The sequence below is a fragment of the Sulfitobacter delicatus genome, from assembly GCF_900102535.1.
GTDB classification, from domain to species: domain Bacteria; phylum Pseudomonadota; class Alphaproteobacteria; order Rhodobacterales; family Rhodobacteraceae; genus Sulfitobacter; species Sulfitobacter delicatus.
The window spans coordinates 1-57015 of record NZ_FNBP01000012.1; the positions used below are offsets into that span (position 1 = coordinate 1).

The window sequence follows — 57015 nt, forward strand, 5'->3', positions numbered from 1 at the left end:
TGATATCAGGGTCTTGAGCAATCAACTCTTCGAAAAAACCAACATGGGGTGCCAATTTCCCTGACCCTTTTGGACGACCCTGTACGGCAGGATCAGCCCGGCCCGTCGTTTGGATCTGATGCCGCCATCGTGCGCCCGTTGCTGGCGACAGCTTCAAGCGCGCTGCCGCCGCTCGCCCGCTTAACCCTTCCTCAATATATCTCTGAAACCGCGCCCGAAGCGCTGATGGCAAAGGTGCTGACATAGTTCATCCTCCCAAACAGGATGAATCACAATCAGACCAGTTTGGGAATCCCCGGCGATTCAGGTTTTGTTAGAAGCGCTTTAAGGCGCGGCGCTCAAGCCACCGCGGCCTCAGACAGAATGACGAGCGCCCGCGCGTTCGTGTCAATCTGTAAGGCGTTTCGGTGCGACCCAGCGGCCAGCAACGCAGCCAGCCCTGCCGCGCCTGACGGGGTAGAGGTAAGGCCCGCGGGCTCTGCCCGCGCCACCCCAACCTGAGCCTCTTTTTCGGTGATCGTAAGGAAATGATCTGCGTCGCGTGCCAGCCCCTTGAGGGCTATTAGCGAGGGCGCTTTGCAGTCGAGCCGCCCCATGCAGGAAGCGGGCCCTTCGGAAGTCACAGGCGCGGAACCCGCAATCGAGCCATAGAGCGCAGGGGCAAATTCGGGCTCGACGACGATGATGATCGGCGCATCGCCCCAAGCCTGCCGGGCATGAGCTGCGCAGGCGGCGGCCAGCCCGCCGACCCCGGCTTGCAAGAAGATATGCGTGGGCGGTTCGGACATCTGCGCAACTACTTCGGCCATCATCGCCGTGTAGCCCTCCATCAACAGGTGCGGCAGGTCGGTATATCCAACCCAAGACGAATCCGAGAGCAACGTGCCCCCTGTAAGCTGCGCGTTCTCTTCGGCGGCGCTCATACTCTCTTCATAGGTGTTTCCCGCCCGGACCACCTCCGCGCCCTCCTTTCGCAAACGTTGCGCGAAGGATTCAGGCACGCTTTCAGCTAAAAATACCCGCGACCGCGCGCCAAAGACCCGAGCACTTGCAGCGACCGATAGCCCATGATTGCCGGCGGAGGCCGTGACATAGGTTTGGTCAGCGGCGGTGCCGCTCTGCGCATGCTGGGCGATGACATTCGCCGCACCAAGCGCCTTGAAACTGCCGAGGCCCATTCGGCTGCGCTCATCCTTGACGTAGAGTTGGGCAATACCCGACCGGGCCGCGAGTTCAGGCGCGGCTTGCAACGGGGTCGTCGCGGCCACAGGGCAGCGCGCTAATAGTTCGGAGGTGACGGAAGCATTCGCGCTCGGCCAGGGGATATTGGCGAGGTCGGGGTGGTCGAGGCCAATTGTCCGGAACGGGTTGCTGAGGTGATCCATACCGCAGGGTAGCCGGGCTTCGTGGTGGGCGGCAAGGTGCTAATGACGGCGGTTAGCTGATGGATGAAGCGAAGGGAGGGGGCGCTGCCCCCATCGCGCCAGAGGCGCGATTCCCCCGCGGGTATTTAAGAAAGGATGAAAAGGGGGGGGGCGGGGTGTGAGCCCCGCCGTGGTGGCTTAGAGGCTGGCGTCGAGGGCTTTGAGGATGGCGTCGCCCATTTCTTCGGTGGTGATGGGGGTGCCGCCTTCGGGGCCCATGAGGTCGGGCGTGCGGGCGCCGTCGGCCAGCGCTTGTTCGACGGCTTTCTCCAGACGTGCGGCTTCGTCGCCTTGGTCAAAGGAATAGCGCAGCGCCATGGCGAAGCTGAGGATACAGGCGATCGGGTTGGCTTTGCCTTGGCCCGCAATGTCGGGTGCGGAGCCGTGGACGGGCTCGTAAAGCGCTTTGGGACGGCCGTCAGCATTAGGGGCGCCGAGACTGGCGGAGGGCAGCATGCCGAGGCTGCCGGTCAGCATCGCGGCACAGTCGCTCAGGATGTCGCCGAAGAGGTTGTCGGTGACAATGACGTCGAATTGCTTGGGGGCGCGGACAAGTTGCATGGCGCCGTTGTCGGCGTACATGTGGCTGAGTTCAATGTCGGGGTATTCGGCGTCGCGGACCCGCTGGGTGACTTCGCGCCAGAGGATGCCGCTTTCCATCACATTGGCTTTTTCCATCGAGCAGACTTTGCTGCCGCGGCGGCGGGCCAACTCGAAGGCCGAGCGGGCGACGCGTTCAATCTCGCTTTCGGTGTAGCGCTGTGTGTTGATGCCGACGTGTTCGTTGCCTTCTTCAAAGATGCCGCGCGGTTCGCCGAAGTAGACGCCGGAGGTCAGTTCGCGCACGATCATGATGTCGAGGCCTGCGACGATGTCTTTCTTCAGCGAGGAGAAATCGGCCAGGGCGTCAAAGCATTGCGCGGGGCGCAGGTTGGAAAAGAGGTCCATTTCCTTGCGCAGGCGCAGGAGGCCGCGTTCGGGTTTTACTGAGAAATCGAGGTCGTCGTATTTCGGGCCGCCCACCGCGCCCAAGAGCACTGCGTCCACCTCGAGCGCGCGGGCCATTGTGTCGTCATGCAGGGGCGTGCCGTGTTTGTCATAGGCAGCACCACCGACCAGATCATGCTCTACGTCGAAGGCCAGATCGCGCTTTTCGCCGAACCAGTCGATGATGCGCGTGACCTGCGCCATGACCTCGGGGCCGATGCCGTCGCCGGGAAGGATGAGCAAGGATGGGTTGGCCATGGGAAACTCCTGAAATGCTGTTGCGAACGGGGTAGCCTGCGCTTTCCGGAGGGTCAAGACAGGGGCACGTCAGCGGGTCAGATCGACCCAGACGAGCGCGTGGCGGCTGGCGACGTCGCCCTTCGCCCAGTGTACCCCTGCATCGACGATCTGCCAGTCGCGCGAGGGGAGGATGTAGTCAACCCGCATGGGGCCGGTGCGTGGCCAGTTTACGGTGGGGATGTCAGGCAGCGGGTCTTGCAGCGCAGAGTGGGTGAGCAGAGAAGTGATCGCTTCCCCGCGTCCGTCACCGCGGTGCGGGTCGAGGTTGGCGTCGCCCAGCAGGATGAATGGACCTTTCGGTGTGGTGCCGATCCGACCTTCGATATGATGGCGCCAGAAAGCGGTTTCGTCGTGGTTGCGGCGGCCATTGCGGTCTTCAGGTCCGTCGAAAACCGGGGGCGTAGCGTGGTATGTCAGCAGGGTGACTGAGCCATATTCAGGCGTTTGGACGGGCAGCGACCAATGGCTGTTGGAGGAGAGACGCTGTGCGCCCTGGGCGTCCAGACCTGCGAATGGGGTGCCGTTGACCATGGGGTAGAGAGTGTCTGGGAGGTCTTTCCACAAGAATGCGCTGAAATCCTGAAGCTCGTTCAACACGAATGGGTGTTGGGACAGGATCGCCATGGCCCCCTGCCCGAAGAACCGGCCATAGCCCTGCGCATCGCCCGGGCCAGAGCGTTTGCCGTCGCCGTCGAGGTCCAAATCGCTTTGTCGGCCAGCATTGGGCGGCCCTGCAAAGCGATGCGGATAAGATAGGCCAGCGGCGGTTAAACTATCGGCCAGTGCGTTTAGCGCGCGCCCCTCTAGGTCATAGTCAATGCCCTGTAGGACGATGATGTCGGGGGCGATGGAGAGGATCGCGTCCATGACAGAGGCAACCGCGGGGTCGTCACCCCGCAGGATATCGCGGAGCAGCAGACCGGGGCCTTTGCGCGATAGTTCGGTATTGAACGTAGCGATGCGCAGGGGGTCTGCCTGCGCCATGCTGGCGAGCAGCATTAAGGCGGCTAAGAGCGTGCGGATCAGGCCGCCTGCAAATGCGCGTCGGCGTAGGCGCGGCGGCGCTTGTCTTGGATCATCTCGGCCACACGCCCCATGGCGATGCCCCGCATGATCATACTGGCAGGCAGGAAGGCCCATGCGCTTATCGTCCAGATCATGGTTTGCGAATTGCTCAGTGAGATCGGGTCTACCAGATCGGCGGCCGCCTTGACCACTGCGGGGATGACAAAGGGCAGCAGGAAGCCGAGGGCGATATTGAACCGCGAATCCCGCTGCAGACGCACCAAAACGTCACCGCCGGCGGTCGGGTCAAACAGAGGCAGGTTAACCCAGACGTTGAAGGCTCCGCGCCGTGCGGGCCAGCCCATCACGCGGACAAGGACGACAAAGGCGGTCAGCGCGACCAGCGACGTGAGATAGGCGAGCCCAGCCGCCGTGCGCACAAGGCTGACGGTTTCAGGGGCCGCGTCGGCTGGAAGCATCAGCACCACAAGGCGCACGGGCGAATAGGGGAAATCAATCGCATTGCCCAGGATCGTGCCGAGCGAGGTCAGCCCGGCGGTGAGCATCGTCGGGTAGGTCTGGCCGCGTGCGATCAGTGCCAGAACAACGACGGTGACCAGAAGGCTGATAAATCGCAGGCGGTTGAACGGCGGCGCATCGCGGAACTCAACAATGCTGGGCAAGCGCGAATTATATTCGAGGAAAGTGAGAAAGGCGGCCACGAAACCGACAAGGAGCGTGATCTGACTGGCCTCAGCATCTGAGCCGGGAAGCAGGAGCGCGGGGGTGGCGATCAATAGAGCCACCAATAGGCCACGCGTTGCCGCGCCTGTCATACGTCCAATCACTATTCTGCCCTTCCAAACTGGCCAGCCGCGATACGTTGCCGCGTGCTTATCCCAACTTGATGTGCCCCGCTTCCGGGGTTTGCCTCATTCTTGCCCAAATTGTGCCTTCTTTCCCCATGTGTCTCAAGGCTTCCCCTGAAGAACAGCGAATGGATGGGGCGTTTTGAAGGTGAAGGTGGTGCGTTCTTGCATCATTTCCGTGGCGGAAGAATGACGGGCCGCAAGATATTGTGGGCGCCGCATATGCGCCCACAAGTTGAGATGATCAAGAGCTCTGCACTTCTGCCGCCGGGGTCAGACCCAAGGGCGGCTTTGGTTCAGCGATTCCTCATAGGTATCGATTGAAGATGCTTTTTCCAGCGTAAGCCCGATGTCGTCCAACCCTTCGAGCAGGCAGTGCTTTTTAAAGGCGTCGACCTCAAAGGAGAACTGCTCGCCATCCGACGTGGTGACAGTCTGGTTCACCAGATCAATCGTCATCCGGGCGTTGGAGCCCTTTTCGGCGTCTTTCATCAGCACATCGACCTGCTCTTGCGGCAGCGCGATGGGCAGGATGCCGTTCTTAAAGCAGTTGTTGTGAAAGATGTCGGCAAAGCTGGGCGCGATGACGCAGCGGATGCCGAAGTCCTTGATCGCCCAAGGGGCGTGTTCGCGCGAAGAGCCGCAGCCGAAATTGTCGCCCGCGACGAGGATCTGCGCATCGCGGTACTGCGGCTGGTTCAGCACGAAATCGGGGATCTCGTTGCCTTCACGGTCATAACGCATCTCGTCAAAGAGGTTCACACCAAGGCCGGAGCGTTTGATCGTCTTAAGAAACACTTTGGGAATGATCATGTCGGTGTCGATGTTCACCAGCGGCATGGGGGCCGCGGTGCCGGTGATTTCTGTAAATTTTTCCATCGGGTTGTCCTTTGGTCTCGCCGGAACTTTGCCGCCCTGCGGCGCGTTTCAGGCTATTGGGTATCAGGAGGGCACGGCATGTCGTACCAAACCGGCACGAAGGTGGAATGGGATTGGGGCAATGGCACCGGGACCGGCAAGATCGTCAAGAAATACACGCAGAAGATCACGCTGAAGATTGACGGCAGCGAGGTGACCCGCAAAGCGTCTGATGACGAACCAGCCTATAAGATCGAGCAGGACGACGGCAGCGAAGTGCTGAAGTCCGGCAGCGAGCTCCGCAAGGCCAACTGAGCCCTGCGCAAACCGCCCGGTATCCATTCCCCGCCCGCTCACGCCAGTTCGCGCCCGTCGGTCAGGTGGCCGGTGAGGGCTGCCGCCGCGGCCATGCCGGGGGACACAAGATGCGTGCGCCCTTTATAGCCCTGACGCCCCTCGAAGTTGCGGTTTGACGTCGCCGCACAGCGTTCGCCGGGGGCGAGCTGGTCGGGGTTCATCGCCAGACACATGGAGCAGCCCGCCAGACGCCATTCAAAACCGGCCTCGCGAAAGATGTCCGCCAGCCCTTCTTCTTCGGCCTGAGCGCGCACGAGGCCCGAGCCGGGCACGACCATGGCGCGCAGCCCGTCCTTGATCTTTTTGCCTTTCAGCACGGCAGCAGCGGCGCGCAGGTCTTCGATGCGGCCGTTGGTGCAGGAGCCGATAAAGACCGTGTCGATCTGGATGTCGGTCAGTTTCTGGCCCGGCTTCAGGTCCATATATTCCAGCGCACGCTTCACCGCATCGACCTTGCCGCCTTTGAAATCTTCGGGCGCAGGAACAACCGAGGTGATCGGCAGCACGTCTTCGGGCGAGGTGCCCCAAGTCACAACTGGCGCGATGTCTTCGCCTTTCAGCGTGACGACCTTGTCCCAATGAGCGTCATCATCGGAATAGAGCGTCTTCCACCAGTCCATCGCCGCTTCCCACTGTGCGCCTTTCGGGGCGTGGGGGCGGCCTTTGCAATACTCGAAGGTCTTTTCGTCCGGCGCGATCAGGCCCGCACGTGCGCCGCCTTCGATCGCCATGTTGCAGACGGTCATGCGGCCTTCCATCGACAGATCGCGGATTGCTTCGCCGCAATACTCGATCACATAGCCGGTGCCGCCCGCGGTGCCGGTGGCGCCGATGACCGACAGGGTGATGTCCTTAGCGGTGACGCCGGGGCGCAGCTTGCCGGTGATCTCGACTTTCATGTTCTTGCCCTTGCGCTGGATCAGCGTCTGGGTGGCAAGGACATGCTCAACCTCCGAGGTGCCGATGCCATGCGCCAGCGCGCCGAACGCACCATGGGTCGCGGTGTGGCTGTCACCGCAGACCACAGTCATGCCCGGCAGGGTCCAACCCTGCTCGGGCCCGACGATATGCACGATGCCTTGGCGCACGTCCGAGACGGGATAATAATGCACGCCGAACTCGCGGGCGTTTTTATCAAGCGCCGAGACCTGAATGCGGCTGTCTTCGGTCATCGCCGCCGGGTCTTCGCGGCCTTCGGTTGTGGGCACGTTGTGGTCCGGCACGGCGATGGTCTTGTCCGGCGCGCGCACGGTGCGGCCCGACATGCGCAGCCCTTCAAAGGCTTGTGGGCTGGTCACTTCGTGGACCAGATGGCGGTCGATATAGAGCAGGCAGGTGCCGTCGTCGGCTTCGTGCACGACATGGGCATCCCAGATTTTGTCATAGAGCGTCTTGGGGGACATGATGGTCCTCTCCCGTGGTTTGGAATGGCAAAGGGTGTGGCGAAAGGTCGGCTTAAGCCCGAGCGAGAACGCTATGCGTCGCGCCGAAGAAGCGTTCGCGCAGACGCGCACGGTCGCAAAGGTCAAACACCAGTATCATGGGGCAAGGGATATAGAGCCGAGGTGAGTCCTGCAAGGTGGCATCGTGGGCTCTGACTAATGCGGGGCTTCTTGCTCTGCGACGGGGGCTGTGCCACGCTGATTTTCCAAAGCTTTAAAGGCCGTACATGGACCTACAGACCCAACCCTTTTCGGATTTCTTCCTGTCGTTGATGGCGCTGTTTGATGGCGTTGTGCACTTTGGCCAGAGCGTTCTCAGCCCCGGCTGGCGGCAGAACCAAATCCTGATCCTTCTAGCACTGGTGGCACTGGCATGGGTCTTGCACCGGATCACCGGGACCATGCTGCAAAACTGGGTCCGCTCCCGCGAGGGCTGGTCGAAATGGCAATTGCGGGTGGTGGTGCAACTGCGGCGACGGCTGGGGCTGATGTGGTTCGCCCTGCTGGCGGGTGGACTTTATCAGGTGATGCAGAATGTCACTTGGCCGTCGCGGTCCTATCTGATCGGGTTGGCAGCCACCTTGGCCGCGATCTATGTCGGCATCGCCTTTGCCGCGCGTCTGGTGCGCAACCGTCCATTGCGGCGGATGGTGACATGGGGCCTATGGATTTACGCCACACTCTATATGCTGAGCGTCGATGATGACGTGGCACAGTTCCTTGATGGTCTGGCGCTGAACATCGGCGAGTTCCGCCTGTCGGTTCTGGCCATCCTGACCGCGCTGGTGGTGATCGGCGCGCTGTTAACCGGTGCGCGGCTGATTTCCACCACCACCGCCGCCACGATCCGCAAGAATGAAGACATCAGCCCCTCAATGCAGGTGCTCGCAGTCAAAGGACTGCAAATCGTTCTCTATGGCGCGGCGTTCTTTATCGGTGTGCGGGCCGTGGGGATTGATCTGACCGGGTTGGCGGTGCTTTCGGGCGCGATTGGTGTAGGCCTTGGCTTTGGCTTGCAGAAGGTCGTGTCGAACCTTGTCTCTGGGGTGATCATCCTGCTGGATAAGTCAATCAAGCCCGGTGACGTGATCAGTTTGGGCGAGACCTTTGGCTGGATCCAGACCTTGGGCGCGCGCTATGCCTCTGTGGTCACGCGGGACGGCAAGGAATATCTGATCCCGAACGAAGATTTGATCACCGGCCAAGTGGTGAACTGGTCCCACTCCAACGACTTTGTGCGGCTCGATATCTTCTTCGGTACAGCCTATGCCGATGACCCCCATGTGGTGCGCAAATTGGCGGTAGATGCCGCCCAAGGCGTCGACCGGGTGCTGAGCTACAAGGCCCCCGTCTGCCACATCGTCGGCTTTGGCGATTCGTCGGTGGATTACATTCTACGCTTTTGGATCAAAGACCCGACCGGTGGGCTGACCAACATTCGCGGCAATGTCTATCTGGCGCTTTGGGATGCGTTTAAGGAAAACGGCATCTCCATCCCCTTCCCGCAACGCGAAGTAAAAGTGGTTGAAGACAGCCATCTGGCCCTGTCGCGCCGCGCTGCAGCGAGCGATCTGCCGGACTAAGCGGGATTTTGCGCCACGGTTAACGCTCCTGACACGCGATCCATTGAAAAATCCGCCCCATATCGCTAAATTGGGGGAGCCTGGCACCGGGGCAAGCGTTCAGCATTGGCGGGTGCATTATGAAGGAGGACGATGTCCTGTCTCTTAACGTTGACGCAGCGCAGGCTGCTGACCATGGGGCCGCAATGACTGCCGCTCCGCAAATCGAAACCAGCGACGACCTGCTGGCGCTCATCCTTTCCTCGCTGAATGACGACAAGGCCGAAGACATCGTGCAGATTGACCTGCGCGGCAAGACGGCCATCGGCGACTATATGGTGATCTGTTCGGGCCGCTCCACGCGGCAAGTGTCCGCGATCTCGGAAAAGCTGGCGCAGGCCGTGAAAGATGCCACTGGGCGTACGTCCAAGATGGAAGGCCGCGAAACCGGTGACTGGGTCTTGATCGACACCGGTGATGTCGTCGTGCATGTGTTCCGCCCCGAAGTGCGTGAGTTCTACCAGCTTGAAAAGATGTGGCTGGGCGGCGAAGACGCGGCTGCGGTCATGCCGCACTGATCCTGCTTTCGCGGGACTGAACCATGCGGGTACATATCTGCGCAATGGGCCGGCTTCGTGCCGGTCCCGAAAAATCTCTTGTTGACGACTATCTCACCCGGTTTGACCGGACCGGCCGCGGTCTGGGCCTTGGCCCTGCGCGGGTGGTCGAGATGGAAGACAAAAAGGGCGGCGGCATGGCTGCCGAGGCCGTCCTGTTGCAACGCGCGATCCCGCAGGGTGCGATGATCTGCGTGTTGGATGAACGCGGAAAGGTTGAGACCTCTCCCGCCTTTGCAGAGCGTCTGGGCAACTGGCGCGATGCCGGGCGCGGCGATCTGGCGTTTGTTATCGGCGGGGCTGACGGCATTGATCCTAACCTGCGCGCGCAGGCCGATCACGCGCTGTCCTTTGGCAAGATGGTCTGGCCACATATGCTGGTGCGGGTGATGCTGGCGGAACAACTCTACCGCGCCGCTGCGATCCTGTCGGGTGGCCCGTACCATCGGGTGTAGCTCGGCCTAGGGAAATTGCCCCAAGCGGGCGATACGATGTGGTATACTTTGCACCCTACGCCCCAGCAAAGGACCACCCCATGCCCAAACCCTGCCCTGTTGTTCATTTCGAAATGCCCTATCGCGATGCTGCCCGTGCCGCGAAATTCTATGAAGCCGCGTTCGGCTGGCAGACCCAAAAGATGGGTTCCGACATGGGCGACTATGTCTTGCTTGAAACGACCGAGACGAAGGACAGCCGCCCCACAACGCCCGGAGAAATTAACGGCGGTCTGTTTCCATACAAAGAAGACTACCCGTCACAGGTACCCTTGGTCGTGATCTCGGTCGAGGGTATCGACGCTGCCATTGAGCGGGTCACACAAGCAGGCGGGCGCGTATTTGGAGAGCCCGCAGAGCTTCCGGGGATCGGCCGCTATGTGGCGTTCCAAGACTGTGAAGGCAATGGCGCCGCGATGCTCCAACCTCAGATGTAGGGCCGCAGGCTCAAGCGCGGAACTGTTGCCTATGGCAGCCGGACGGTTTTGATCTGCTCCGCCCAGCCGTCCACGTTGTCTCGTGCCTGAATGCCTACTTCAGTGATCCCCTCCGGGATGCGGACACCCGACAGGGACCGGGTGAAAGGCTGCTCACGCACATGCGGATGGGCGAGATTACGCATGCCCAACGGCTGACCCTCCAGTCCAACGATACGCCAAGCGTCGGCGTAGTGGTCCCAACCGCTGTCGTCATGGCGGATCGTGACATCGAATCTCCAAAGATCTCCGCTCCGACTGACGACCACATTTTGAATGATCGGGGGGTCGGCCAATGCCGGTGTGGCCAAGGCCAACACGGCGGCAAAGAGACTGCGTTTGAACATTTATACCACTCACAAGAACTGGCTCATATATAGCGCGATTTGGCGTGGTTCCAAGATCGGCGCAATGCTGCCAGAGCATTTCCCGCAAAAGGGGCAAAATCAGTGGTGCATTTGCACCAGCCGCGCGGCATGATGCACAAAATAAGAGCTCATCGCCCCCAGCCGCCGGAGACATACCATGGAGATGCCAAGACCAGATGCCACGATCATCGCGCGCAAAGCGCGGGTCGTCTCGCGGCTCCGGGCGGCCTTGCCTGATGCTACGGTGATTGATGACGTCCATGAGACCCGCGCTTATGAATGCGACGCGTTGACCGCCTATAAGTGCCCGCCTCTCGCTGTCACCCTGCCTGCGAGCACTGAGGAAGTCTCCACCATCCTGCGTATCTGCCATGAAGAAGGCGTACCGGTCGTCCCGCGTGGCTCGGGCACTTCACTTGCAGGGGGTGCTCTCCCCACCGCCGACAGCATCGTGTTGGGCGTGTCGCGCATGGCCGAAGTGTTGGAGGTCGACTACGATGACCGCCTGATCCGGGTACAAACCGGTCGCACCAACCTGAGCGTGACTGGCGCAGTCGAGGAAGACGGGTTCTTTTACGCCCCCGACCCCTCCAGCCAGCTGGCCTGCGCCATTGCGGGCAATATCGCCATGAACTCTGGCGGTGCCCATTGTCTGAAGTACGGGGTCACCACGAACAACCTGCTTGGCGTGACCATCGTCCTCATGAACGGCGAAGTGGTGGAGATCGGAGGCGGTTATATGGATGCGGGCGGGCTGGACCTTTTGGGCGTGATCTGCGGCTCCGAAGGGCAGTTGGGCGTGGTGACCGAAGCCACCCTGCGCATCCTGCCCAAACCCGAAGGCGCGCGGCCCGTGCTGATGGGCTTTGACGATAACGCCGTGGCGGGCGCCTGTGTGAGCGACATCATTAAGGCGGGCGTTCTGCCTGTGGCCATCGAATTTATGGACCGCCCTTGTATCGAAGCGACAGAGGCGTTCGCCCACGCGGGCTACCCGATGTGCGAGGCGCTACTGATTGTAGAGGTCGAAGGCTCGGACGCCGAGATCGACCATCAGCTTGCTTTAATCACCGAGATCGCCCGACGACACAATCCGGTCGAACTGCGCGAAAGCACCAGCGCCGAGGAAAGCGCTGCGATCTGGTTGGGGCGCAAGTCCGCCTTCGGCGCGATGGGGCAAATTAACGACTACATGTGTCTCGACGGCACGATCCCGGTGACCGAACTCCCGATGGTGCTGCGGCGCATTGGCGAGATGTCGGAAGACTACGGGTTAAAGGTCGGCAACGTCTTCCATGCTGGCGACGGGAATATGCACCCTCTGATCCTCTTTGACGCCAACAAGCCCGGCGATCTGGAAAAATGCGAGGCCTTTGGGGCGGATATCCTGCGCCTCTGTGTCGAGGCTGGCGGCTGTTTGACGGGAGAGCATGGTGTTGGCATCGAAAAGCGTGACCTGATGCACGAACAGTACCGCCCCGATGACCTTGAAGCGCAGTTGGCGGTGAAGGATGTTTTTGACCCCGCATGGCTTCTGAACCCGGCCAAGGTCTTCCCGCTGGACGTGACGGAAACCCGGCGCGGGCGCAGCGGGCCGGTGGCGGCATGAGCGTGACAAGCGAGAGCGAACTGGCCGACGTGATCCGAAGCGCGCACGGACCGTTGTCCGTTCGGGGCGGCAACACGCGTGGCATGGCGGGGCCGGGCGATGCACTCTCGGTCGCGGGGTTAAGCGGGATCAGTCTTTATGACCCCGGCGCGCTAACTCTGGTCGCGCAGGCGGGGACGCCACTGGCGGAGGTTGAAGCTGCATTGGCGGCAGAGGGCCAGCGACTGGCCTTCGAGCCAATGGATCACCGCTCCTTGCTCGACACCTCCGGCGAGCCGACCATCGGCGGGGTCTTTGCGGCCAATGTCAGTGGTCCCCGGCGTCTGTCCGTTGGTGCGGCACGCGATTTCCTGCTTGGAGTGCGCTTTGTCGATGGCGCGGGGCGTGTTGTCAAAAACGGCGGGCGGGTGATGAAGAATGTCACCGGCTATGACCTTGTGAAGCTGATGGCAGGCTCCTGCGGGAGCCTCGGTGTTCTGACCGAAGTGTCGCTGAAAGTCCTGCCCGTGCCAGAAACCAGTGCCACGCTTTGCTTGTCCGGGCTCGACGACCGCGCGGCGGTTGCCGCAATGGCCCACGCCATGCGCAGCCCGTTTGAAATCACTGGTGCGGCCCATGATCCGGCGGAGCGGACGACACTGCTTCGGTTGGAAGGCTTTGAGACCTCAGTGCGCTACCGGTTGGAGCAGTTGCGTAGCCTGCTGGCGCTTTCGGGGGCCGAGATCGGCCTATTGGAGGCTGATGCATCCGAAGATGCCTGGCAAGCGCAGCGAGATGTAACGGCTTTTCAGCAGGGTGAGGGCGACATCTGGCGCCTGCATTGCCGCCCCTCCCAAGCGCCTGAGATCGTCGCGCGGGCGGAGGCAAAGTCGCATATCTACGATTGGGCGGGCGGGCTGATCTGGCTGCGCATGTCGACAGGTGTGGACCTGCGGACCCGGCTCGGGCGCTATGACGGTCACGCGACGCTGGTGCGGGCAAGTGCCGAAACGCGGCAGAGTCTGGCGCGCCAACAGCCTGAACCGCCTGCTGTGGCCCGACTGACAGATGGGCTCCGGGCGCAGTTCGACCCGCGCGGCATTCTGAACGGAACTTTGGAGGAGGCAGCGTGACCTTTGCGCTGGCCTTTCTGATTGTCTTTGCCCTCGGGCCGTGGACTTTCTTCCGCCTGACCAAGCCCGCCCCCTCGCCCCGCGCGATGCGCGCGCTCTTGGGCATCGTACTCGTGGCCCTTCTCCTCGCCCTCGGCCTCCGTTTCGCGCTCACATCGCAATGGAGCGAAAGCGTTTGGCTTCTGGTTGCCATCGCCGCAGCACTCTGGGTCGCCTGGATCGGGGTCATCGCCTTGGTTGTGCAAGCGCTGCGCCGGGCTGACCCGCGACCCGCCATGCGCCGGTGGAGCAGCGCGATTGGCGCAATAAGCACAACGGTCCCTTGGTTTGGCATCGTGCTGGCCGACCTCCTGCGCAGCCCATAACTCTCGGAGCTTTCATGCAAACGACCTTTACCCCTGAACAACTCCAAGACCCGGATACGCAGCGCAGCAACGAGATCCTGCGCGCCTGTGTCCACTGCGGCTTCTGCACCGCGACCTGCCCGACCTATCAGGTCTTGGGCGACGAGTTGGACAGCCCGCGGGGGCGCATCTACCTGATCAAAGACATGCTGGAGAACGACCGCGACCCGGATGAAAAGACAGTGCAGCATATTGACCGCTGCCTGTCCTGTCTCGCCTGCATGACGACCTGCCCCTCGGGCGTGCATTATATGCATCTGGTCGACCACGCCCGCGCCTATATCGAAGAGCGTTACAAGCGCCCCTTTGGCGAACGCGCCCTGCGCTGGATGTTGGCGCGTATTCTGCCCTACCCCACCCGGTTTCGTCTGGCCCTATTGGGGGCCAAGATCGGGCGTCCCTTCGCCCGACTGATGCCCGATGCACGCCTGCAAGCGATGTTGGAGATGGCGCCGAAGACGATCCCGCCAGTGAGCCGCAACGATGATCCGCAGAGCTTCCCGGCTGAGGGCAAGGCCATCCGCCGTGTGGCGCTGATGACCGGCTGCGCGCAACGGGCACTGAACACCGACATCAACGACGCTACGATCCGCCTGCTGACCCGCGCTGGCTGCGAAGTGGTGGTGGCTGAAGGCGCTGGCTGTTGCGGCGCGCTAACGCACCATATGGGCAAGACTGACGAGAGCCACGCACATGCCGCGCGCAACATCCGTGCGTGGTCTGCCGAGATCGATGGCAAGGGGTTGGACGCAATCGTCATCAACACTTCAGGCTGCGGTACAACGGTCAAGGACTATGGCCATATGTTCCGCAACGACCCGCTGGCCGAAGATGCCGCACGGGTCTCAGCGCTGGCCTGCGATGTGTCGGAATTGCTGGCGGAACTGGAGCTTCCTTTTACCGGCGTGCCGGAGATGGTCGTGGCCTATCACGCAGCCTGCTCTCTGCAGCATGGCCAGCAGATTAAAACGGCCCCGAAGAAGCTGCTCAAAGACGCTGGCTTTACCGTGGTCGAACCTGCCGACAGCCACCTTTGCTGTGGCTCCGCGGGCACTTACAACTTGATGCAACCTGAGATTTCCAAACAGCTAAAAGAACGTAAAATCCGCACGTTAGAGGCTAAGTCGCCCGATATTATCGCGGCGGGCAATATCGGCTGCATGATGCAAATCGGCTCGGGCACTGGCGTGCCTGTGGTGCATAGCGTGGAACTCCTCGATTGGGCCTGTGGAGGGCCGAAACCACCTGCTTTGGAACGCGGCGCAGACCCCGCCCCTGAAGTGCCGCGATTGCGCTAATCCACCGCCCTATTTTCGCCGCACCCCCTCTATATCCGCTTAACAAGATCTGAATCCGAGGTGCATTTTGCGACATTTTCTGGCGGGTATTCTTGCGGCACTGACTTTGGCCACCGGGGCCGTGGCGCAGGACACGCGGCTCAAGGCGCTCGACAACGGTGTCGATGCCGCCGCTTGGGAAGCTGTGGGGCGTCTGGACATCGGCGGTACCGGCTTTTGCACTGGCACGCTGATTGCGCCACGACTGGTCCTGACAGCCGCACATTGCCTTTTTGATCGTGAGACCAAGGCCCGCATCGATCACGGCGAAGTGCAGTTCCTCGCCGGTTGGCGCAATGGCCGCGCGGGCGCCTACCGCGACATCCGTCGTGCCGTAGTGCACCCCGATTATGTCTATGACGGTGAGGTATCCTCAGGTCGGGTCCGCAACGATCTGGCACTTCTGGAACTGTCCCGCCCGATCCGGAACACAACGATCCGCCCCTTCGGCACCGCTGCGCGGCCGCGGCCGGGCGACAACGTCGGCGTGGTCAGCTATGCCCGCGACCGCGCCGAAGCGCCGTCCCTACAAGAAGTGTGCAAGGTGCTGGCCCAGCAAGATGGTGTATTGGTGACTTCCTGCGCGGTCGATTTCGGCTCCAGTGGCGCGCCGATCTTCAGCATCGTCGAAGGAGAAGCGCATATCGTTTCCGTCGTCTCGGCAAAAGCCGAAGTGGAAGGTGAGCACGTATCCCTCGGCACCGCCCTCGGCGCACCCTTGGCGCTCTTGCAGGCCGAATTGGTGGCTGGCAAAGGCGTGTTTCTGGAATCCGGCCCCGCGGGGAAACGCGTGCGTGTAGACCAGCAAAAACGCGGCACTGGGGCGAAATTCGTCCGGCCATAACGTCCAACTTGAAATCGCCATTCAGGGTCTTGAAAGCGCGCAAAAGCCTCCACATATGAGCTTTGCCGAGGTGCCTCTTGAGGGCCTTGGCATTTGAAAACCGGGCCTGTCCGATGGCGGAAGGCTCGATATGTCAATCGCTCAAAGATGAGGATGAACACATGCGTACGTTTGATTTTGCACCCCTTTACCGTTCCAGCGTCGGTTTCGATCAGATCGCTAATATGATGGACCGGGTGCTGACCAATGATGGGGCAACCCCCAGCTATCCCCCCTACAACATCGAAAAGCTTGACGACGATTCCTATCGTATCTCCATCGCTGTCGCAGGCTTCTCGGACAGCGACCTGAGCGTCGAAGTCCGCGAGAAGGCCCTGATCGTCTCGGCGCGCAAAGCTGATGAGGATGAGGACAAGACCTACCTCCATCGTGGCATCGCCACCCGCGCGTTTGAGCGCCGCTTCCATCTGGCGGATCATGTTCAGGTGATCGGTGCGGCCCATGCCAATGGCATGCTGCACATCGAGCTTGAGCGTCAGGTACCCGAAGCCCTGAAGCCACGTCAGATCGAGATTTCCTCTGACTTCAAGGCGATCGAGAAAGATGTCGTTGACGCGAAATCCGTCAACTAAGTCGACGGCATTTTCGATCTCGGGGGCCCGCCATTTGGCGGGCCTTTTTTGTGGCCGGCACCACACGCTGAACAGAATTTTTCCGCCGAGATTTACGACTGAAATGGCAGGTTCCTGCTGCATCAAGACCACGCCGAAACCATGTTCAATGCGCCGTGTTGAGGGAGGACCGGGCAGGCGTGCCCGGGCAACTGCGTGCACGAATGCGCACGCGCAATGAAAGGAAGAACCATGACCAATTATGCAAATTCCCTACGCAAACTGACTGCCTCTACTGCGGTTGTCACCCTCTTGGCCGCAGGCGCTGCACAGGCGCAAACTGCGGACCTCGGTGCAGGTGCGGACGCCGATGTGAGCGCCGGCGACGCTGGTATCTCCGCTGATGCGGGTGTGGGTGCCGACGCAAATGTCGACACCTCGGGCACCTCGGGCGCTGCAGGCGTGAACGCGAACGGCGATACTGCCGTCACTGGCGCGTCCAACGCTGCTGACACGGCCAAGGCTCAAGCCGCGAACGTCAATGTTAACGTGGCTGTGGACGCAGGCGCCGTGGCGGTTGCCTCGGATGACACCGTTCTTGGCACTGTCGAAGAGGCCGAACCTCAAGCCGACGGTTCGGTGCGCTATTCCATCGACGTGGCGGATGAACTGGCTACGGGCACAGACCGCGCTGTGATCAAAATCGCGCAGGAAGTCGACGCAGAGGGCCAACTGGTCATCGGCATGACCGGCGAAGAATTTGCCGCGGCTTTGGCACAGAAAACTGACGCGGGTGCCGCCGCCGAGACCCAGACGAACTAAGGCTGGTCGTTTCGACAGAGCGCGTAAGGTGCTCGGAACCGGCGACGCATACCGCGTCGCCGGTTTTTTGCCGGCTATTCTCTGCGGCCGAAGAAAATATAAACTTCTGCACCCCATGTTACGCGCGAAACCAGAACGGAATCGCCTGTGCAGAAAGCTCCCATATGTGGCTTGATGGCCGTCAGCCTATGGCCATCCCTGGCTATGACCGAAGCAGTATCGCTCTTGCCGAGCACCTATGGCCCACGGGGCGCTGTGCTACAGGCCAGCCTCGCCCCCGAGAAGGGCAAGCGAACCGCGCCAAGCCTTTTCATCGGCCGTGCCGAGACGGGCTTCTTCGGTGATCGACCAGCGCTTGACCCTGCTTTCTCTACCACGGCGCTGACCCGTACAGGCGCAGCTGATGTTCTTGTCCTCCGGGCGCTGATTGAAGAAGCTGAATCGCGGCGCGATGGCTATGATGCCGTACAACACGGGGCGCGGATCAAGCCGGGCAAGCGGCCCACCCAGATGACGGTGGCCGAGATCTACCACTGGATCGACCGTACCCCCGGACAGCCCCATGCAATCGGGCGTTATCAGTTCATTCCTGCGACTCTCAAACGGGTGATGCGTGTGCTGGATATCGATCCGGCACTGCGCTTTTCGCCGCAGTTGCAAGACCGTTTGGCCGATGTGCTGCTGGCCGAGGCGGGCCTCGCGCGGCTGCGCGCAGGGCAGATCAGCCGCCATGCCTTTATGAACAACCTCGCAAAGATTTGGGCCGGGCTGCCGAACAGCAGCGGCAAGTCGCATTATGCTGGCTACGCGGGCAACAAGGCGTCGATCAGCTGGGCACGGTTTGACGCGGCCTTGGCGCGGGTCTTTCCAAGCTGAGGTTTACCTAGGGAGAAGGGATTGCAGCGGCTGCACCAGTCGGTTAGGCAACTACTGTTACGATATAACATATCGAATCACTTACTAAGACCAACCGGAGTATTTCCATGTCAAAGACCTTGAGCGCGTTCCTTCCCCTCGCCATCGGCGCTGCCCTGACTTTTGCCAACCCAGCTACAGCTGACACCACCACGCCGTCCGAAAAGGCACATGCCCATAGCCATGGGGCTGAAGATATTTACAAAGGCTATTTTGACGACGATCAGATCATGGACCGCCCGCTGTCGGATTGGGCAGGCGACTGGCAGTCGGTCTACCCCTTGCTGATGCAAGGTGCGCTTGATCCGGTGATGCAGCACAAGGCCGAACATGGCGACAAGAGCGCCGAGGACTATCGCGCCTACTATGAGCAGGGCTATGGCACCGATGTCGACCGCATCACCATCACAGGGGAAACCGTCACCTTCTTCCGTGATGGCGCGCCCATTCAGGGTCGCTATGCGAGCGACGGGTACGAGGTGCTGTCCTATGAGAAAGGCAACCGCGGCGTGCGCTATGTCTTTGCCAAAGAAAGCGGCGATGCCGAGGCGCCGGGTTTTATCCAGTTCAGTGACCACCGCATCGCGCCGGAAAAGGTCGATCACTACCACCTCTACTGGGGCGACGATCGTGCCGCGGTGCTGCAGGAACTGAGCAACTGGCCTACCTATTTCCCTGCCGACTGGAGCGCCGAGGACATCGCGGCTGACATGACGGCGCATTGACCCATGCCGAAACCCGCCCGTAATCTGCGCAGCGGGCTAAAGCGGCGGCGGCGACAATGTGATCCGATGTCAGCCTATGACCGCTTGCCGCAACCGCTGCGCGCGTGGTTGGCCCAAGCAGCGCTTCCATGGTCGCCGCGCTCGGCCCATCGATTGTGGTGTCGCGCGATGCAGCGCTGTGAGGGGGATGTGGCGAAGGCTTTGTCTTACCTCACCCACGCGGAGCGCCGTATGCTGGCGCAGGATCGCCTGGAACACTGAGCCGCAAAGCAAACGGGGCGCGCCATAGGCCCGCCCCGTTTCATCCATTTGGCCGCCGCTTATACCGACAGGCAGACGTATTTCATCTCAAGGTAGTCCTCGATCCCGTGGTGCGAGCCTTCGCGGCCAAGACCGGACTGTTTGACCCCGCCAAAGGGTGCAAGCTCGGTCGAGATGATGCCGGTGTTCACGCCAACGATGCCATACTCCAACGCCTCGGCAACCTTATACACGCGGCTCAGGTCTTTGGCGTAGAAGTAGGACGCGAGGCCAAAAATCGTGTCATTGGCCATGGCGATCACGTCGTCCACATCGTCGAACTTGAACAGAGGCGCAAGCGGGCCGAATGTCTCTTCCTTGGCGACCTTCATGTCCTGCGTGACACCCGTCACGATGGTCGGGCCAAAGAAGTTGCCGCCCATGTCGTCCTTGGCATTGCCGAGAATGATCTCGCCGCCCTTGTCGACCGCGTCCTTGATGTGCTCGCGCACCTTGTCGGAGGCTTCCGGGTTGATGAGCGGGCCGAGGTCGGTGCCCTCTTCAAGACCGTCGCCGACCTTCATCTTGCTCACGCGGTCCTTCAGCTTGGCCGCGAATTCGTCATAGACGCCCGCTTGCACATAGATCCGGTTAGCGCAGACGCAGGTCTGGCCGTTGTTGCGGAATTTGCACATGATCGCACCTTCGACAGCCGCGTCGAGATCAGCGTCGTCAAAGACGATGAACGGCGCGTTGCCGCCCAGTTCCATGGAGCATTTCATCACCTGATCGGCGGCCTGCTTCAGCAGAATTCGCCCGACTTCGGTGGAGCCGGTGAAGGTCAGTTTGCGCACGGCTGGGTTCTCGCAGAACTCCTTGCCCACGGCAGAGGAGGACGACGACGGCACCACGTTGAACACGCCTGCGGGGATGCCAGCACGTTCGGCCAGCACACCCATGACAATCGCCGACAGCGGTGTCTCTGCCGCAGGGCGCGCGACGAAGGAACAGCCCGCCGCCAGCGCTGGTGCGGCTTTGCGGGTGATCATCGCGTTGGGGAAGTTCCACGGCGTGATCGACGCGGCCACACCAATGGGCTGCTTCATCACCATGATGCGCTTGTCGCGCTGGTGGCCGGGGATCATCTCGCCGTAGACGCGCTTGGCCTCTTCGCCAAAAAACTCGATGAAAGACGCGCCATAGGCAATCTCGCCTTTGCCTTCAGCCAGCGGCTTGCCCTGTTCAGCCGTGAGGATGGTGCCCAGATCGTCTTGGTTCTCCATCATCAGGTCGAACCATTTGCGCATCACGCCCGCGCGTTCTTTGCCGGTCCAGCTGGCCCAGTCTTTCTGCGCCTTCTCAGCCTGCGCAATCGCGCCCGCGACCTGCGCACGGCTCAAGTTTGCGACCTGCGCGATGACATAGCCCCGCGCGGGGTTGGTGACGTCAAAAGTGCCGTCATCGCCATCGACCCATTGGCCGCCGATATAGGCCCGTGTTTCCAGCAGGCTGGGGTCCTTGAGCAGTGATTTCAGATCCGTCTTTGCATCAGTCATGTCATCTCTCCGCTATTCTCTATGGTCTCCAAAGCAACAACGGGTATGATTGTCCAGTTCAGTTTGATCAAACCCGGGGTGGGAGACCCAAATGATGCTTGATGACGCCTATGCAAATGCCGCTTATATCGACGGGGCCGACGGCTTTCCGCCCCGCTGGGAAAAGGAGGCAGAGGCGTTTCGCGCAAGCTTAGGCGCACGGGCGCAATGCAATGTGCGCTATGGCCCGTCGGATCGGCAGAAGTTTGACCTGTTCCAGCCCGAAGGAGTCTCGCGCGGGACGGCGGTCTTTGTGCATGGCGGATATTGGAAAGCGTTCGACAAAAACTACTGGTCGCATCTCGCTGCCGGTCCGCTGGCGCGGGGCTATGCGGTTGCGATGCCGTCCTATGACCTCTGCCCCGATGTGCGGATTTCCGAGATTTCGAGCCAAATCGCCGCAGCACTGACCGAGATCGCCAACCGCACTCAGGGCACCATCGTCTTGGCAGGCCATTCGGCAGGCGGGCATCTGGTGGCGCGCATGACCGACCCACTGCTCTTGGGCGCCGAGGTGCGCGACCGGTTCACGCGGATTGTGCCAATCTCGCCGGTGGCCGATTTGATGCCACTGCTCCAAACCGAGATGAACGACACATTGCGGCTGGACGAAGCCGAGGCCGAAGCGGAAAGCCCGGTCAACATGACCCCGCCGCATGGGGTTGATGTGACCGTCTGGGTCGGCGCGGACGAGCGGCCTGTCTTCCTTGAACAGGCCGAGAATTTTGCCCGCAGCTGGGGCGCGCGGCAGGTGGTGGCGGAGGGCAAACATCATTTCGATGTGATCGATCCGCTGACCGAACCTGACAGCGACCTTACCAAAGCGCTGCTGGGCAGCTAAGCGCACAAAAACGTTACGCAAATGCCGGGGGTCGAGGCTCAAGGCATTTGCCGCAGTGCCGCGAAGGCGCTATGTCGGAAGGGCAAGGCCCTTGACCGGCCGCGCAAGCCATTGGAAAGGGCCGGGTATGAGAATCGTCAAATGGGTATTCTGGATCACTGTCTGGGTGCTGATCGCTGCGTTTTTCCACTATACCCTGCCTCAAACCGATATCGTCCGGGTCACCGACACCTATGAAAAGCGGATCGATTTTGGCAACAACTCGATCTTCTGGGCGGGGTCTTCGACCGATAGCGCAGGGCAAAAGGTCAACCGCGACGTGTTTTTCATCCAGACCCGCCGCGCCAAGGGCGATGTCATGGTCTACCGCAACGAAGACACCGGTTGGGGCTGGCCGCCCTATTTCAAGTTCGACACCGCGAACCTTCAGGCCGAAGCGGCAGACGCCCGCAGCACCACTGGCGCGCCGCAATATTATGCGCTGAAACACTACGGCTGGCGCAGCGAGCTTTTGTCGATCTACCCCAACGCCGTGTCCCTGCGCCCTGTCGACGGGCCGGAGGCCAGCAAGGGCATTCCAATTCTTAACATCATCATCCTGACGCTTTTTGCGGCATTGGTTTACGCGATTTGGGTGCGTTGGCGGCGGTTCCGCCAATCGCGTCTGGACCCGCGGATTGAAGCCCTTGAGGATGACATCGCCGCGCGTCGGGGCCGTTTCGCCCGCTGGCGGGCAGAACGTCGCGCGCGGAAGTGAACCTAAGCTAGAGGGCACCCCGAGGTTCGGCCTCGCGTGACAACAATTTTAAACTAGGCCGCCAATGGACATCATTCTTGTCACCACGGTCATTACGTCGCTCTTTGTCGTCATCGGGCTCGCCGAGCCCTTTGCCGCGCGGTTGCGGTTGCCGTTTAGCGTAATTCTCGCGATCGTTGGCATCCTGATCGGCGTGACCGCGACCTTCTTGCTGCGCACCGATCTGACCGACGCGCTGAACCCGATAGCAGCTGCGGTTCTTGGCCTGCCAATCCGCTCGAACGTCTTCCTCTATGTTTTCCTGCCGACACTGCTGTTCCAAGCCACGCTGGGGATGAACCTGCGGCGAATGCTGGACGATTGGGTACCGATCCTGACACTGGCGGTGGTGGCCGTGGTCGTGGCGACGGTCAGCATCGGCTATGCGCTTTTCTGGGTCAGCGCCCTGCCCCTCGCCGCGTGCCTGCTGATTGGTGCCATTGTTTCGACCACCGACCCCTCGGCGGTGGTCTCGATTTTCCGCTCGATCTCGGCCCCGCGCCGATTGGCGCGGATCATTGAAGGCGAAAGCCTGCTGAACGACGCCGCGGCGATTGCACTCTTTGGCCTGTTCATGGGCTTTGTCATGTTAGGCATTCCGGATCCGAAACTCTCCACCGCCTTGGCGCAGTTTCCGATGCTTATGGCGGGCGGCGCGCTAGTGGGTTGGCTTGGCGCGCGGATTGCGGTCTGGGTCATGGCCCTCTTTAGCCGCCATGAGTTGGCGCAGCAGTCGATCTCGGTCGCCCTGCCATATCTGGCCTATATCATCGCCGAGCAAAGCATCGGTGCCTCTGGCGTGATCGCTGTGGTGGCCGCGGGCCTCACGCTGAACCTCACCGCGCCGGGGCGTCTGCCGCCGCAATCGCTCACCAATTTGCGCGAATTGTGGGACGTGCTGGCCCACTGGGCCGGGGCGCTCATTTTTATCCTCGCCGCTCTGCTCATCCCGCGCTTGCTGGAAGAGGTCCAACTGTCGGACTACCTGCTCATCGCCGTGGTGGTCGTCGCCGCCATCTTTGCCCGCGCCGTGATCCTCTTCGGGCTGATGCCGTTACTGAGCGCGCTGCGTCTGTCGCCCACAGTTGAGCGGCCCTACCGCATGGCGATCCTTTGGGGCGGCTTGCGCGGGGCTGTGACGCTGTCGCTGGCCTTGGCAGTGACGGAGAGCACCCGCGTGCCAGCGGACATTCAGCGGCTGGTGGGCATTCTGGCAACAGGCTTCACTCTGTTCACCCTGCTGGTTCAGGGTACAACGCTGCGCTGGATTATCGGCAAGCTGGGCCTTGACCAACTGTCCCCGATCGACCACGCGTTGTCGCGACAGGTCATCGCGGTCTCCCTACAGACCGTGCGCGAAGACGTTGCACGGACCACCGAGAACTACGACCTCGACCATAATATCATTCGATCCGAGGCCAAGCGCTTTGGCGAGCGGTTGGAGGTCGCGGTCAAAGCTGCCGAAGATGCCTCCGACATTCTTGACCGTGACCGCATTGCGCTCGGGTTGATCGCACTCGCCGGGCAAGAGCGGGAGACGATTCTGACCCGTGTGCGCGAGCGGACAATCTCGGCGCGTATGGCTGATCTGGTGCTATCAGACGCCGACCGTCTGATCGAAGCCGCCCGCACCCAAGGACGCAACGGTTACCAACGTGCCGCACGGCGCAGCGTTGCCTATGGCCGCACCTTCCGCGCCGCCGCTGTGCTACATGGCCGCTATGGTATCTCCGGCCCGCTTGCGCGGATGACGGCGGACCGCTTTGAACACCTGCTGTCGCAACGGCTGATCTTGCGTGATCTTGGCAGTTTTATCGACGGGCGCATTCGTCGCATTCACGGGCGACGCGTCGCAGAACTGCTGCACGAATTGCTATCGCGCCGGATTGAGGCGGTAGAGACCGCACTCGAAGGGTTGCGGCTGCAATACCCGGGCTATGCTGAAGAGCTGGAGCGCCGCTTTATCCGCCGAACGGCGCTCCGACTGGAAGAACGCGAATACGCCACGATGCGCGAAGATGGGCTGATTGGCGCCGAAGTGCACACGGCTTTGATGCAAGAACTCACCACCCGCCGTATGGCCGCCGAAGACCGCCCGCGCCTCGACCTCGCGGTTCAGCGTGGCGCCTTCATCCAGCAGTTCCCGCTGTTCACCGAACTGAAAGAGGGCACTTTGCGGCGTTTGAGCCGCTCGTTGGTCACGCGCTATGTCGATGCTGGCACCTATGTGCTGCGCAAAGAAGTCCCCGTGCGTCAGGTGTTTTTCATCGCGTCGGGCGCGGTCGAACTCGAAGCGGCAGGGCACACGTGGCGTCTAGGCCGGGGCGAAATGTTCGGGCAGATGGCGATACTGACGCACAAAGCCCGGCGGGCTGATGTAAGGGCGATCACGCCGACCACCTTGCTGGTTTTGGACGAAGACCGCTTCCGCCGTCTGCTGGGCCGAAGCCCTACTTTGCGGCGCGCCGTGGTCGAAAGCGCCGAAAAGCGCGGTGTGGATCCCGAAGACCTGCTGCCCGACAATCTGCCGCGCTAGGCTGTTCACCGCCTAGCGAAAGATTGAATTGCCTCAGCGTTGCTGCGCCATAGAAAGCGGAGTAGCATCTTTTCTGGCAGGACTTGTGAAGGATCTCGCTGCACATGCAGGCCGAACTTTACGAGTAGTAAGATTGAGAATGCGTGGTGGGGGCGCGATCAAGTAGCAAATGGACAGTACCGCAAGCCTGAATGAATATATGGCCGCGATCATCGAAAGCTCGGATGATGCGATCATCACCAAAAACCTCGATGGTGTCATCAGGACATGGAACCGCGGTGCGGAACGTCTGTTTGGCTATTCGGCTGAAGAGGCCACCGGTCAGCCGATCTTGATCCTAATCCCCGACGACCGTCTGCATGAGGAACAAGACATCATCGCCCGCCTGCGCCGCGGCGAGCGCATTCAGCATTTTGAAACGGTCCGCAAGCGCAAGGATGGCACTCTGGTGCCGATCTCGCTCACGATCTCTCCGGTTCGCAATGGCGGGGGTGAGGTAATTGGTGCGTCCAAAATCGCGCGGGATATCACCCAGCAGATCGAAGCAACCGAACGCCAGAAACTGCTGCTTGCCGAGATGCGGCACCGTGTGGGCAATTGCTTTGCCGTCGCAGGCAGCCTGATCTCCGTCACCGCGCGTCAGGTGGACACCTCCAAAGAACTGGCGCGTGTCATGCGAGACCGGCTGATGGCTTTATCGTCGGCGCATCGGTTGGCTGTCGCCGATCCGACAGGAAAGACCGCGCCGCCAACCTCCCTAGAGAAGTTATTGCACTCCATTGTGACGCCCTTTGCCGGGGAACGTACTGTCGACTATGACATTGAGAAAATCTGTATCGTTCCCGAGGCGCTGACCTCGCTCGCGCTGATCCTCTACGAACTCTGCACAAATGCAGCCAAATACGGCGCCTTTGCTCAGAGTGACGGCAGCCTCGCGCTGCGTGCGTATAGAGACGGCGACAGGCTGCTGATCAAATGGAACGAGAGCTGTCACATCGATCCGGAAGCAATGAACAAGGAGGGTTTTGGCACGCGCATGTGTCAGGACGTGGCGCGTTCGTCGCTGGGTGGCTCGATCACGCGGAAGTTCAAAGCTACGGGCCTTTGCGCGAAGATCGATCTTGAAATGCGCAGATTGGAATCGACTGAATAAAAAACGGCTGGCAAAATGTTTGCCAGCCGCGAATTGGTTAAGACTGGCTCCAATTAGCCAGCGTCAGTCAGACTTTCGCCAGTTGCGGCATCGATTAGAAGCTCGCGCTCACCCGAAGCATCGGTCAACTCAATCTCATAGACCATGCGACCATCTTCTTCTTCGAGCGACAGTTCTTCGATCCGGGTGCCGTCAGTCGCTTCCAACTCGGTCAGTGCCTGCATCAGGCTATCACCCGACTGGCCCGCCGCGCGGAGCTCGTCTTTCTGGAACAGCCCGCTGAGGAAGCCTGTCAGCTGCTCTTCGGACTGCGAAATGACTTCGCCGCTTTGAGCGTCGACAGTGACTTCATAGACGTCTGACCCTTTGACCATGTCAATCTCGTAGATCAGTGCGCCGTCTTCAGTCTCGATTTCGGCTTCAAGCACGCCGCCGTCGATCTGACCACGGGCTGCTTCGATGGCACGGGTCATCGCCACAGCTTCGGCTTTGACCGAAGTGTCGGGGGTCGCGGCGTCTTGTGCCAGAACCGAGGCCGGGGCCAAAAGGAAGGTGGCGGCGAGTGCGGTAAATTGCTGTCGCATATGTTGTCTCCTGTCTCAGTGTACGTCTTTGGCAATCGACCCTAAGGGGGCCATCTGCCTCTCAGGTTCAACACTTAGGAGAGAGCGCTGTTCCATAATGCTCGACAGCCATGCCTAGTCTGCGAACAAATGCTCAGTCTGGGCGATCTCGCGCGCTCTATCTTCGGGGATCATCAGAAACTGGCTGAGGGCGGCGGCGTTGCTCTCTACGTCAGCCATTTCGCGCAGGCAGTTGTAGTTCTCAAATTGTGCGTCGCGAATGCGGTCGATCTCATGCAGCATATCGCCGCGGATGGTGGGCAGAAGCCGTGTCAGCGTTTCTTGCGAGGTTTGATCCCCCGCCAGCCCCGAGCGCATGGCATGGCCGGTCAGATACTCATCCGACAGCAGGCATTCGATCTCGAGCATACGGGTGATGGATCGGTCTGAAGCGAAATCATGCAGCAGATCGAGGTTTGCCGGGTCCATACAGACGATCAGACGGTCCGTCTCGTAATAGTCGAACAACATCCGCATCAGGGCGCGGCGGTGTCGGGTGCGTTTTTCTAACGTGGTCTGGATGCCGCCCAAATCCGCCAACGGCGTGTTCTCTTCGCTGAAGAGATATTCAATCGCCGGCACATTGGTCACCTGCCGGATACGCTCCAATACCCGTTTGGCCACGTCCCATTTCTTGCAGATAACGATTAACAACTCGCGCTCGCGGCCCAGCGTCGCTTCCGTTTCCCAAAAGCGCGTGGCAAAGCGCCGCCCGATCCGTCCACGTCCCGTAAGAAAGTCGAACAGGCTCCGGCCTTCATTGCTGATCTGAAACTGCACCCCTCGTGCGGCATAGAGCAGGCCGAGGCGTCGCTTGAGATCTTTTGCCTCGGGGCTGATCTTGCGGGCAAAGAGGTAATTCTGGCTAAGCAGCAGGTCATAGTGATCGTTGTAGAAGGTCACCGGCATGCCGTAATCGGTGAACATCAAAAAGGTCAGGCTGCGGCCCTCAATCTCCGCTTCAGGGACGAGGTGGCGCACCAGTGTTTGGAAAAACGTCTCATCCGGAATCCACGTTGTCCGGAAAAAGCGCATGACATCGCGGCGTTGTTTCACAAAATCCAGCAGCCATTCGACCGTACGGCGCCGGAGGCACCACCATTGGCTTCCGATGTGAATTTGCAGATCAGCCGGGATCTTGCGGGTGAGCCCGAGGCGCTTTTGCACTTCGAACATGCCATAGAACAGCTTGCGCTGCGTGCGCTCGTTGAACCAGTGGCGGTAGATCAGCCGCTCTTCTTTCCAGCCCGTCTTGATCCAATTGCTGTTGAAGTAATCCACGCTTTCGATGAAGTCGCGGTCATTCTCATCCAGAAACTGATGTGTGTATTCTGCCGACTTAATGGCCATACAGTCACCCGAAAGCATGTAGAAATGCGTCGCGCGTGGGAAATCTTCGACCGCTGCGCGCAGGGCGTGCAGGGTGGCTTGGACCAAAGACCACTCTCCCCAACCGCAACGGATACGTCTGCGCGCGAATGTGACATTCGGGTTATCAGCTAATGTGTCGGAAATTTTCTGGAATGCTGCGGCGTCAGAGGAGGCGTCAAAGTGGATCGCTATATAATCGCCCACCGCCGTAAGCCGTTCCGCCTGCCGTATAATGGCATCCGGATCCTTGTGGCACAGCAGGATATAGGCAATTTTAGCCATGCAGAGTTCCGAAAGCCCTTCTCTTATGGCCCGCCACCTCGGACCGTTTACCTAGTTATTCGTGAAGACAGATTGAATAAACAGCATTTCTTTGCTTTTTTACGCCAACGCCAAACTGTTGCTCAAGACAGTCAGCGCCAGCAGGAGGCAAGAAAGCATGGGTTTTCCCGGAACATGGATGACGAAGAGCGAGAGCATGGTGTACCGCGTGGTGCCCAAATGCGCCTGCTCGACGATCGGTCAGATCATGTATTATTCAGACCAGGGCGAATTTTTCGACGGGGACATCCACGACGCGAAAGCGGGTATTCACAAATGGGCGCTCGACGAGTCGCAGGGGCCGATCACCGAAAATGTGTCCGGGCATAAGTCCCTCGCCTTTACGTGCGTGCGCAACCCATACACCCGCGTTCTGTCGTCCTTCTTTGACAAAATTTGCGGCATCCAGCGCAACGGTAAGCGTTACCGCGGCAACCTCGTCCCGCTTCTGGTGCAAAAATACGGGATCGAAGTTGGCGGCGATGACGGCAAGCAGGAGTTCGACCAGATCGCCAGCTTCCGGCGCTTCTTGCTCTTTGCGCGCGACACGATCCGCTGGCGGCGCCCAATGGACCCAGACATTCACTGGTCTGCAGTCTCGGGCCATGTCAGCACCTTCATCATCAACGGCGGCAAATACGATCAGATCTTCTGGACGGAACAGTTCAACGACGGCATGCAAAAGGTGCTCGATGCAGTAGATACGCCGCATAAGGTAGACCTTGCGGCGATCCCTCGATTTAACGAAAGCGAAGGACACGGCCCCAAGCGCGCGCATCCGGTGGAGGACTACTTTGACGATCTGTCGATGCATCTGATGCGCGAGATCTACAAGCGTGACTTCGATCTGTTCAAGTATGACTTCGACAATCCGGGGAATAAGCTGCCGATTGGAGAGATTGATCTTGATGAAGTGCACGCCAAGCTCGGCGACTGAACGGTCGCATCTTGCACCGGGGCGGGGCGCGCTCTACATGCTTTGGCATGTCACAGGTCAAATCCAGCTCCAAATCCGATCCGAACTACAAGGTGATCGCCGAAAACCGCCGTGCGCGGTTTGATTACGCGATCGAAGAAGACATCGAATGCGGCATTATCCTTGAAGGCTCCGAGGTTAAATCCCTGCGCGAAGGCGGGGCGAATATCGCCGAGAGCTATGCCGCGGTGGAGGACGGTGAGCTGTGGTTGGTGAACTCCTATGTGGCGCCTTATCGTCAGGCCAAGACCTTCCAGCATGAGGAACGCCGCCGCCGTAAGTTGCTGGTGAGCCGCAAGCAGTTGGCGGACCTGTGGAACGCGACGCAGCGCAAGGGCATGACGCTGGTGCCGCTGGTGATGTATTTCAATCATCGCGGCATGGCGAAGATCAAGATCGGTGTGGCCAAGGGTAAGAAGCTGCATGACAAGCGCGAGACAGCGGCCAAGCGCGATTGGTCGCGGCAAAAGCAGCGGTTACTGAAAGACCACGGCTGATACTCGCGGCAGGCCCGGGACAAGCCGCAGGCGCCGGGCCATCGCCTGCCCGCCCCCCGGGTAGGCGATTTGGTGAAGCTAGGCGCAACTTCGCGAACGCACACCACAGCTGAGCCATAAAGTGGCATAAGGCGACGCTGGATCGCCGACCCGCGGGCAGTCGATAGCCCTCCTTACCCCTCTCGCACCCCTTCCACTTGCCAGTACCCCCCGCCGGTTATAGTCAGAGGCAACGCCCGCGACGAAGGAGGCCCCAATGGCCGACGATCCCAAGACATTGGTTTCAACCGACTGGTTGGCTCAGCACCTGAAAGACCCCGACCTGCGCATCCTTGATGCCTCGTGGTATCTGCCCGACGCCGGGCGCGACCCGGAGGCCGAGTATGACGCGGCCCATATCCCCGGCGCGCGGTTCTTTGACATTGATGACATCTCGGACGCCCGTTCCGACCTGCCCCATATGGCCCCCCCGATCGAAAAATTCATGTCCCGCCTGCGGGCCATGGGCGTGGGCGATGGGCATCAGGTCGTGGTCTATGACGGCGCGGGGCTGATGTCCGCCGCACGTGTCTGGTGGCTCTTCCGCCTCATGGGGCAGGAAAACGTCGCCGTGCTCGATGGGGGTCTGCCGAAATGGCAGGCCGAAGACCGCCCGACCGAGGACATGCCCCCCGTCCCCCGCGACCGCCACATGACCGTGCGCTTCCAAAACCAACTGGTCCGCGATGTGACGCAAGTGGCCCATGCCTCCAAACTGGGCGATCCGCAGATCGTCGACGCCCGCGCCGCCGCCCGTTTCCGCGGCGATGCGCCCGAGCCCCGCGAAGGCCTGCGCGCAGGCCATATCCCCGGCGCGCGCAATGTGCCCTTCACCGAATTGCTCAATGACGACAAGACGATGAAGACGCCAGAGCAGACCCGCGCCATCTTCGAGGCCGCGGGCATCGACCTCGCCAAACCGGTCATCACCTCCTGCGGCTCGGGCATCACCGCCGCCGTGCTGGCGCTGGCGCTGGAGCGGATGGGGCACCGCAAATGGGCGCTCTATGACGGCTCTTGGGCCGAATGGGGCATGTTCCCCACCGTGCCTGTGGCCACCGGCGCAGCTTAACCAACTCAGATCATCCAACGGGAGACACCCATGTTCGAGACGCTCAAGGCGCAACCCGCAGACAAGATCCTCGCCCTCGTGCAGGCCTACCGCGAAGACCCGCGCGACACCAAGATCGACCTCGGCGTCGGTGTCTATAAAGACGCCAGCGGCAACACCCCGATCATGCGCGCCGTGAAAGCCGCCGAGCAGCGCATCTGGGAAAGCCAAGATACGAAGGTTTACACCGGGCTGGCAGGCGATCCAGCCTATGCTGATGCGATGGCCGCCCTTGTGCTGGGGGACGCTGTGCCCCGCGGTTCCGTCGCCGCAGCAGCCACCCCCGGCGGGACCGGTGCGGTGCGTCAGGCCTTTGAGCTGGTACGCATGGCCAACCCCGAGGCGCGGGTCTTCGTGTCCGACCCCACATGGCCAAACCACCTGTCGATCCTGTCCTATCTGGGCATGGAAGTGGTGAACTACCGCTATTTCGACAGCGAGACCGGCGGCGTGGCCTTCGACGGCATGATCGAAGACCTCAAGGCCGCCAAGAAGGGCGATGTGGTTCTGCTGCATGGCTGCTGTCACAACCCGACGGGCGCGAACCTCAACAGCGCCGAATGGGACGCGGTGATCGAGGTGCTGCAAAGCACCGGTGCCGTGCCGATGATCGACATCGCCTATCAGGGCTTTGGCGACGGGCTGGAAGCCGATGCGGCGGCGACACGCAAAGTGGCGTCTTCGGTGCCGGAATGCCTGATCGCAGCGAGCTGCTCGAAAAACTTCGGCATCTACCGCGAGCGGACCGGCATCTTGATGATGGTTACCTCGGAAGCCGCTCAGGGGCTGAACCAAGCCACGCTGGCTTTCCTCAACCGCCAGAACTACAGCTTCCCGCCTGACCACGGTGCGCGGATCGTCTCGACCATTCTGAACGACGCTGAGTTGAAAGCCGACTGGATGGCCGAGCTTGAAGACGTGCGCAACGCCATGCTCGGCCTGCGCGAGCAACTGGCTGGCGAGTTGCAAAAACTCTCCGGCTCTGACCGCTTTGGCTTTTTGGCTCAACACCGCGGCATGTTCTCGCGCCTCGGCACCACGCCTGACAAGGTTGACGCACTGCGCGACAAGCACGGCATCTATATGGTTGGCGACAGCCGCATGAACATCGCAGGCCTGAACAGCGACAGCGTGCCAATCCTTGCCCGCGCGATCATCGACGTCGGTATCTAAATCAAAAGTTCCGGGCGGTGCATACCGTCCGGAGCTCCTACTGGCCCCGCCGAGCGGCCCTCCCACAATGCCCTAACATCGCCTTATTTACGGCCCAATCGAAACAGAACTTGGTCCGAAATCCGTGATTAGTTAAGATCGCGTAAAAAAAGAAGCATATTAGAGGCAGCAACCATTCTTATTTCAAGCACCCCATGCGTCCTATTAGACGCATCCATACCTGCCGTGCAGTTGGTCTATGTGACCATCCTGCTGGTTGCTGTGCTGGGCTTCTGGGTCCGCAGCCACAGCAGCATGCCGGGCAAACATTGGTACCTTCTGGCCAGTTTCGCGATGGTCTGGTGGATGCTTTCCGTCGGGCTGGAGCTATCGACACATTCTATTGATTGCGCTTTGACCATCGGCATTGGCGCTTGGGTCGGAATCGTTTTGCTGCCGACCTTTTGGGCCTTTTTCCTCTACGAATATGCTCTCGGCGCCAAAGTGCCGCGCTGGATCTTCCGCATCACAGTGTTCGTCGCACCGGTGCTAATTACGTCGGCTGCAGCCACCACGGGCTGGCATCAGGCCTTTTACGGCCCCGAAACGCGGCTCGTCACCGACAGCGGCGCGCCTTATGTCTACTTTGACCATGGCCCGCTGTTCTATGTGGCCATCAGTTATCTCTATTTCGTTATCATGTCGGCCATCATCATCACCGGCCGCGCGGTGCAGAACGCCAACCCGGCGGTACGGAGCTTTTTCCTCAAACTGTTTGCCGGAACGATCATTCCGGTAGCGGCGAATCTGTCCTATCTGATCGGCGACTTCCGCCTCTTCGGCTCGGATCCCACGCCGTTCTCATTCGCTCTGTCGCTCATTCTGGTCGCTTGGCTGATTGCCGATAACCGCTGGGTCGATGTCAACGCGATCGCGCGCGAACTGCTGTTCTACAACACGACCGACCCCGTGCTCGTGCTCGACCCTCGCGGCCGCACGATTGAGACAAACCCAGCCGCGGGCGAGTTGCTCAAAGAAAGCGATACTGCGGGCGTCTCCCCACTGGAAGCAGGCGAGTTGGGCGATGTGATTCGACATCTGGTGAAAAACAATGCCCTCCCGGATGTAACGGACATACAGATGGGCAAGCGCCACTTCGCAGTGCGGGCGCATGTGATTTCGCTCGGCGAAGGTCAGAAGCAGCTCGGTTGGGCCGTGGCCCTACTGGACGTAACCACGCAGAAAATCGCAGCGCAAAAGGCCATCGCAGCCGAACAGATGCAGACCCAATTCCTTGCCACCGTCAGTCACGAACTGCGCACGCCTCTTACGGTAATCAACGGGTCCTTGGGCCTGCTGGCGCGCGGCTCCAAGCTGAAAGAGGCGCAGCGAGAGCACCTGCTGGACCGGGCGACGAGCAATGTCGCAACACTGACCAAACTGGTGAATGACCTGATTGATACCCAGAGCCTCAGCACCGGCGAGTTCACCATGGAGTTCAGCGAATGCGACCTCGGGACGCTCGTCTCTGACGCGACGGCCAGTGCGGAGAGCCTGCAGCCGGATAAGAACATCCGCTTTGGCTACCAACGTATCAACGAACATCTCATGGTACGCGCTGACCGAGAGCGGCTGGGACAGGTGCTGAGCAATGTCCTGTCTAACGCGGTGAAATTCTCGGCGCCTGGTGGCTCGGTCGAGGTCGCATTGGGTCGTGAGGCGGACAAGGCGATCATCACGGTGGCCGACGCAGGCTGTGGCATTCCGCCAAATTCCGAGAACAAGGTCTTCGCACCGTTTTCGCAATTGGACGGCTCGGACACGAAAACCGCCTATGGCAGCGGGTTGGGCATGCATATCTCACGCCAGATTCTGGATCGCCACGGGGGCAGCATCCGATATGTCAGTGCGCCCGGTGTCGGCACCACCTTCACGATTGCTTTGCCACTCGCCGCTTAACGCAAAACCGCCCGGCCACTGAAGGCCGGGCGGTTCTTTGTTGTACGAATGCCGGGGCTTAGCCCTTTGCGAACTCAGGGTAGGCTTCCATCCCCAGTTCCGACATGTCCAGCCCGGTGATCTCAGCTTCTTCGCTGACCCGGATACCGCCGGTGGCCTTCAGGATTGCCCAGACGACCATGCTGACCACGAAGACGAAGATACCTACGGCGGCGAAGCCAATGATCTGGGTGATGAAGGATGTGCCCTCGGTATAGACCGGCACCACCAGCGTGCCCCAGAAACCTGCAATCAGGTGGACCGGGATCGCGCCGACCACGTCGTCGATCTTCAGCTTGTCGAGCATTGGCACCGTCAGAACCACGATGATACCGCCAACAGCACCGATCCAGAGCGCACCGAACAATGTCGGGTCAAGCGGCCCAGCGGTGATGGAGACGAGGCCCGCCAATGCGCCGTTCAGCACCATGGTCAGGTCGACCTTCTTGTAGAGTGCTTGCGTCAGGAGCAGAGCAGCAACGGCGCCAGCAGCAGCGGCCATATTGGTGTTAGCAAAGATCTGCGCCACAGCGTCGACGTCTTCGATGGTGCCCATGGCAAGCTGCGACGCGCCGTTGAAGCCGAACCAGCCCATCCAGAGGATGAATGTACCCAAAGTGGCGAGCGCGAGGTTCGAGCCCGGCATCGGTACCACACGGCCATCCTTGCCGTATTTGCCCAGACGCGGCCCCAGAACGATGGCCCCGGCCAGTGCGGCAAAGCCACCAGCAGCGTGTACGAGGGTCGAGCCGGCGAAATCGCTAAAGCCCATCGCGGAAAGGAAACCGCCGCCCCACTGCCAGGATGCTTCGATCGGGTAGATGAAGCCCGTCAGGACAACCACGAAGATCAGGAAGGGCCAGAGTTTGATGCGCTCGGCCAGTGCACCCGACACGATGGAAGCCGTCGTGGCGCAGAACATCAGCTGAAAGAAGAAGTCGGAAGCGTTGGAGTAGCCGCCTGCGTCAATCTCGGTCTTGATGTCCTTGGTGCCAAAGGTGCCAAAGACGCCTTCGATGATCCAGTTGCCGTCGCCGGGGTACATGACGTTATAGCCGACCAGCCAATACATGACCGCCGCAATCGCAAAGAGCCCCATGTTCTTGGTCAACTGCGTGGTCACATTTTTGGAACGGACCAGACCGGCTTCCAGCATTGCGAAACCAGCGGCCATCCAGAAAACAAGGAAACCGCCGATCAAGAACAGCAGCGTATTGAAGATAAAGGTGGTGTCGGCCAGCGTGGCGAACTCGGCGTCCTGCGCAAGGGCAAGGCCGGGCAGCACGCTCAGCCCCGCGGCGATGGGAAGGGTTAGACTGGATTTCATCGGATCGTGTCCTATATGCGGGTCGAAAATGGCGAAACGGTGCGGCGCCTTGGCCGCTGCGCTCCCGAGAAAACGGAAACAGGGCGAGATTGCACAGGTTTGATGACGTGATTCCTGCTCTTCCCCCGAAGCGGCGCCCAAAAAACAGGCGCTTGCGCGAAAACGCTCGAAAATTAATCAGACAATTGACGCCGATTGCGGCTCGCGACGCTAAACAATCCGGCGTAGGCAGTTTAAAGTGACGAAAAATCAGGCCGGGCAGGCAAAGTTATGAGTGATAAATCAAAGCGCAAACGTCCCTTAGTGGCGGATAAGCGGTATGCGGGTAAGAGCAAAGCCAAACCCAAGCCGCGTAAACAGGCAAAACCGCAAGCCCGCAAAGCCGCCCCCGCCCGGCGCAAAGCCAGCCGTGGAAGACCACCGCGGCGCGGTGGGATCGGCGGGTTCTTTGCTGGTGTCGCGCGCTGGTTCTGGCGTTTAATCTGGACGATCACTTGGCGCCTTGGCCTTGTCGCCTTCCTCGCGCTCGCTCTGGCCGTCGGCTATACCTATACCACCATCCCGCCGCTTGATGATCTGCTCGACGGTCGCGCGCGCGGCTCGGTGACGATGCTGGACCGCGAAGGCGATGTCTTTGCGTGGCGTGGTGATCAGTTTGGCGGTGTGGTGACGGCGGAGTCCGTGTCCAAACACCTCAAGAACGCTGTTATCGCGACCGAAGACAAACGGTTCTACAAACACTTTGGCGTCAGCCCGCGCGGCATCGCCTCCGCCGTGCGCATCAACCTGAGCGAAGGGCGCGGCCCGTTGCAGGGTCACGGCGGCTCGACCATCACCCAGCAGACGGCCAAGCTGCTTTGTCTTGGTGAGCCCTATGATCCAAGCTCGGGTTTGACCGAACGAGAGTACGAGTCCGAATGTCGTCGCTCCTCATTGGCTCGTAAAGCCAAAGAGGCGCTTTTCGCGCTGGCGATGGAACTGAAATACAGCAAGAACGACATCCTGTCGGTCTATCTCAACCGCGCCTATATGGGCGGTGGCGCCTATGGTGCCGAAGCCGCGGCCCAGCGGTTCTTTGGCAAACCGGCATCGGCCCTTGCCCCTGCCGAAAGCGCGATGCTGGCTGGCCTGTTGACCGCCCCGACCACTCTGTCCCCCACAAACAACCTCGACCGGTCCCAGAGCCGCGCGGCAACTGTGATCCGGCTGATGGAAGAGCAAGGCTACCTTACTCAAGCGCAGGCAGATGACGCTATTGCGAACCCAGCACAGCTCTCTGAAGCCGCCGAGGCCGAAGCGGGTGGCTATTTCGCTGACTGGGTGATGTCCTCAGGGCCTGAGTTCTTTACCCGCAAGACCACCGAGGACGTGATTATTAAAACTACCCTCGACCAACGCATCCAGCGCGCTGCCGAAGATGGCTTGAAGTGGGTCTTTGAAAACAAGGTCAAACCCGGGTCCAAGGCCCAGGCGGCGATTGTCGTAATGTCCGCCGACGGCGCAGTGCGCGCCCTCGTGGGCGGACGCAAAACCAAAGTCGCCGGCGCCTTCAACCGTGCGACACAGGCGATGCGGCAGACCGGGTCTGCGTTCAAACCCTTCATCTATGCCGCAGCGCTTGATCTGGGCTATTCACCCGATGACATCATCGTTGACGAACCCTACTGCCTGAACATCCCCGGCTCCGGTGAATGGTGCCCGAAAAACTACACAAAAAACTTCAAAGGCCCTGTCAGCCTTACCGACGCGCTGAAAAGCTCGTTGAACATCCCGGCGGTCAAAGTGTCAGAAAGCGTAGGCCGTGAGACCGTAAGCGCTGTTGCATCGCAGTTTGGCATCAAAAGCGATCTGGCCGCTGGTCCCGCACTGGCGCTCGGCGCTTCCGAGAGCACGCTACTGGAAATGACAGGCGCCTATGCGGGCATCCTGAACGGCGGGTCATCGGTAACCCCGTACGGTCTCATTGATCTGCGCCTTCTGGGTGAGACAGAGCCGCTGATGGGCACCGGGGGCGGGATCAATGAGCGCGTCATTCAGGAAGATGCGGCGCGCCAACTGGTCTATATGATGGAAAAGGTGATCTCCGAAGGCACTGGCCAGCGCGCGCAATTTGGCGGGCGGCAACTGGCTGGCAAGACCGGCACCACCTCGGCCAACAAGGATGCTTGGTTCGTCGGCTTCTCTGCCGATTACGTCGCCGGGGTCTGGATGGGCTATGACGACAACACGCCGCTTACAGGTGTCACAGGCGGGGGGCTTCCCGCAGAAATCTGGCGCGAAACCATGACCCGCGTGCACGAAGGGCTGCCCGTTAAGGACCTGCCGATGATGGCCCCCGCCCCGCGCAGCAATTTCGGCGAAGCCCAACCCGCGCCTGAGCCGCAACCCAGCCAGCCTGCAGGCAACCGGGGTGGCGCTGACAATGTGATCGACAGGGTCTTGCGGGATATCTTTGGCAGCGGCAGCTCCGGCCCGGGCGCCAGTGCGCCGGCGCCGAACTTTCAGGACAGGTAACCCGCAAATCTCCTTGAGGCCAAAACCAGAATTGGCAATGGCTTGTTAAAGCAACTATGCCTTAAGGGGACAGGGCGGATAGCGCTCTGAGATTGGTCGAAAGGTGCCGATGCAAAGTGATCTGGTGAAAAGAGGCGCGGCAGAGCTGCGACAAGTGCGCAAACGCAGCCGTGGCCTTTACTGGGCTGTCGCGCTCTTCAGCCTTTTCGCCAACCTGCTGATGTTGACCGGTCCGCTCTATATGCTGCAGGTCTATGACCGGGTGCTCGGCTCAGGTTCAGAAGAAACGCTTATCGCGCTCTCGGTCCTTGTCGTCTTCCTCTACGGAGTGATGGGCTTGTTGGACTATACCCGGGGCCGGATTATGGCCCGTGTCGGGGCGCGTTTCCAAGCTGATCTCGACCGGCGGGTGTTCGACGCTGTGGTGCGCAAATCGGCGGTGGCGCCAGACATCAAGACCAACGCAGGGCTGGCTGATCTGGAAGCCGTCCAGCGTCTGATGACCTCACCCGTTCTGATGGCTGCCTTTGACGCGCCTTGGACACCGATCTTCTTTGCCGCGATATTCTTGTTCCATCCGATGCTCGGCTGGCTGGCTGTCGGCGGTGCGCTGGTGCTGGTGGGGATCACGGCTGCCAACCAGTTGCTCTTGCGCGAGAGCCAAGCTGAGGCTGGTGTCGCAGGTCAGGCCGCCGGGGCCATGTCTGACCAGATCAGGGTCGAGGCCGAAATGGTTCAGGCGATGGGTATGCGTGACGCGGCCTTCACCCGCTGGCAAAAGGCACGGGGCCGCGCGCTGGAGCAGCAGGTTCGCGCAACCGATGTGGGCGGCACTTTCACCGCCATGACCAAAACGCTACGCCTGTTTCTGCAATCCGCTATGCTCGGACTGGGGGCGTGGCTGGTGCTGCAAAACCAGATGACGCCGGGCGCGATGATCGCAGGGTCGATCCTTCTGGGCCGCGCTCTGGCTCCCGTGGAACTGGCGCTTAATCAATGGCCAATTGTGCAGCGCGGGCGGCTTGGCTGGGCCAACTTGGCGGAATTGCTGGGCGCGGTGGGCATTGAACCTAGCCGCACCACATTGCCCAAACCCAAAGCACGGCTCACGGCAAAAGGACTCACGGTCGTTCCTCCGGGTGAAAAACAGGCAGCGCTGAAGTCCATTGCCTTCCAGGTCGAGCCCGGGCAGGCGGTCGGCGTGATCGGCCCTTCGGGCGCGGGTAAATCGACGCTGGCGCGCACGCTCACCGGCGTCTGGCCCCCTGCCGGCGGATCGGTGCGGCTGGATGGCGCGGCGTTGGAGCATTACGGGACAGAGACATTGGGCCGTCACATCGGCTATCTGCCGCAGCGGGTGCAACTATTCGACGGTACCATCGCAGAGAATATCGCGCGGCTGTCACCAAACCCGGATGATGCCAAGGTCGTGAAAGCCGCCAAGATGGCCGCCGCGCATGAGATGATTTTGGAATTGCCGCAGGGCTATGACACTCAAATCCGCGCAGGTCAGGTGCGCCTTTCTGGCGGGCAAATGCAGAGGATCGGATTGGCCCGCGCCCTTTATGATGACCCGGTGATCGTGGTCTTGGACGAGCCGAACTCGAACCTCGATAACATCGGCAGCCAAGCTCTGAACCACGCGATCCGGCAAATGAAAGCGAGCGAACGCTCGGTGCTCATCATGGCCCACCGTCCTGCTGCGATCCAAGAATGTGACATGCTGTTGGTCCTTGATGGCGGCATGCGCATGGCATTCGGCCCCAAAGACGAAGTGCTCGCTGGGATGGTCAAGAACCACCGCGAGATCAAGCAGTCCCCGGCCCATTCGGGAGGTGTGACATGAGTGAGAATCAAAAATCGTGGTCTGCCACACGGCCCCTGATCCTTGGGTTCATCGGGTTGTTGGTCCTATTCGGCGGTTTTGGCACCTGGGCGATGACCAGCCAGATTGCGGGCGCGGTCGTTGCCTCCGGTCGGATTGAAGTCGACCGTAATCGCCAGATCGTACAGCATGAAACCGGCGGCGTCGTGGCCGAGATCCTTGTGGATGAGGGCGACAGCGTTCAGGCTGGTGACACGCTGCTGAAGCTCGACCGGGAACAGCTTGAATCGGAGTTGGCGATTGTCGAGGGCCAGCTTTTCGAGCTTATGGCCCGTCGCGGGCGGCTCGAAGCGCAGCGTGACGAAGCGGATGATATCGAATTCGACGAGGTCCTGATCGCAGCGGGCGCCGCCAATTCTGACACGCAGGAATTGATGGAAGGCCAGCGCAACCTCTTCGATGCAAGGCGGGTCTCGGTAGCTCAAGAGTTGGACCAACTGGGCAAGCGCAGTTTGCAGATCGGCGCGCAGATCGAAGGGGTCGCGGCTCAGGAAACCGCCCTCGCCCGGCAGTTGGAGCTGATAGAGGAGGAATTGGGTAACCAGCAGTCCCTGCTCGATCGCGGGCTCACACAAGCCTCGGCAGTGTTGACCTTGCAGCGGGAACAGGCGCGGCTACGGGGGCAAATTGGCGAACTCTCGGCCCAGAAAGCGCAGCTGCAAGAGCGCGTGACCGAGATCGATATCGAACGGCTTAAGCTCGGCTCGGCAGGTCGGGAAGAGGCCATCACCCGGCTGCGCGATCTGCGTTACCGCGAATTGGAACTGGCCGAACAGCGCCGCGCTTTGCTGGCACAGATCGACCGGCTCGACATTCGCGCGCCCGTGTCGGGCGTCATCTATGCGATGCAGGTACAGACCCCCCGATCGGTCGTGCGCGCGGCAGAGCCACTGATGTATCTCGTTCCCCAAGACCGCCCGCTGGTGATCGCCGCGCGGGTGCAGACCATCCATGTCGACCAAGTCGCTGTGGGGCAAGATGTGAACCTGCGGCTTTCGGCCTTGAACCAACGCACGACGCCGGAGCTTGTTGGGCAGGTGTTGCAGGTCTCGGCAGATGCGATTGAGGACGAAGCGACGGGCCAAGCCTACTACCGCGCTGAAATCGCGCTGAACCCGGGCGAGATCGACAAGCTGGCCGAGGGAACAATCCTATTGCCCGGCATGCCGGTGGAGGCCTTTATTCGCACCGGCGAACGCTCCCCCATGGCCTATCTCATCAAACCAATGGCCGATTACTTTGCCCGCGCCTTCCGTGAAAGCTGATGGGGCTTTTCCTTCGCGCTGAGGGCGGCTAGCGTCGCGGCATCATCTGAAGCCAAAGGAATAGCCATGTCCCTGACCGCCCGCCTCGCCGATCTCGGCATCACCCTGCCCGAAGCGCCCGCCCCTGCCGCGAACTACGTGCCCTTCGTGGTCACAGGCAACACCGTCTATGTCTCGGGCCAGATTTCCAACGGACCGGACGGGCTGATCACCGGGCGACTGGGCGAAGACATGGACGTAGATGCCGGCGCCGCGGCAGCCCGCACCTGCGCGCTGAGCCTGCTGGCACAGGTGCGAGCCGCTTGCGATGGTGATCTCGACCGCCTGAAACGGGTCGTGAAACTGACCGGATTCGTCAATTCGACTGCTGATTTCAAGGATCAACCCAAGGTGATTAACGGTGCTTCGGATTTCATGGTCGAAGCGCTCGGCGACGTGGGCCGCCATGCACGCTCTGCGGTCTCGGCTGCCGCGCTGCCGCTGGGTGTCGCGGTCGAGATCGAAGGCATTTTCGAAATCGAATGACCGTTCCGTCAAGCTTCCTGACCACACCGCTGGCCCATCGGGCACTGCACGATCTCTCAGCAGGGCGACCGGAAAACAGCCGCGCGGCAATCCGCGCGGCGATTGATGCCAGCTATGGGATCGAGATCGATTTACAGCTTAGCGCTGACGGTCAGGCGATGGTGTTTCACGACTATGCGCTCGACCGGCTAACACCGGAAAAGGGGGCGATCCGGCTGCGCAGTGCGGCGGAACTTGCGGACATTCCACTCATTGGCGGCGACGAGACCATTCCGTCACTGCCGGAGGTTCTGGAACTCGTCGATGGCCAAGTGCCGCTCTTGGTCGAATTCAAAGACCAAGACGGCGCAATGGGGCCGAATGTTGGTGAGTTGGAGGCTGCTGCAGCCGAGGCGTTAGAGGCCTACGCAGGCCCCTTGGCGGTGATGTCCTTCAATCCCCATTCTGTCCGCGAACTGGCCCGGCTGCTCCCGCAGACCCTGCGAGGCCTGACCACCAGCGCCTACCGATACGAAGATTGGCCACTGCCGAAGCGGACTTGCGACCGGTTGCGGGACATACCCGATTACAATGATTGCGGCGCTTGCTTTATCAGTCATGAGGCGGATGACTTGAGCCGCACCCGGGTCGCCGATCTGCAAGCCAATGGTGCTGCGGTTCTATGCTGGACGATCTGTAGCGCAGCAGAGGAAGAGGCCGCACGGCAGGTAGCACAGAACATCACCTTCGAAGGCTATCTCCCGCTTCGCCCTTGATCCGCGCGCCATAGGCCACACATAGGACGCAAGGCAGGCAAGGTACCATGAGCGCGCAAGAAATCGAGATTACGGTCGTGCCGGAACTGGCCCAGATCGGCCAGCCGGACTGGGACGCCTGCGCCTGCCCCGAAACAGCCGATGGCAGCCGCCCGCGCGACCCTTTCACCACCTATCGCTTCCTTTCAGCGTTAGAGCGCAGCGGGTCCGTCGGTCCCGGCACCGGCTGGCAACCGCAGTACTTGGTTGCGCGCCTTGCGGGACAGGTGATCGCCGTCGCGCCGATGTACGCCAAGTCACACAGTCAGGGCGAATATATCTTCGACCACAACTGGGCCCATGCTTACGAGCGCGCAGGCGGACGCTATTACCCCAAGCTTCAGATCGCCGTGCCCCATACGCCTGCAACCGGACGGCGGTTCTTGGTGCGCTCCGGCTTCGAAGAATCCGGCATGGCGGCGCTTATTCAAGGCGCGGTGCAACTGACGGATAACAACGCGCTCTCCTCGCTGCATGTGACCTTTTGCACCGGCGAAGAAGCCGAGCGGGCGCAGGATTTCGGCCTGATGATCCGCAAAAGCCAACAGTTTCACTGGCGCAATCAGGGCTATGCCGATTTCGACGGCTTCCTTGCCAGCCTGTCGTCGCGCAAACGCAAAAACATCCGCAAGGAACGCGCCCAGGCGCAGGATTTCGGCGGCAGCATTCAGACCTTTACCGGCGATCAGATCGAACCGGAGCATTGGGACGCCTTCTGGCAGTTCTACCAAGACACCGGCGCACGGAAATGGGGCTCGCCCTACCTGACACGCGCATTTTTCGACCACGCGCAAGAAGACCTGCGCGACGACATCGCACTGGTACTGGCCGAGCGTGACGGACGCTGGGTCGCAGGTGCTCTGAACTTCATCGGGGCCGATACGCTCTATGGCCGCTATTGGGGCTGCACCGAACACCACCCGTTTTTGCATTTCGAACTGTGCTACTATCAGGCCATGGACTTCGCCATCGCCCACGGCCTTGACCGGGTCGAGGCTGGTGCGCAGGGCGAACACAAGCTGGCGCGTGGCTATCTGCCAACCCCCACATGGTCGCTGCACTGGATGCGCGACGCGGGCTTTGCCGCAGCCGTGGGGGAATATCTGCAAGCCGAAGCCGAGGCCGTGGACGAGGAAATCAGCGTGCTGACCGACTACGGCCCCTTCAAGAAAACCAAGATCGAGGAACAGGAATGACCGAGAGATTGAGCCCAGAAACCCGCAAGACCCTCCTGCAACCCCTGTTTGATACCGGCTGGGACATGGTCGAGGGACGCGATGCCATTCACAAGACGTTCAAGTTCAAGGATTTCGCCGATGCCTTCGGCTGGATGACACGGGTGGCCATCTGGGCGGAAAAATGGAATCACCATCCCGAATGGCATAATGTTTACAACCGTGTAAATGTAACGCTGATCACGCATGACGTGGACGGGCTAAGCTCGCTCGACGTGAAATTGGCGCGCAAGATGGATGGTCTCTTTGGGGCCGAGAAAGACTGACGGAGAGACCGGATGGAAGATGTGATTGAAACCGAACTGTGGCAGGGCAAGACGATCGCTGACCTTCTAACGCTCGAATTCCTCGTCAGCGCGGCAGGATCGGTGATCGGCGCGATTGTCATTCTGCTGCTGGGCTGGATCATCTCAAGCTGGTTGCAGCACCGGGTCGAGAATCTTGGCAAACGCCACAAACATCTCGACGAGATGCTGTTCGAGTTTCTCGCTTCCATCGTGCGCTATGTCGTGCTCGGGTTCACCGTTCTCTTTGTTCTTAACACTTTCGGCGTCAAAACGACCTCGGTCGTGGCGGTCATCGGTGCCGCGGGTTTGGCGATTGGCTTGGCCTTGCAAGGCACGTTGTCGAATGTGGCCGCCGGGGTGATGCTGATCCTGTTCCGCCCGATCAAGATCGGCGATTTCGTTGTGATCGCAGGCGAGATGGGCACGGTCAAACAGATCAATCTGAACTACACCGTGCTGGCCGATCTGAGCAACGTGCAAGTGATCGTGCCGAACTCCGAAGTTTGGGGCAACGTCATCACCAACTATTCGGTCAACCCGACACGCCGTGCTGAATGGACCTTTGGCGTGGGCTATGGCGCTAACCTCAAGACCGCCGAAGAGATCATCCGCGGCACGATCATGGCCGACGAGCGCGCCCACACCGATCCTGAACCCTTCATTCAGGTCACCAACTTGAACGACAGCTCGGTCGATTTCCTTGTCCGGGTTTGGTGCAGCGCCGACGATTTCTTCGCTTTCAAAGCCGATATGACCCGCAAGGTCAAAGAGGCGTTGGACGCAGGCGGGGTGGATATCCCCTTCCCCACACGCACCATCGTGCAGGCGGCGGAGTAGACCTGCAGCACGCGGATCGAAGTTATCACAATCAAGCGCCCGGCCTTATCCGCCGGGCGCTCTCTTTTTACATGTTGTCCAAAAGCGCTTCGCCGCCCGACACCTCGCAGACGCCGGGGCTTTCCTCAGGCTGCCAAAGCGTCACTTTGCCATCCTCCACCAACATCGCATAGCGCTTTGAGCGAGCGACCAGCCCAGCAGGCGCGGCGTCAAAATCCATACCGATAGCGCGTGTAAACTCGCTGCTCGCATCCGCCAGCATGGTGATGCCCGCTTCCCTCGCACCCGTCGCCTCGCCCCAAGCTTTCATCACAAAGGGATCGTTGCAGGAGATGCAGATCACCTCGTCCACCCCTTTGGCGTCAAACTGATCCTTGGTGCGCACGAAGCTGGGCACATGGGCCGAATGGCAGGTCGGCGTGAACGCCCCCGGCACGGCAAAGACGACAACTTTGCGGCCTTTCACCTTATCAGCCATCTGCACAGGCTCGGGGCCGTCCGCCCCCATCTGAACCAACTTTGCGTCCGGCAGCGTGTCACCTTGTGAAATTGTCATGGGTTGGGCCTCTCCTGTCATTGTGGTTGTCTTGGCCCAAGATATAGGCTTTGACCGGGTTTGAGACCAGATCAATCGGGGAAGACAGATGCAGCATGTGGTGGTGATCGGAGCCGGGCAAGCGGGGGCCTCCTGCGTGGCCAAACTGCGCAACAGCGGGTTTGATGGCAAGCTCACCTTGATCGGCGCCGAGCCTTGCCCACCCTATCAGCGGCCACCGCTGTCCAAAGGCTACCTGCTTGGAGAGATGACACTGGAGCGCCTTTTCCTACGGCCCGAGTCCTTTTACAGCGATCAGAACATCACGCTGAAAACCAATTGTCATGTCACGGCAATCGACCCGAGCGCGCAAACCATTGCCACGACCGAAGGCGAGATTGCTTATGATGAGCTGGTCCTCACCACCGGCTCCACCCCGCGTCGCCTGCCCGCATCCATTGGCGGTACGCTCGATGGGGTCTTCACCGTCCGCGACCTCGCCGATGTCGACGCAATGGCCCCGCGCTTCGTAAAAGGCGCAAAGGTATTGATCGTCGGCGGTGGCTATATCGGACTGGAAGCAGCAGCGGTCGCTGCCAAACTGGGTCTCGAAGTCACCCTCGTCGAAATGGCCGACCGCATCCTGCAACGTGTCGCCGCCCCCGAGACCAGCGACTACTTTCGCGCCCTTCATACGCGCCACGGTGTCACCCTTCGAGAGAGCACTGGGTTAGACCGACTGATAGGCAAAGATCACGTCACCGGCGCAAGGCTGAGCGATGGCAGCGAAATCGCGGCGGACTTCGTCATCACCGGGGTCGGCATTGAACCTGATACCGCATTGGCCAGCGCCGCCGGACTGGAGGTCGACAACGGCATCAAAGTAGACGCCCAAGGCCGCAGCAGCACCCCGTACATCTGGGCCGCCGGCGACTGTACCTCATTCCCCTACCGTGATGGCCGCATCCGCCTTGAAAGCGTGCCCAACGCCATCGACCAAGCCGAATGCGTGGCAGAAAACATCCTCGGCGCGGGAAAAGACTACATCGCCAAACCGTGGTTCTGGTCAGATCAGTATGACGTGAAGCTGCAAATCGCTGGCCTCAACAGCGGCTATGACCACGTGGTCAGCCGCCGCGGCCCGGACAGCGCGTCGTTCTGGTACTACAGCGGCGACCGTCTGCTGGCGGTCGATGCCATGAACGATCCACGCGGCTATATGGTCGGCAAACGGTTGATCGAAGCAGGCAAATCTCCCGATCCGAAGATGGTTTCCGACACCGAAACCGACCTCAAATCGCTTCTCAAAGCATGAGAATCATCGCCGGCAAATACCGCGGCCGACCGCTCGCAGCCCTCGGCAAAGGTGACGCCGCCGCGCACCTGCGCCCCACATCCGACCGCGTGCGCGAGAGCCTATTTTCGATGCTGACCCACCACGATGTGATTGAAAACGCACGGGTGCTGGACCTCTTCGCAGGCACCGGCGCCTTGGGGTTTGAAGCCCTGTCACGCGGCGCGCAATCCGTCTGTTTCATCGAGAATGGCCGCACCGGCCAAAAGCTGATCGCCGAGAACATCGCCAAGCTACAAACAGAAGCAGACAGCAAACTGCTACGCCACGACGCCACTAAGCTCAGCCCCAACCCCCAAGCCGCTTTCGATCTCGTATTCATGGATCCACCTTACGGAAAATCCCTAGGGCAAAAGGCCCTCGCCGTCGTTGCGTCCGGCAACTGGCTCGCGCCTGACACCCTAATCGTCTGGGAAGAAAGCACGCCAATGCACGCGCCCGAAGGCTTCACCAAAGTCGATACGCGTAAATACGGTGACACCCACGTCACCCTGCTCCGCAACACGCCCTCCTAATCCTTCATCCTTTTTCAAATACCCGCGGGGGAATCGCGCTCCGGCGCGATGGGGGCAGCGCCCCCACAGCCACCGCTTCACACACAACAGCCGGTTCGGCTACGCAAACCAAACCCGGCCCCGCTCCCTAACTCACCAATTGCCAATCGCGGCAAGCTGCGCTATGCGCTCCACATCGGTCGGGCTGTAGCGCAGCCTGGTAGCGCACCTGCTTCGGGAGCAGGGGGTCGGAGGTTCGAATCCTCTCAGCCCGACCAGATATACCCTGAAATCTACCCTCTTTCGTCACCCGCCGATGATCCTGCCAACATCTCCGCGATGGCGGACAGGTTCTCGGATCGCAATGGTTTGTCGAGACAATCGCGCACCACGTTGAACCGCAACGCGCGGGCTTTGTCCTCTGGGTTCAAAGAGGTGGTCAGCATGATGACCACGCCATTCACAAAATTATCTCCCAGTTCCGCCACCGCTGTTTCGAGAAATTCGAACCCGTTCATTTGGGGCATGTTCACATCCAAAAGGATCACATCCACCCCCTCGCAATCCGGCTGCTTCAAATATGCCAATGCGTCAGCGGCCCTTCGGAAGGCGAGCACCTTATCTACCAACCCCGAGCGCTCGAGAATACGCCGGTAGAGCATTTGGTCGACCTTTTCGTCGTCCACCGTCATCACGGTGCCGATCCTCGGCAAAGCGCTCACGGCCGCAATACCGGCAGTTGTGCGGAAAACGTCGTGCCGGTTTTGCCGTCTGACTGTACCGAGATCGTGCCATTATGGTTCTCGGCCACCCGACGGCAGAGGGTCAGACCGATGCCCGTTCCTTCGTAATCGTCCCTTAGGTTCAACCGCCCAAATAACTCAAAAACCCGCGCTTGGTCTGCTCGAGCGATACCGATCCCGTTGTCGGCAACCGCTAGGCAAAGCTCACCACGCGCCGCACCCCGTTCTGCGCTGATGCTGACCACTGGCGCCACGCCCGGGCGGGCAAATTTGAGTGCGTTGCCCACGAGGTTTTGCAACAACGCCCTAAGCTGCATGGCGTTGCCCTGTACCACCGGAAGCGGTCCACGCTTTATGGCGGCGCCCCGCTGGTCTATTGCCGATTTCAGGTCACTGAGGATATCGGTCAGCAGCGCCTCGAGATTGACGGGTTCAAAAACGATTTTCTGACCAAGCGTACGCGAATAGGCGAGCACGTCTTCAATCTGCTGCCCCATCCGTCCCAAGGTTCCGACAGCCTCATTAATCAGACCGCGCGCGTCGGCGGTGAGGCGGTCTTCTTCGTATTTCAACTCGTCGAGGATCATCCGCACGGTGTTCGCAGGCGACAGCAGATCATGGGAAATCGAATAGGTAAAATCCCGTTGCTCGCGGCGCAGTCTTTCGCTGGTGAGCATGGCAGCCCGCAGGCGGATCAGGTCCGATACACAGGCAGCCAGCTTATTGGCCCGCGATATCTCTCCCTTCGTCCAACTGCGCACCTCGGGCTGCATTAGGCAGAGCCCACCGACCACCGTGCCGCAAGGCGCCGAGATTGGCAGACCAAGGTATCCAAGCGGCCCCCCTACGCTAGCATAAGTTGCTTTAATCAGCCGATGCTCCCGCGCATCTGGCACGACAACGGGCGCTTCAGTCAATGGGACGTGCTGACAATAGGTCATCTGCATGGGCAGACCGCGGGCTTCTGCCAAATGCGCAGGATGTCCATTCTGGCTCTTATAGAAAATCCTGCGCTTTTCATGATCCAAGATCGACACATGCGCCATCGGCACATCCAGCAGATCGCATGCAAGGAGGCTTAGGTTGTCAAACTCTGGTTCGGGCGGCGCATCCAGCAGTCCGAGTTCCTGTAAGGTGAATTGCATGGCAGGCGTTCCTGACCCGAGTGAGCGTTCGCCTCTCCGGTAGCACAGGGTGGCTTAACAACCTGTTGCCATGCTTCATTCTATCTGACGTCTAGCCCGCGTAGAACCTGAACAACATCCAAAGGCCCATGCCAAACATCATCACGTTTTCAGTCAACGAAACAAAGCCAAGCGGCACGTTGCTTGAGCCACCAACGCAGGCGCATTTCAGCTCTCTCTTGTCGATATAGACAGCTTTAATGACCGAGACAGCACCGATCCCGCCGATCACTATCGCCACCGGGGCCGAAAGCCATGTGAGCGCCCCCGCTGTCATCAGGATGCCGGCCAAAGCTTCGCCGAAAGGGTAGATTTTGCCGTAAGGCACCCAGCGTTGTGCCAGCAGGTCGTAGTTCAGGAACATGGTTGAGAAGCTCTCGATGTCCTGCAGCTTTTGCACCGCCAAGAAGCACATGGAAATGGAGATGAACCATTCGAATGCCCGCAGAGTAAATATATTGCCAAAACTGTACCACGACAGGCCCAGGGCCATTAAAAATGCCACGCCGAAGATCGCGATGACCGGTTGGTAACTGGTATCAGATTGCTCTTCCTTCGGCTTATCGAGCCCGAGATACACCCGAAGGTCTTCGAACCCACCAATGCGCTTACCGCCGATAAAGGCTTGTGGCGTGGTTTCGACCCCTTCGCGCGCCTTGAACGCATCGATATCCTCGCGCGATGTCAGGTGATGATCTTCGACATCGTAGCCCTGCCGCTCCAGCAAATCTTTGGATTTAAGGCCATAGGGGCACAGGTGATCCTTCATCACCATCCGGTACAACTGTGCGGTTTTACCGTTTCCGTCTGCCATTTGCGGCGCTCCTATCTGTCTCCGATCACCGGAGGTGAACCGAGTTTATTTAGACAACTGTTACTGTACTGTTTGAAAGGTGGGCTAGTCTCGACGAGTAAGCCGCCGTTCACCGCCGCGGGCCACAACGGGGGCCGGGGTGCTTCTGGAGCTATGCAGGAACGCCCCGCAAGATAGCGCCACAAACAACATGCCAACGTAGAGGATATAGTCTGGCCCGTTAGAATTAAGCAACGAAAGCCCGAGCATTGCCAGTGCGCCCACCGTCACGAAAAGACCCCGATACACCATTGGTTCGCCTCCCAAATAAGATCGCTTCTGGGGGACAAACGAGGTTCCAGCGCAGGAAAGTTCCGCGTGGGCATCAGAAAGTTCCACGGGAAACAGTCTTCTCGCCGCTAAATCTAACTAAATCTTAGTGCGACCGGCGGTTACTCAGCGGGCAATGCGAGGTGCGCCGCAGGGATCGTAACAGACCACGTCAAAGACGTTGCATCGACAATCGTTTCAGCCGTCCCATCGACCATGGATGGCGCAAGTACCGACAGCACCTTGCTGCCGAACCCCTTTTTCTGCCGTGCTGCCGGATCGACAGAAATGCCCGTTTCGGCCCAAACGAAGTGCAATCCTTCGTTCGCGTTCTTCGACCAATGGCAGTCAATCGCCCCCTGCCCCTCTTTTAGAGCGCCATATTTTGTGGAGTTTGTTGCCAACTCATGCAGCGCCATTCCTAATAGTTGCAGAGCTTGCGGGCTGAGTTCGACAGGCGGGCCGGACACAGTGACCGCCGCCGTGGCCCCCTGCAAGAACGGCTCAAGCTGGGCGCGAACCAAGGCGTTCAGATCCGCCGCAGACCAATCTCCCTCCACTAGCAAATCTGTCGACCGCGCCAGAGCCTGAATGCGGTCGCCAAAGGCTTTGTTGAACTCCTCTAATGAGTTCGCCGAAGCTGCGGTTTGGCGCTGCATCGCAGTGACCAGCGCCAGCATGTTCTTGCCCCGGTGAATGGCCTCGCGCGCAACGAGATCGCGGGCGGCCTCTGCATGACGCGTCGCTGTAACGTCGTGGTGGATGTTCGAGATTGATACAATATCGCCCGAGAGCGTACGAATGGGCGTGCAAGAGATCACCACATGACGCTCGCTTCCATCCTTTGCTATCCGTAGGGCATCGAACTGGCGGAGGCCCCCGGCAATGATCTCGTCACGATATTCCAAAATGCCCTTCGGCGCGTCTTCTGGATAAAGGATCTCCACCGATTGGCCGAGCGCCTCCTGTTCGGTGTAACCGTAGAGCCGTTCGGCGGCTGGGTTCCAACTGATGATTCGCCCCTCAAGGTCATAGGTCAGGATCGCTTCACCGGTCGTGGCGACAAGTGCCGCGAAGGTCTCAGCCTGAACATGCGCCTTTTCGATGTCATCATGCGCAATGCGCCGTGTGGTCACGTTGCGGTGCTGCATCAGAAGATAGGGTGTCTTACCGACCACCATCCGATTGGCATTCAGCTGAAACCAGCGCCGAACCCGAGGTCCGTCACAAGGGTACTCCCCCGCATAGGGTGTTCCGGTCTTCAGCGTCGTGCGCAGCCCTCTTAGCACATCCTTTGCCTGCACCACGGAACCCATGACGGCCGTATTACAGATATCAAAGTAATTCGCCCCAACGTAGTGACATTGGGCGTCGCCACCGTTCTCTTCGCAGAACATTTTCCACGCGGTATTAACCGCAACGATTACGCCCGCAGCGTCGGTGATCACCACCTCGTCGGTCATTGCATCGATCAATTCGAAATGGCTGGAGTTCAGCGCGTCGGGCTTGGAATTCTGCAACATAGGGCACAGTTATCGCACGGGCGCCTGAGGCTAAAGTTAACAAAGGTTTAGCTGAGAAGCGCTTGCAGATGAGCGCCCGCGGATAACTGGGACGAAATACAAGAAACCTTAGTGGCGACCCCGGCAGGATTCGAACCTGCAACCTGCCCCTTAGGAGGGGGCTGCTCTATCCAGTTGAGCCACGGGGCCGACGGGGGCGGTGTAGCCCAAGCAAGCGTCGATGTCATCGGCAGAATTGCCGCGGGCAGGACGCTGAGACGACCCCGCGCGGCCAGCGCTTGATCGCGTGACCTCCTTCGCGCTAACTAGGGGAGAGGCAAACAGGAAAATGCAATTGACCACACCCCCCAAACGCCCGCTGACCCTTCGAGATGTATCCGATGCTTGTGGCGTTTCCGAGATGACGGTCAGCCGTGTTCTACGCAAACGCGGTGATGTGTCCGACGCCACCCGCGACCGTGTGCTCGCTGCTGCCAAGGCGCTTGGCTATGTGCCGAACCAGATCGCCGGGTCGCTGGCCAGCCAGCGGGTGAACCTTGTGGCGGTGATCATTCCCTCGCTCGGCAATATGGTCTTTCCCGAAGTGCTCAACGGCGTCAATCAGGTGCTGGAGGATACGCCGCTGCAGCCGGTAGTCGGGGTGACTGACTATTTGCCCGAAAAAGAAGAACGCGTGCTTTACGAGATGCTCTCTTGGCGGCCCTCTGGCGTCATCATCGCGGGGCTTGAGCATTCCGAGGCCACCCGCGCGATGCTGCGCAATGCGGGCATTCCGGTGGTTGAAATCATGGACACTGACGGCAAGCCCGTAGATGCGATGGTTGGCATATCCCACCGCCGTGCGGGGCGGGAGATGGCCCAAGCGATCCTGCGCGAAGGCTATGAGCGGATCGGCTTCATGGGCACGAAAATGCCGTTGGACCACCGCGCGCGGAAGCGCTTTGAAGGTTTCACCGAAGGCCTCGCCAAAGCAGGCGTCGAGATTGAAGACCGCGCTTTCTACTCCGGCGGCTCGGCACTGGCGAAGGGCCGCGAGATGACGCGGGAGATGCTGGAGCGCTCGCCAGATCTCGACTTTCTCTATTACTCCAATGACATGATCGGCGCCGGCGGGCTGCTCCATTTGCTCGACGAAGGGATTGACATCCCGGGGCAGATCGGGCTGGCGGGGTTTAACAATGTCGAACTGCTGCAAGGTCTGCCACGGCAATTAGCAACGATGGATGCCTGCCGCAATGAAATCGGTCAGGCCGCTGCGCGCATCATCCTTAACCAGACGATCCCCGACCCGGATCCAGATGTACCGACGCAGATCACTCTGACCCCGACCCTGTCGCTAGGCGACACCCTGCGCCGCCGCCGTCAGGGGTGAGCCGACCGCGGCTGAGCAACAAGGCCGCGCGTCGCCTGTTCCTCGCGCGACATCTGTTGGCGGAGCCACCGCAAGGTCCCGCCAGCGGGGCGGCGCTGCTAGACGTGATCCACTCCCTTGGCTTTGTGCAACTCGACAGCATCAACACGGTCGCGCGGGCGCATGACCTGATCCTGTTCGCCCGCCGTCCACGCTATCGCCCGGCGGCGCTGAAGCGGCTCTATGAAAAAGACCGGGCTCTATTCGAACATTGGACCCATGACGCCGCCATCATCCCGATGGAATTTTACCCGCAGTGGCAGCTTCGGCGCGAGCGCGATGCGGCGAAGCTGTTCAGGCGCTGGAAAGACTGGCAGCGCCATGATTTCGAAGCGAAATTGCACAGCGTCTTGGAGCAGATCCGCACAGAAGGGCCGGTGACCTCATCAGACGTGGGCCGGGACGAGCCGCGCAGCAGCAGGGGTTGGTGGGAATGGCATCCGTCAAAAACCGCGCTGGAGTATCTTTGGCGCAGCGGGGCGCTGGCGGTAGTCGGGCGCGAGGGGTTTCGCAAGCGCTATGACCTGACAGAACGCGTGGTCCCTGCCCCGCTCCATGAACCAGCTTTGGCACCGGACCAGACCCAGACCATCGACTGGTATTGCGATCAAGCACTCGCGCGTTTGGGGTTTGCCACGCCGGGGGAATTGGCCGCCTTCTGGGCGCATATCACTCCGGCTGAAGCGCGTGGTTGGTGTTTGGCGGAACATGCAGCGGGGCGGCTGGAAGAGATCGACATCGAAGGGGCGGACGGCGGCCTGCGGCCCGCCTTTGCCCGGCCCGATTGGGCCACGGACCCGGCGCAGCATTGCGAGCCACCCAACCGCCTGCGCGTGCTCAGCCCCTTTGACCCCGCCCTGCGCGACCGCAAGCGTGCGGCGCGACTCTTTGGCTTTGACTACCGGATCGAAGTCTTTGTCCCCGCCGCGCAGCGCAAGTTCGGCTACTATGTTTTTCCGCTGCTGCAAGGGGACCGTTTGGTAGGGCGCATCGACATGAAAGCCTTTCGCGATGCGGATGAGTTGCACGTTACGGCCCTCTGGCCCGAAGGCGGCGTTCGCTGGGGCAAGCTGCGGCACCAGGCGTTAGAGGCGGAGTTGCAACGTCTGCTGCCGCTGGCTGGGGTCAGCCAAGTGAGCTTTGCGGACGGCTGGCTGCGCGCGGCGGTCTGACCTTTTAAGGCGCAGCGAAAACCGGCGGCTGCAACCCGGCGTGAAACCACGTTAGATAGCTATGGATCGAATGCACGGGCCGCCCCGTCGCCGCTGCAATGTCAATCGCATAGGGCACCATATTGGTACATTCGAGCAGGATCGCCCCGACATCCTCATGACGCGCGACCAATCTCTGCGCCGCCAGCACCATATCCTTGCGCGCTTGAGCAACGTCCAAGTCACGCCGATTGCCAAGGATGGTTTGCGCAAAACTGCTTTCCTCCAGCCCTTCGACCGAACTGCCTTCTGGCACCCCGGCGGCGCGCAGATGGGCAGGCGAGAGGCTTGCAGCGGAAATGGTCAGTATGCCGACGCGCTGCCCCGGCGGGAGAGTGGCCGCTATGATCCCCGCCTGCTCCAGCGCCGAGGCTGCGACAGGCACGCCAAGTGCTTCGGCCAGACGGGGCCGGATGAGGGCCAGAAATCCGCAGGTAGTAGCGATGCCAGTGCAACCCTCGGCCACCAGTTCCCGCCCCGCCGCGATAAAGGACTGCACGAAAGGTTCAATATCATCGCAGACAATCGCTTCGGGAGTCGCACCGGGCACCACGGCATAGCGTACGGGGAAGGGCCAACTGCCTGCGTGGCCAACGTCGCCGAGGATGCGCGGAAACTGCGTATCGAGCATGAGGATCCCCAGCCGCGCCTTGGGTTCATTCGCCATATGCCCTCCATTTAAGCGCAACTTGCCCTCGATGGGCAGGCGGGACAAGCGAAACACCCACAATGACATTTTATCAGCATTTTGTTGACGTGTTGAAATTTTATGTGAAGATGGCGGCATGGAATCGCTTGATTTACCTTTCACTTGCTCTTGGGCCTGCGCATGACCCAGCATGTCGTCATCATCGGCGCTGGCATCGTCGGCGTCTCTGCCGCGATCTGGCTGCGCCGAGCGGGCGCTGAGGTGACGCTTGTGGACCGCAGCGAGCCGGGGCGTGGCACCTCACATGGCAATGGCGGTGTTTTGGCTGCGGCGGGCGTCGCCCCGGTCACCGGACCGGGGCTGCTGCGCAAAGCGCCCGGAATGCTGCGCGACCCGGAGTTTCCGCTGTTCCTGCGCTGGCCCTATGTGCCGCGTCTGCTGCCATGGCTACGCCGCTACCTGAGCCACGCAAACGACGCTGACACCCGCCGCATCTCTCGCAGTTTGGCGCCGATCGTCGCGGACAGTGTCGCCCAGCACAAAGCGCTCTGCGCCGATCTGGGGTTGGAGGATTGGGTCCGCGACAGTGACTACTGCTTTGCCTATACCAACCGCGCCGCCTTTGAAGCCGAAGCCTACACTTGGGCGCGGCGCAAAGACGCCGGTTTCACGCCGGAGATCATCGAAGGCGGAGCGGTGCAAGAGTTTGACCTGGCCTATGGCCCGCAGATCACCTGCGTCGCCCGACTGGCCGATCATGGCTTCATCGCCGACCCCGGCGGCTATGTCCGGGCACTGGCAAAGGCCTTTGAGGCGATGGGCGGCACCATCCGGCAGGCCGACGTACAGGATGTCGAGATCACCGGCGGGCGCGCCACCGCGGTGCTAACCGATCAAGGCTCCCTACCCTGCGATAGCGTGCTGCTCGCCACCGGGGTTTGGTCCAAACCTCTGATGCAAAAGCTCGGTGTGAACGTCCCGCTGGAATCCGAGCGCGGCTATCACATCGTCTTCAAAGCTGCCCAAGGCGGCCCCTCGCGCCCCACCATGATGGCCGCGGGCAAATTCGTTGCCACCCCAATGACCGAAGGGTTGCGCTGCGCCGGAATCGTGGAATTCGGCGGGCTGAAGGCGGGTGCGTCCAAAGCCCCACTCGCCCTGCTGCGCCGCCAAGCCAAGGCCGCCTTTCCGCATCTCACTGCAACCGAGGAAATCGAATGGCTGGGGCACCGACCCGCCCCCAGCGACTCTCTGCCCCTAATCGGGCAGATTGGGACAAGCCGGATCTATACCGCCTTCGGGCATCACCACATCGGGTTGACGGGCGGGCCAAAAACGGGCCGACTGATCGCCGGATTGATCACGGGGCAGCCGCCAAACACGGATCTGACCCCGTATCACCCCCAGCGCTTTGACAGATAACGCCAAGCGCGAAGATGAACCAAAAAGGGAGAAACCAAATGACACTGACAGCAAGACTGATGGCCGGCGCGGCCATGACGGCTCTGACACTGGGCACAGCCATGCCCGCTTTCGCGGCCGAGAAATGGGACATGCCGATGGCCTATTCGGCCTCAAACTTCCACTCCGAGAATGGCGTGAAATTCGCCGAATGCGTGACCGAAGCGACCGGCGGCGAGATCGAGATCACCGTGCACCCGGGTGGCGCCTTGTTCGCAGGCGCGGACATCAAGCGGGCGATCCAGACCGGGCAGGTCCAGCTGGGCGAGCG

At 60.6% G+C, this 57015-nt stretch carries 56 protein-coding genes and 2 tRNA genes (1 of these 58 only partly in view); 39 read left to right on the top strand and 19 right to left on the bottom strand.

Annotation, left to right across the window (positions count from 1 at the left end):
* From BLS57_RS20095 to leuD, 6 genes are all read right to left on the bottom strand, one after another.
* Positions 1-244, bottom strand: a 244-nt coding sequence (locus BLS57_RS20095; RefSeq protein WP_341868847.1) for a helix-turn-helix domain-containing protein, incomplete at its 3' end; no start/stop codon positions are given.
* A 94-nt stretch (positions 245-338) separates the two neighbouring features.
* Positions 339-1385 (bottom strand): pyridoxal-phosphate dependent enzyme, encoded by a 1047-nt coding sequence (locus BLS57_RS16590; protein ID WP_093743775.1) that lies wholly within the window; start codon positions 1383-1385, stop codon positions 339-341.
* A gap of 177 nt (positions 1386-1562) precedes the next feature.
* A complete protein-coding gene (gene leuB / locus BLS57_RS16595; protein ID WP_093743776.1) occupies positions 1563-2669 on the bottom strand; it encodes a 3-isopropylmalate dehydrogenase in 1107 nt (368 codons plus the stop codon).
* 69 nt (positions 2670-2738) lie between these two features.
* The gene (locus tag BLS57_RS16600) at positions 2739-3710 is read right to left on the bottom strand and encodes an endonuclease/exonuclease/phosphatase family protein (RefSeq protein ID WP_093743777.1); all 972 of its coding nucleotides are present in this window, start codon (positions 3708-3710) and stop codon (positions 2739-2741) included.
* A 23-nt stretch (positions 3711-3733) separates the two neighbouring features.
* Positions 3734-4564, bottom strand: coding sequence for a hypothetical protein (locus BLS57_RS16605; protein ID WP_093743778.1), 831 nt, complete (start codon positions 4562-4564; stop codon positions 3734-3736).
* Positions 4565-4858: 294 nt separating this feature from the next.
* Complete coding sequence (gene leuD / locus BLS57_RS16610; RefSeq protein ID WP_093743779.1) at positions 4859-5464, bottom strand: 3-isopropylmalate dehydratase small subunit; 606 nt, start codon at positions 5462-5464, stop codon at positions 4859-4861.
* 78 nt (positions 5465-5542) lie between these two features.
* Here leuD and BLS57_RS16615 point away from each other — a divergent pair, with 78 nt between their 5' ends.
* Positions 5543-5758, top strand: coding sequence for a hypervirulence associated TUDOR domain-containing protein (locus tag BLS57_RS16615; RefSeq protein ID WP_093743780.1), 216 nt, complete (start codon positions 5543-5545; stop codon positions 5756-5758).
* A 38-nt stretch (positions 5759-5796) separates the two neighbouring features.
* On the opposite strand, the gene leuC is transcribed toward BLS57_RS16615, so the two are convergent.
* A complete protein-coding gene (gene leuC / locus BLS57_RS16620; RefSeq protein WP_093743781.1) occupies positions 5797-7203 on the bottom strand; it encodes a 3-isopropylmalate dehydratase large subunit in 1407 nt (468 codons plus the stop codon).
* A 266-nt stretch (positions 7204-7469) separates the two neighbouring features.
* Between leuC and BLS57_RS16625 the strand changes: the two genes are divergently transcribed.
* The 4 genes from BLS57_RS16625 (at position 7470) to BLS57_RS16640 (ending at position 10352) form a co-directional block, all read left to right on the top strand.
* Complete coding sequence (locus BLS57_RS16625; RefSeq protein ID WP_093743782.1) at positions 7470-8825, top strand: mechanosensitive ion channel family protein; 1356 nt, start codon at positions 7470-7472, stop codon at positions 8823-8825.
* A gap of 185 nt (positions 8826-9010) precedes the next feature.
* Positions 9011-9382: a ribosome silencing factor gene (rsfS, locus tag BLS57_RS16630; protein WP_093743876.1), complete on the top strand. Its 372-nt coding sequence runs from the start codon at positions 9011-9013 to the stop codon at positions 9380-9382.
* Positions 9383-9405: 23 nt separating this feature from the next.
* Positions 9406-9876 carry a 23S rRNA (pseudouridine(1915)-N(3))-methyltransferase RlmH gene (gene rlmH, locus BLS57_RS16635; protein ID WP_093743783.1) on the top strand — a complete coding sequence of 157 codons (471 nt, stop codon included), beginning with the start codon at positions 9406-9408 and terminating at the stop codon, positions 9874-9876.
* Between the two features lie 80 nt (positions 9877-9956).
* Positions 9957-10352 (top strand): VOC family protein, encoded by a 396-nt coding sequence (locus BLS57_RS16640; protein WP_093743784.1) that lies wholly within the window; start codon positions 9957-9959, stop codon positions 10350-10352.
* Between the two features lie 29 nt (positions 10353-10381).
* Here the strand turns inward: BLS57_RS16640 and BLS57_RS16645 are convergent, their stop codons facing one another.
* Entirely contained in the window at positions 10382-10738 is a 357-nt protein-coding gene (locus BLS57_RS16645; protein WP_093743785.1) for a hypothetical protein, read from the bottom strand.
* A gap of 178 nt (positions 10739-10916) precedes the next feature.
* Here BLS57_RS16645 and BLS57_RS16650 point away from each other — a divergent pair, with 178 nt between their 5' ends.
* The 10 genes from BLS57_RS16650 to BLS57_RS16695 all read left to right on the top strand — a co-directional run bounded on the left by BLS57_RS16650 (position 10917) and on the right by BLS57_RS16695 (position 19399).
* Entirely contained in the window at positions 10917-12368 is a 1452-nt protein-coding gene (locus BLS57_RS16650) for an FAD-linked oxidase C-terminal domain-containing protein (protein ID WP_093743786.1), read from the top strand.
* Positions 12365-13480 carry an FAD-binding protein gene (locus BLS57_RS16655; RefSeq protein WP_093743877.1) on the top strand — a complete coding sequence of 372 codons (1116 nt, stop codon included), beginning with the start codon at positions 12365-12367 and terminating at the stop codon, positions 13478-13480. The genes BLS57_RS16650 and BLS57_RS16655 overlap by 4 nt, the downstream gene beginning before the upstream one ends.
* Positions 13477-13845 carry a hypothetical protein gene (locus tag BLS57_RS16660; RefSeq protein ID WP_093743787.1) on the top strand — a complete coding sequence of 123 codons (369 nt, stop codon included), beginning with the start codon at positions 13477-13479 and terminating at the stop codon, positions 13843-13845. Before BLS57_RS16655 ends, BLS57_RS16660 begins: the two co-directional genes overlap by 4 nt.
* Positions 13846-13859: 14 nt before the next feature.
* On the top strand, positions 13860-15182 hold the full coding sequence (gene glcF, locus BLS57_RS16665; protein ID WP_093743788.1) for a glycolate oxidase subunit GlcF: 1323 nt from the start codon (positions 13860-13862) through the stop codon (positions 15180-15182).
* 67 nt (positions 15183-15249) lie between these two features.
* Positions 15250-16065: a trypsin-like serine peptidase gene (locus tag BLS57_RS16670; protein WP_208597596.1), complete on the top strand. Its 816-nt coding sequence runs from the start codon at positions 15250-15252 to the stop codon at positions 16063-16065.
* Positions 16066-16226: 161 nt separating this feature from the next.
* Positions 16227-16697, top strand: coding sequence for an Hsp20 family protein (locus BLS57_RS16675; RefSeq protein ID WP_093743879.1), 471 nt, complete (start codon positions 16227-16229; stop codon positions 16695-16697).
* Between the two features lie 231 nt (positions 16698-16928).
* A complete protein-coding gene (locus BLS57_RS16680) occupies positions 16929-17498 on the top strand; it encodes a hypothetical protein (protein ID WP_093743789.1) in 570 nt (189 codons plus the stop codon).
* A 204-nt stretch (positions 17499-17702) separates the two neighbouring features.
* On the top strand, positions 17703-18374 hold the full coding sequence (locus BLS57_RS16685; RefSeq protein ID WP_244153718.1) for a lysozyme family protein: 672 nt from the start codon (positions 17703-17705) through the stop codon (positions 18372-18374).
* A 107-nt stretch (positions 18375-18481) separates the two neighbouring features.
* Complete coding sequence (locus BLS57_RS16690) at positions 18482-19138, top strand: ZinT family metal-binding protein (protein ID WP_093743791.1); 657 nt, start codon at positions 18482-18484, stop codon at positions 19136-19138.
* Between the two features lie 3 nt (positions 19139-19141).
* On the top strand, positions 19142-19399 hold the full coding sequence (locus tag BLS57_RS16695; protein ID WP_093743792.1) for a DUF6525 family protein: 258 nt from the start codon (positions 19142-19144) through the stop codon (positions 19397-19399).
* A gap of 59 nt (positions 19400-19458) precedes the next feature.
* Here BLS57_RS16695 and BLS57_RS16700 read toward each other — a convergent pair whose 3' ends face one another.
* Positions 19459-20934 (bottom strand): NAD-dependent succinate-semialdehyde dehydrogenase, encoded by a 1476-nt coding sequence (locus BLS57_RS16700; RefSeq protein WP_093743793.1) that lies wholly within the window; start codon positions 20932-20934, stop codon positions 19459-19461.
* Positions 20935-21025: 91 nt separating this feature from the next.
* On the opposite strand from BLS57_RS16700, the gene BLS57_RS16705 reads away from it, so the two are divergent.
* The 4 genes from BLS57_RS16705 to BLS57_RS16720 all read left to right on the top strand — a co-directional run bounded on the left by BLS57_RS16705 (position 21026) and on the right by BLS57_RS16720 (position 26299).
* The gene (locus BLS57_RS16705) at positions 21026-21814 is read left to right on the top strand and encodes an alpha/beta hydrolase (RefSeq protein WP_093743794.1); all 789 of its coding nucleotides are present in this window, start codon (positions 21026-21028) and stop codon (positions 21812-21814) included.
* Between the two features lie 127 nt (positions 21815-21941).
* A complete protein-coding gene (locus BLS57_RS16710) occupies positions 21942-22571 on the top strand; it encodes a DUF1523 family protein (RefSeq protein ID WP_093743795.1) in 630 nt (209 codons plus the stop codon).
* A 64-nt stretch (positions 22572-22635) separates the two neighbouring features.
* Positions 22636-25146 carry a cation:proton antiporter gene (locus tag BLS57_RS16715; RefSeq protein WP_093743796.1) on the top strand — a complete coding sequence of 837 codons (2511 nt, stop codon included), beginning with the start codon at positions 22636-22638 and terminating at the stop codon, positions 25144-25146.
* 169 nt (positions 25147-25315) lie between these two features.
* Positions 25316-26299: a PAS domain S-box protein gene (locus BLS57_RS16720; RefSeq protein WP_093743797.1), complete on the top strand. Its 984-nt coding sequence runs from the start codon at positions 25316-25318 to the stop codon at positions 26297-26299.
* Positions 26300-26352: 53 nt separating this feature from the next.
* Here the strand turns inward: BLS57_RS16720 and BLS57_RS16725 are convergent, their stop codons facing one another.
* Both BLS57_RS16725 and BLS57_RS16730 read right to left on the bottom strand, forming a co-directional pair.
* A complete protein-coding gene (locus BLS57_RS16725) occupies positions 26353-26883 on the bottom strand; it encodes a PepSY domain-containing protein (RefSeq protein WP_093743798.1) in 531 nt (176 codons plus the stop codon).
* A 114-nt stretch (positions 26884-26997) separates the two neighbouring features.
* Positions 26998-28575 carry a DUF5928 domain-containing protein gene (locus BLS57_RS16730; protein ID WP_093743799.1) on the bottom strand — a complete coding sequence of 526 codons (1578 nt, stop codon included), beginning with the start codon at positions 28573-28575 and terminating at the stop codon, positions 26998-27000.
* A gap of 157 nt (positions 28576-28732) precedes the next feature.
* Here BLS57_RS16730 and BLS57_RS16735 point away from each other — a divergent pair, with 157 nt between their 5' ends.
* The 5 genes from BLS57_RS16735 (at position 28733) to BLS57_RS16755 (ending at position 34348) form a co-directional block, all read left to right on the top strand.
* Positions 28733-29551, top strand: coding sequence for a sulfotransferase family protein (locus tag BLS57_RS16735; RefSeq protein WP_093743800.1), 819 nt, complete (start codon positions 28733-28735; stop codon positions 29549-29551).
* Positions 29552-29598: 47 nt separating this feature from the next.
* Entirely contained in the window at positions 29599-30087 is a 489-nt protein-coding gene (gene smpB / locus BLS57_RS16740; RefSeq protein WP_093743801.1) for an SsrA-binding protein SmpB, read from the top strand.
* A 256-nt stretch (positions 30088-30343) separates the two neighbouring features.
* A complete protein-coding gene (gene sseA, locus BLS57_RS16745) occupies positions 30344-31198 on the top strand; it encodes a 3-mercaptopyruvate sulfurtransferase (protein ID WP_093743802.1) in 855 nt (284 codons plus the stop codon).
* Positions 31199-31228: 30 nt separating this feature from the next.
* Positions 31229-32410: an amino acid aminotransferase gene (locus BLS57_RS16750; protein ID WP_093743803.1), complete on the top strand. Its 1182-nt coding sequence runs from the start codon at positions 31229-31231 to the stop codon at positions 32408-32410.
* A gap of 225 nt (positions 32411-32635) precedes the next feature.
* Positions 32636-34348 (top strand): sensor histidine kinase, encoded by a 1713-nt coding sequence (locus tag BLS57_RS16755; protein WP_093743804.1) that lies wholly within the window; start codon positions 32636-32638, stop codon positions 34346-34348.
* A 58-nt stretch (positions 34349-34406) separates the two neighbouring features.
* Here the strand turns inward: BLS57_RS16755 and BLS57_RS16760 are convergent, their stop codons facing one another.
* A complete protein-coding gene (locus BLS57_RS16760; RefSeq protein ID WP_093743805.1) occupies positions 34407-35714 on the bottom strand; it encodes an ammonium transporter in 1308 nt (435 codons plus the stop codon).
* Positions 35715-35984: 270 nt separating this feature from the next.
* Between BLS57_RS16760 and BLS57_RS16765 the strand changes: the two genes are divergently transcribed.
* From BLS57_RS16765 to BLS57_RS16800, 8 genes are all read left to right on the top strand, one after another.
* On the top strand, positions 35985-38228 hold the full coding sequence (locus BLS57_RS16765; protein ID WP_093743806.1) for a transglycosylase domain-containing protein: 2244 nt from the start codon (positions 35985-35987) through the stop codon (positions 38226-38228).
* A 109-nt stretch (positions 38229-38337) separates the two neighbouring features.
* Positions 38338-40074 carry a type I secretion system permease/ATPase gene (locus BLS57_RS16770; RefSeq protein ID WP_093743807.1) on the top strand — a complete coding sequence of 579 codons (1737 nt, stop codon included), beginning with the start codon at positions 38338-38340 and terminating at the stop codon, positions 40072-40074.
* Entirely contained in the window at positions 40071-41378 is a 1308-nt protein-coding gene (locus BLS57_RS16775) for an HlyD family type I secretion periplasmic adaptor subunit (RefSeq protein WP_093743808.1), read from the top strand. Before BLS57_RS16770 ends, BLS57_RS16775 begins: the two co-directional genes overlap by 4 nt.
* Positions 41379-41444: 66 nt before the next feature.
* Positions 41445-41903 (top strand): RidA family protein, encoded by a 459-nt coding sequence (locus BLS57_RS16780; RefSeq protein ID WP_093743809.1) that lies wholly within the window; start codon positions 41445-41447, stop codon positions 41901-41903.
* Positions 41900-42658: a glycerophosphodiester phosphodiesterase family protein gene (locus tag BLS57_RS16785; protein ID WP_093743810.1), complete on the top strand. Its 759-nt coding sequence runs from the start codon at positions 41900-41902 to the stop codon at positions 42656-42658. The genes BLS57_RS16780 and BLS57_RS16785 overlap by 4 nt, the downstream gene beginning before the upstream one ends.
* 47 nt (positions 42659-42705) lie before the next feature.
* On the top strand, positions 42706-43893 hold the full coding sequence (locus BLS57_RS16790; protein WP_093743811.1) for a GNAT family N-acetyltransferase: 1188 nt from the start codon (positions 42706-42708) through the stop codon (positions 43891-43893).
* Complete coding sequence (locus tag BLS57_RS16795) at positions 43890-44198, top strand: 4a-hydroxytetrahydrobiopterin dehydratase (RefSeq protein WP_093743812.1); 309 nt, start codon at positions 43890-43892, stop codon at positions 44196-44198. The genes BLS57_RS16790 and BLS57_RS16795 overlap by 4 nt, the downstream gene beginning before the upstream one ends.
* 12 nt (positions 44199-44210) lie before the next feature.
* The gene (locus tag BLS57_RS16800; RefSeq protein WP_093743813.1) at positions 44211-45056 is read left to right on the top strand and encodes a mechanosensitive ion channel family protein; all 846 of its coding nucleotides are present in this window, start codon (positions 44211-44213) and stop codon (positions 45054-45056) included.
* A 67-nt stretch (positions 45057-45123) separates the two neighbouring features.
* Here BLS57_RS16800 and BLS57_RS16805 read toward each other — a convergent pair whose 3' ends face one another.
* Positions 45124-45612 (bottom strand): peroxiredoxin, encoded by a 489-nt coding sequence (locus tag BLS57_RS16805; protein ID WP_093743814.1) that lies wholly within the window; start codon positions 45610-45612, stop codon positions 45124-45126.
* 88 nt (positions 45613-45700) lie between these two features.
* Here BLS57_RS16805 and BLS57_RS16810 point away from each other — a divergent pair, with 88 nt between their 5' ends.
* The 3 genes from BLS57_RS16810 (at position 45701) to BLS57_RS16820 (ending at position 47717) form a co-directional block, all read left to right on the top strand.
* Positions 45701-46906, top strand: a complete 1206-nt coding sequence (locus BLS57_RS16810) for an NAD(P)/FAD-dependent oxidoreductase (RefSeq protein ID WP_093743815.1) — start codon at positions 45701-45703, stop codon at positions 46904-46906.
* On the top strand, positions 46903-47460 hold the full coding sequence (gene rsmD, locus BLS57_RS16815; RefSeq protein WP_093743816.1) for a 16S rRNA (guanine(966)-N(2))-methyltransferase RsmD: 558 nt from the start codon (positions 46903-46905) through the stop codon (positions 47458-47460). The genes BLS57_RS16810 and rsmD overlap by 4 nt, the downstream gene beginning before the upstream one ends.
* A gap of 180 nt (positions 47461-47640) precedes the next feature.
* A tRNA-Pro gene (locus BLS57_RS16820) sits at positions 47641-47717 on the top strand.
* 15 nt (positions 47718-47732) lie between these two features.
* Here the strand turns inward: BLS57_RS16820 and BLS57_RS16825 are convergent.
* The 5 genes from BLS57_RS16825 to BLS57_RS16845 all read right to left on the bottom strand — a co-directional run bounded on the left by BLS57_RS16825 (position 47733) and on the right by BLS57_RS16845 (position 52201).
* Positions 47733-48131 (bottom strand): response regulator, encoded by a 399-nt coding sequence (locus tag BLS57_RS16825; protein ID WP_093743817.1) that lies wholly within the window; start codon positions 48129-48131, stop codon positions 47733-47735.
* A gap of 26 nt (positions 48132-48157) precedes the next feature.
* On the bottom strand, positions 48158-49327 hold the full coding sequence (locus tag BLS57_RS16830; protein WP_093743818.1) for a sensor histidine kinase: 1170 nt from the start codon (positions 49325-49327) through the stop codon (positions 48158-48160).
* Positions 49328-49418: 91 nt separating this feature from the next.
* Positions 49419-50180 carry a MauE/DoxX family redox-associated membrane protein gene (locus tag BLS57_RS16835; RefSeq protein ID WP_167356451.1) on the bottom strand — a complete coding sequence of 254 codons (762 nt, stop codon included), beginning with the start codon at positions 50178-50180 and terminating at the stop codon, positions 49419-49421.
* A gap of 431 nt (positions 50181-50611) precedes the next feature.
* Entirely contained in the window at positions 50612-52012 is a 1401-nt protein-coding gene (locus tag BLS57_RS16840; protein ID WP_093743819.1) for a PAS domain S-box protein, read from the bottom strand.
* A 112-nt stretch (positions 52013-52124) separates the two neighbouring features.
* Positions 52125-52201, bottom strand: a tRNA-Arg gene (locus tag BLS57_RS16845).
* A gap of 145 nt (positions 52202-52346) precedes the next feature.
* Here BLS57_RS16845 and BLS57_RS16850 point away from each other — a divergent pair.
* Positions 52347-53384 (top strand): LacI family DNA-binding transcriptional regulator, encoded by a 1038-nt coding sequence (locus tag BLS57_RS16850; RefSeq protein WP_093743881.1) that lies wholly within the window; start codon positions 52347-52349, stop codon positions 53382-53384.
* A complete protein-coding gene (locus BLS57_RS16855) occupies positions 53381-54595 on the top strand; it encodes a winged helix-turn-helix domain-containing protein (RefSeq protein WP_093743820.1) in 1215 nt (404 codons plus the stop codon). The genes BLS57_RS16850 and BLS57_RS16855 overlap by 4 nt, the downstream gene beginning before the upstream one ends.
* Positions 54596-54599: 4 nt before the next feature.
* Here the strand turns inward: BLS57_RS16855 and BLS57_RS16860 are convergent, their stop codons facing one another.
* Positions 54600-55301, bottom strand: a complete 702-nt coding sequence (locus BLS57_RS16860) for an aspartate/glutamate racemase family protein (protein WP_093743821.1) — start codon at positions 55299-55301, stop codon at positions 54600-54602.
* A gap of 162 nt (positions 55302-55463) precedes the next feature.
* Between BLS57_RS16860 and BLS57_RS16865 the strand changes: the two genes are divergently transcribed.
* The gene (locus BLS57_RS16865; protein WP_093743882.1) at positions 55464-56705 is read left to right on the top strand and encodes an NAD(P)/FAD-dependent oxidoreductase; all 1242 of its coding nucleotides are present in this window, start codon (positions 55464-55466) and stop codon (positions 56703-56705) included.
* Positions 56706-56743: 38 nt separating this feature from the next.
* A protein-coding gene (locus tag BLS57_RS16870) for a TRAP transporter substrate-binding protein (RefSeq protein WP_208597597.1) crosses the window boundary here: on the top strand, positions 56744-57015 show its beginning. The gene runs 718 nt beyond the window's last position; only the first 272 of its 990 coding nucleotides appear in the window; its start codon is at positions 56744-56746; the stop codon falls past the right edge of the window.

Coding starts and splice junctions, on each gene's coding strand:
- BLS57_RS16760 (WP_093743805.1), bottom strand. CDS start 35,714: ATGAAATCCAGTCTAACCCTTCCCATCGCCGCGGGGCTGAGCGTGCTG.
- BLS57_RS16600 (WP_093743777.1), bottom strand. CDS start 3,710: ATGCTGCTCGCCAGCATGGCGCAGGCAGACCCCCTGCGCATCGCTACG.
- BLS57_RS16715 (WP_093743796.1), top strand. CDS start 22,636: ATGGACATCATTCTTGTCACCACGGTCATTACGTCGCTCTTTGTCGTC.
- BLS57_RS16710 (WP_093743795.1), top strand. CDS start 21,942: ATGAGAATCGTCAAATGGGTATTCTGGATCACTGTCTGGGTGCTGATC.
- BLS57_RS16840 (WP_093743819.1), bottom strand. CDS start 52,012: ATGTTGCAGAATTCCAAGCCCGACGCGCTGAACTCCAGCCATTTCGAA.
- BLS57_RS16765 (WP_093743806.1), top strand. CDS start 35,985: ATGAGTGATAAATCAAAGCGCAAACGTCCCTTAGTGGCGGATAAGCGG.
- BLS57_RS16735 (WP_093743800.1), top strand. CDS start 28,733: ATGGGTTTTCCCGGAACATGGATGACGAAGAGCGAGAGCATGGTGTAC.
- BLS57_RS16865 (WP_093743882.1), top strand. CDS start 55,464: ATGACCCAGCATGTCGTCATCATCGGCGCTGGCATCGTCGGCGTCTCT.
- BLS57_RS16705 (WP_093743794.1), top strand. CDS start 21,026: ATGATGCTTGATGACGCCTATGCAAATGCCGCTTATATCGACGGGGCC.
- BLS57_RS16730 (WP_093743799.1), bottom strand. CDS start 28,575: ATGGCTAAAATTGCCTATATCCTGCTGTGCCACAAGGATCCGGATGCC.
- BLS57_RS16720 (WP_093743797.1), top strand. CDS start 25,316: ATGGACAGTACCGCAAGCCTGAATGAATATATGGCCGCGATCATCGAA.
- BLS57_RS16790 (WP_093743811.1), top strand. CDS start 42,706: ATGAGCGCGCAAGAAATCGAGATTACGGTCGTGCCGGAACTGGCCCAG.
- BLS57_RS16830 (WP_093743818.1), bottom strand. CDS start 49,327: ATGCAATTCACCTTACAGGAACTCGGACTGCTGGATGCGCCGCCCGAA.
- BLS57_RS16825 (WP_093743817.1), bottom strand. CDS start 48,131: ATGACGGTGGACGACGAAAAGGTCGACCAAATGCTCTACCGGCGTATT.
- BLS57_RS16795 (WP_093743812.1), top strand. CDS start 43,890: ATGACCGAGAGATTGAGCCCAGAAACCCGCAAGACCCTCCTGCAACCC.
- BLS57_RS16750 (WP_093743803.1), top strand. CDS start 31,229: ATGTTCGAGACGCTCAAGGCGCAACCCGCAGACAAGATCCTCGCCCTC.
- BLS57_RS16810 (WP_093743815.1), top strand. CDS start 45,701: ATGCAGCATGTGGTGGTGATCGGAGCCGGGCAAGCGGGGGCCTCCTGC.
- rlmH (WP_093743783.1), top strand. CDS start 9,406: ATGCGGGTACATATCTGCGCAATGGGCCGGCTTCGTGCCGGTCCCGAA.
- BLS57_RS16725 (WP_093743798.1), bottom strand. CDS start 26,883: ATGCGACAGCAATTTACCGCACTCGCCGCCACCTTCCTTTTGGCCCCG.
- BLS57_RS16645 (WP_093743785.1), bottom strand. CDS start 10,738: ATGTTCAAACGCAGTCTCTTTGCCGCCGTGTTGGCCTTGGCCACACCG.
- leuC (WP_093743781.1), bottom strand. CDS start 7,203: ATGTCCCCCAAGACGCTCTATGACAAAATCTGGGATGCCCATGTCGTG.
- BLS57_RS16615 (WP_093743780.1), top strand. CDS start 5,543: ATGTCGTACCAAACCGGCACGAAGGTGGAATGGGATTGGGGCAATGGC.
- BLS57_RS16785 (WP_093743810.1), top strand. CDS start 41,900: ATGACCGTTCCGTCAAGCTTCCTGACCACACCGCTGGCCCATCGGGCA.
- BLS57_RS16675 (WP_093743879.1), top strand. CDS start 16,227: ATGCGTACGTTTGATTTTGCACCCCTTTACCGTTCCAGCGTCGGTTTC.
- BLS57_RS16590 (WP_093743775.1), bottom strand. CDS start 1,385: ATGGATCACCTCAGCAACCCGTTCCGGACAATTGGCCTCGACCACCCC.
- BLS57_RS16625 (WP_093743782.1), top strand. CDS start 7,470: ATGGACCTACAGACCCAACCCTTTTCGGATTTCTTCCTGTCGTTGATG.
- glcF (WP_093743788.1), top strand. CDS start 13,860: ATGCAAACGACCTTTACCCCTGAACAACTCCAAGACCCGGATACGCAG.
- BLS57_RS16770 (WP_093743807.1), top strand. CDS start 38,338: ATGCAAAGTGATCTGGTGAAAAGAGGCGCGGCAGAGCTGCGACAAGTG.
- leuB (WP_093743776.1), bottom strand. CDS start 2,669: ATGGCCAACCCATCCTTGCTCATCCTTCCCGGCGACGGCATCGGCCCC.
- BLS57_RS16680 (WP_093743789.1), top strand. CDS start 16,929: ATGACCAATTATGCAAATTCCCTACGCAAACTGACTGCCTCTACTGCG.
- BLS57_RS16700 (WP_093743793.1), bottom strand. CDS start 20,934: ATGACTGATGCAAAGACGGATCTGAAATCACTGCTCAAGGACCCCAGC.
- sseA (WP_093743802.1), top strand. CDS start 30,344: ATGGCCGACGATCCCAAGACATTGGTTTCAACCGACTGGTTGGCTCAG.
- BLS57_RS16650 (WP_093743786.1), top strand. CDS start 10,917: ATGGAGATGCCAAGACCAGATGCCACGATCATCGCGCGCAAAGCGCGG.
- BLS57_RS16805 (WP_093743814.1), bottom strand. CDS start 45,612: ATGACAATTTCACAAGGTGACACGCTGCCGGACGCAAAGTTGGTTCAG.
- smpB (WP_093743801.1), top strand. CDS start 29,599: ATGTCACAGGTCAAATCCAGCTCCAAATCCGATCCGAACTACAAGGTG.
- BLS57_RS16690 (WP_093743791.1), top strand. CDS start 18,482: ATGTCAAAGACCTTGAGCGCGTTCCTTCCCCTCGCCATCGGCGCTGCC.
- BLS57_RS16780 (WP_093743809.1), top strand. CDS start 41,445: ATGTCCCTGACCGCCCGCCTCGCCGATCTCGGCATCACCCTGCCCGAA.
- BLS57_RS16695 (WP_093743792.1), top strand. CDS start 19,142: ATGCCGAAACCCGCCCGTAATCTGCGCAGCGGGCTAAAGCGGCGGCGG.
- rsfS (WP_093743876.1), top strand. CDS start 9,011: ATGACTGCCGCTCCGCAAATCGAAACCAGCGACGACCTGCTGGCGCTC.
- BLS57_RS16860 (WP_093743821.1), bottom strand. CDS start 55,301: ATGGCGAATGAACCCAAGGCGCGGCTGGGGATCCTCATGCTCGATACG.
- BLS57_RS16835 (WP_167356451.1), bottom strand. CDS start 50,180: ATGGCAGACGGAAACGGTAAAACCGCACAGTTGTACCGGATGGTGATG.
- leuD (WP_093743779.1), bottom strand. CDS start 5,464: ATGGAAAAATTTACAGAAATCACCGGCACCGCGGCCCCCATGCCGCTG.
- BLS57_RS16775 (WP_093743808.1), top strand. CDS start 40,071: ATGAGTGAGAATCAAAAATCGTGGTCTGCCACACGGCCCCTGATCCTT.
- BLS57_RS16800 (WP_093743813.1), top strand. CDS start 44,211: ATGGAAGATGTGATTGAAACCGAACTGTGGCAGGGCAAGACGATCGCT.
- BLS57_RS16640 (WP_093743784.1), top strand. CDS start 9,957: ATGCCCAAACCCTGCCCTGTTGTTCATTTCGAAATGCCCTATCGCGAT.
- BLS57_RS16655 (WP_093743877.1), top strand. CDS start 12,365: ATGAGCGTGACAAGCGAGAGCGAACTGGCCGACGTGATCCGAAGCGCG.
- BLS57_RS16685 (WP_244153718.1), top strand. CDS start 17,703: ATGACCGAAGCAGTATCGCTCTTGCCGAGCACCTATGGCCCACGGGGC.
- rsmD (WP_093743816.1), top strand. CDS start 46,903: ATGAGAATCATCGCCGGCAAATACCGCGGCCGACCGCTCGCAGCCCTC.